This window comes from Duganella sp. Leaf126, from assembly GCF_001423125.1.
Classification (GTDB): Bacteria; Pseudomonadota; Gammaproteobacteria; order Burkholderiales; family Burkholderiaceae_D; genus Rugamonas.
In genome coordinates this window covers 286,884-342,871 of record NZ_LMNW01000012.1, presented here as the reverse complement: position 1 = coordinate 342,871, position 55,988 = coordinate 286,884, and the positions used below count along the sequence as shown (strand labels likewise).

Annotated in this window: 54 protein-coding genes (2 of these 54 cut by a window edge); 25 read left to right on the top strand and 29 right to left on the bottom strand. The window is 66.4% G+C overall.

Features of this window, described 5'->3' with window-relative positions:
* The 3 genes in view from ASF61_RS09245 to ASF61_RS09235 are tightly spaced (each overlapping or abutting the next) and all read left to right on the top strand, a layout consistent with a single transcriptional unit that may run on beyond the window.
* Positions 1–445: the final stretch of a nitronate monooxygenase family protein gene (locus ASF61_RS09245; protein ID WP_056154322.1), read on the top strand. Its footprint begins 620 nt before the window's first position; the window shows 445 of its 1,065 coding nt (coding positions 621–1,065); its start codon lies off the left edge, out of view; it ends in the stop codon at positions 443–445.
* Positions 435–830 (top strand): hypothetical protein, encoded by a 396-nt coding sequence (locus ASF61_RS09240; RefSeq protein ID WP_229205775.1) that lies wholly within the window; start codon positions 435–437, stop codon positions 828–830. The genes ASF61_RS09245 and ASF61_RS09240 overlap by 11 nt, the downstream gene beginning before the upstream one ends.
* Positions 827–1,225, top strand: a complete 399-nt coding sequence (locus ASF61_RS09235; RefSeq protein WP_056154314.1) for a GFA family protein — start codon at positions 827–829, stop codon at positions 1,223–1,225. The genes ASF61_RS09240 and ASF61_RS09235 overlap by 4 nt, the downstream gene beginning before the upstream one ends.
* 16 nt (positions 1,226–1,241) lie before the next feature.
* On the opposite strand, the gene ASF61_RS09230 is transcribed toward ASF61_RS09235, so the two are convergent.
* The 5 genes from ASF61_RS09230 to ASF61_RS09210 form a co-directional block, all read right to left on the bottom strand.
* Positions 1,242–3,278 carry a M13 family metallopeptidase gene (locus ASF61_RS09230; RefSeq protein WP_056154311.1) on the bottom strand — a complete coding sequence of 679 codons (2,037 nt, stop codon included), beginning with the start codon at positions 3,276–3,278 and terminating at the stop codon, positions 1,242–1,244.
* A gap of 158 nt (positions 3,279–3,436) precedes the next feature.
* Positions 3,437–4,093, bottom strand: coding sequence for a YoaK family protein (locus ASF61_RS09225; protein ID WP_056154308.1), 657 nt, complete (start codon positions 4,091–4,093; stop codon positions 3,437–3,439).
* Between the two features lie 28 nt (positions 4,094–4,121).
* Positions 4,122–4,550 carry a DoxX family protein gene (locus tag ASF61_RS09220; RefSeq protein WP_156369508.1) on the bottom strand — a complete coding sequence of 143 codons (429 nt, stop codon included), beginning with the start codon at positions 4,548–4,550 and terminating at the stop codon, positions 4,122–4,124.
* Positions 4,550–6,496, bottom strand: coding sequence for an amidohydrolase (locus tag ASF61_RS09215; protein ID WP_373994536.1), 1,947 nt, complete (start codon positions 6,494–6,496; stop codon positions 4,550–4,552). The genes ASF61_RS09220 and ASF61_RS09215 overlap by 1 nt, the downstream gene beginning before the upstream one ends.
* Positions 6,493–6,759, bottom strand: a complete 267-nt coding sequence (locus ASF61_RS09210; protein ID WP_056154303.1) for a XapX domain-containing protein — start codon at positions 6,757–6,759, stop codon at positions 6,493–6,495. The genes ASF61_RS09215 and ASF61_RS09210 overlap by 4 nt, the downstream gene beginning before the upstream one ends.
* 305 nt (positions 6,760–7,064) lie before the next feature.
* Between ASF61_RS09210 and ASF61_RS09205 the strand changes: the two genes are divergently transcribed.
* From ASF61_RS09205 to ASF61_RS09185, 5 genes are all read left to right on the top strand, one after another.
* Positions 7,065–7,787, top strand: coding sequence for a response regulator transcription factor (locus ASF61_RS09205; protein WP_056154301.1), 723 nt, complete (start codon positions 7,065–7,067; stop codon positions 7,785–7,787).
* A 50-nt stretch (positions 7,788–7,837) separates the two neighbouring features.
* Entirely contained in the window at positions 7,838–8,179 is a 342-nt protein-coding gene (locus tag ASF61_RS09200) for a hypothetical protein (RefSeq protein WP_082491397.1), read from the top strand.
* A 100-nt stretch (positions 8,180–8,279) separates the two neighbouring features.
* Entirely contained in the window at positions 8,280–10,436 is a 2,157-nt protein-coding gene (locus tag ASF61_RS09195) for a TonB-dependent receptor (RefSeq protein ID WP_056154296.1), read from the top strand.
* A gap of 217 nt (positions 10,437–10,653) precedes the next feature.
* On the top strand, positions 10,654–12,141 hold the full coding sequence (locus tag ASF61_RS09190) for a serine hydrolase (protein WP_056154294.1): 1,488 nt from the start codon (positions 10,654–10,656) through the stop codon (positions 12,139–12,141).
* Positions 12,142–12,366: 225 nt separating this feature from the next.
* Complete coding sequence (locus ASF61_RS09185; RefSeq protein WP_056154291.1) at positions 12,367–12,669, top strand: hypothetical protein; 303 nt, start codon at positions 12,367–12,369, stop codon at positions 12,667–12,669.
* Between the two features lie 48 nt (positions 12,670–12,717).
* Here ASF61_RS09185 and ASF61_RS09180 read toward each other — a convergent pair whose 3' ends face one another.
* Positions 12,718–13,755 (bottom strand): GGDEF domain-containing protein, encoded by a 1,038-nt coding sequence (locus ASF61_RS09180; protein ID WP_056154288.1) that lies wholly within the window; start codon positions 13,753–13,755, stop codon positions 12,718–12,720.
* Here ASF61_RS09180 and ASF61_RS23215 point away from each other — a divergent pair.
* Entirely contained in the window at positions 13,727–13,918 is a 192-nt protein-coding gene (locus ASF61_RS23215) for a hypothetical protein (protein ID WP_156369507.1), read from the top strand. The two genes, ASF61_RS09180 and ASF61_RS23215, sit on opposite strands and share 29 nt — an antisense overlap.
* Before the next feature lie 143 nt (positions 13,919–14,061).
* Here ASF61_RS23215 and ASF61_RS09175 read toward each other — a convergent pair whose 3' ends face one another.
* Positions 14,062–14,694, bottom strand: a complete 633-nt coding sequence (locus ASF61_RS09175) for a hypothetical protein (protein WP_056154285.1) — start codon at positions 14,692–14,694, stop codon at positions 14,062–14,064.
* A 227-nt stretch (positions 14,695–14,921) separates the two neighbouring features.
* On the opposite strand from ASF61_RS09175, the gene ASF61_RS09170 reads away from it, so the two are divergent.
* Positions 14,922–16,613: an alkaline phosphatase family protein gene (locus ASF61_RS09170; protein WP_056154282.1), complete on the top strand. Its 1,692-nt coding sequence runs from the start codon at positions 14,922–14,924 to the stop codon at positions 16,611–16,613.
* Between the two features lie 60 nt (positions 16,614–16,673).
* Here the strand turns inward: ASF61_RS09170 and ASF61_RS09165 are convergent, their stop codons facing one another.
* Positions 16,674–17,042, bottom strand: a complete 369-nt coding sequence (locus tag ASF61_RS09165; protein ID WP_056154279.1) for a response regulator — start codon at positions 17,040–17,042, stop codon at positions 16,674–16,676.
* A 155-nt stretch (positions 17,043–17,197) separates the two neighbouring features.
* Here ASF61_RS09165 and ASF61_RS09160 point away from each other — a divergent pair, with 155 nt between their 5' ends.
* The 4 genes from ASF61_RS09160 to ASF61_RS09145 all read left to right on the top strand — a co-directional run bounded on the left by ASF61_RS09160 (position 17,198) and on the right by ASF61_RS09145 (position 22,233).
* Positions 17,198–18,805, top strand: a complete 1,608-nt coding sequence (locus ASF61_RS09160) for a carboxylesterase/lipase family protein (RefSeq protein ID WP_082491395.1) — start codon at positions 17,198–17,200, stop codon at positions 18,803–18,805.
* A gap of 265 nt (positions 18,806–19,070) precedes the next feature.
* A complete protein-coding gene (locus ASF61_RS09155) occupies positions 19,071–21,443 on the top strand; it encodes a M1 family aminopeptidase (protein ID WP_056154273.1) in 2,373 nt (790 codons plus the stop codon).
* Positions 21,443–21,934 (top strand): DUF6702 family protein, encoded by a 492-nt coding sequence (locus tag ASF61_RS09150; RefSeq protein WP_056154272.1) that lies wholly within the window; start codon positions 21,443–21,445, stop codon positions 21,932–21,934. Before ASF61_RS09155 ends, ASF61_RS09150 begins: the two co-directional genes overlap by 1 nt.
* A 98-nt stretch (positions 21,935–22,032) precedes the next feature.
* Entirely contained in the window at positions 22,033–22,233 is a 201-nt protein-coding gene (locus ASF61_RS09145) for a hypothetical protein (RefSeq protein WP_056154269.1), read from the top strand.
* 116 nt (positions 22,234–22,349) lie between these two features.
* Here ASF61_RS09145 and ASF61_RS09140 read toward each other — a convergent pair whose 3' ends face one another.
* Positions 22,350–23,105 (bottom strand): Crp/Fnr family transcriptional regulator, encoded by a 756-nt coding sequence (locus tag ASF61_RS09140; RefSeq protein ID WP_056154268.1) that lies wholly within the window; start codon positions 23,103–23,105, stop codon positions 22,350–22,352.
* 181 nt (positions 23,106–23,286) lie between these two features.
* Complete coding sequence (locus ASF61_RS09135) at positions 23,287–24,456, bottom strand: 4-hydroxybenzoate 3-monooxygenase (protein WP_056154264.1); 1,170 nt, start codon at positions 24,454–24,456, stop codon at positions 23,287–23,289.
* Between the two features lie 136 nt (positions 24,457–24,592).
* On the opposite strand from ASF61_RS09135, the gene ASF61_RS09130 reads away from it, so the two are divergent.
* Positions 24,593–25,492, top strand: a complete 900-nt coding sequence (locus ASF61_RS09130; protein WP_056154261.1) for a helix-turn-helix domain-containing protein — start codon at positions 24,593–24,595, stop codon at positions 25,490–25,492.
* On the opposite strand, the gene ASF61_RS09125 is transcribed toward ASF61_RS09130, so the two are convergent.
* Positions 25,484–26,260 carry an IclR family transcriptional regulator C-terminal domain-containing protein gene (locus ASF61_RS09125; RefSeq protein ID WP_056154257.1) on the bottom strand — a complete coding sequence of 259 codons (777 nt, stop codon included), beginning with the start codon at positions 26,258–26,260 and terminating at the stop codon, positions 25,484–25,486. The two genes, ASF61_RS09130 and ASF61_RS09125, sit on opposite strands and share 9 nt — an antisense overlap.
* 143 nt (positions 26,261–26,403) lie before the next feature.
* On the opposite strand from ASF61_RS09125, the gene pcaH reads away from it, so the two are divergent.
* The 4 genes from pcaH to pcaD are packed head-to-tail and all read left to right on the top strand — an operon-like array spanning position 26,404 to position 30,317.
* Positions 26,404–27,096, top strand: a complete 693-nt coding sequence (gene pcaH / locus ASF61_RS09120) for a protocatechuate 3,4-dioxygenase subunit beta (protein WP_056155391.1) — start codon at positions 26,404–26,406, stop codon at positions 27,094–27,096.
* Positions 27,097–27,108: 12 nt separating this feature from the next.
* Positions 27,109–27,639, top strand: a complete 531-nt coding sequence (locus ASF61_RS09115; protein WP_056154255.1) for a protocatechuate 3,4-dioxygenase — start codon at positions 27,109–27,111, stop codon at positions 27,637–27,639.
* Between the two features lie 12 nt (positions 27,640–27,651).
* Positions 27,652–29,049, top strand: a complete 1,398-nt coding sequence (gene pcaB / locus ASF61_RS09110) for a 3-carboxy-cis,cis-muconate cycloisomerase (protein ID WP_056154252.1) — start codon at positions 27,652–27,654, stop codon at positions 29,047–29,049.
* On the top strand, positions 29,046–30,317 hold the full coding sequence (pcaD, locus tag ASF61_RS09105) for a 3-oxoadipate enol-lactonase (protein ID WP_056154250.1): 1,272 nt from the start codon (positions 29,046–29,048) through the stop codon (positions 30,315–30,317). The genes pcaB and pcaD overlap by 4 nt, the downstream gene beginning before the upstream one ends.
* A gap of 89 nt (positions 30,318–30,406) precedes the next feature.
* On the opposite strand, the gene ASF61_RS09100 is transcribed toward pcaD, so the two are convergent.
* From ASF61_RS09100 to ASF61_RS09090, 3 genes are read right to left on the bottom strand one after another with little or no spacing between them, the layout of a single operon-like run.
* On the bottom strand, positions 30,407–31,603 hold the full coding sequence (locus tag ASF61_RS09100; protein ID WP_056154248.1) for an ABC transporter substrate-binding protein: 1,197 nt from the start codon (positions 31,601–31,603) through the stop codon (positions 30,407–30,409).
* A gap of 46 nt (positions 31,604–31,649) precedes the next feature.
* Positions 31,650–32,621, bottom strand: coding sequence for a PDR/VanB family oxidoreductase (locus ASF61_RS09095; protein ID WP_056155388.1), 972 nt, complete (start codon positions 32,619–32,621; stop codon positions 31,650–31,652).
* Positions 32,618–33,691: an aromatic ring-hydroxylating dioxygenase subunit alpha gene (locus tag ASF61_RS09090; protein ID WP_056154245.1), complete on the bottom strand. Its 1,074-nt coding sequence runs from the start codon at positions 33,689–33,691 to the stop codon at positions 32,618–32,620. The genes ASF61_RS09095 and ASF61_RS09090 overlap by 4 nt, the downstream gene beginning before the upstream one ends.
* A gap of 125 nt (positions 33,692–33,816) precedes the next feature.
* Between ASF61_RS09090 and ASF61_RS09085 the strand changes: the two genes are divergently transcribed.
* A complete protein-coding gene (locus ASF61_RS09085; RefSeq protein ID WP_056154241.1) occupies positions 33,817–34,302 on the top strand; it encodes a MarR family winged helix-turn-helix transcriptional regulator in 486 nt (161 codons plus the stop codon).
* A 43-nt stretch (positions 34,303–34,345) separates the two neighbouring features.
* On the opposite strand, the gene ASF61_RS09080 is transcribed toward ASF61_RS09085, so the two are convergent.
* The 7 genes from ASF61_RS09080 to ASF61_RS09050 all read right to left on the bottom strand — a co-directional run bounded on the left by ASF61_RS09080 (position 34,346) and on the right by ASF61_RS09050 (position 40,397).
* Positions 34,346–35,047 carry an ABC transporter ATP-binding protein gene (locus ASF61_RS09080; protein WP_056154238.1) on the bottom strand — a complete coding sequence of 234 codons (702 nt, stop codon included), beginning with the start codon at positions 35,045–35,047 and terminating at the stop codon, positions 34,346–34,348.
* Entirely contained in the window at positions 35,040–35,807 is a 768-nt protein-coding gene (locus ASF61_RS09075) for an ABC transporter ATP-binding protein (protein ID WP_056154235.1), read from the bottom strand. The genes ASF61_RS09080 and ASF61_RS09075 overlap by 8 nt, the downstream gene beginning before the upstream one ends.
* Positions 35,804–36,802, bottom strand: a complete 999-nt coding sequence (locus ASF61_RS09070; protein WP_229205800.1) for a branched-chain amino acid ABC transporter permease — start codon at positions 36,800–36,802, stop codon at positions 35,804–35,806. The genes ASF61_RS09075 and ASF61_RS09070 overlap by 4 nt, the downstream gene beginning before the upstream one ends.
* 47 nt (positions 36,803–36,849) lie before the next feature.
* Positions 36,850–37,716, bottom strand: coding sequence for a branched-chain amino acid ABC transporter permease (locus tag ASF61_RS09065; RefSeq protein WP_056154229.1), 867 nt, complete (start codon positions 37,714–37,716; stop codon positions 36,850–36,852).
* Positions 37,717–37,828: 112 nt separating this feature from the next.
* A complete protein-coding gene (gene pcaF, locus ASF61_RS09060) occupies positions 37,829–39,031 on the bottom strand; it encodes a 3-oxoadipyl-CoA thiolase (RefSeq protein ID WP_056155386.1) in 1,203 nt (400 codons plus the stop codon).
* A gap of 11 nt (positions 39,032–39,042) precedes the next feature.
* Complete coding sequence (locus ASF61_RS09055; RefSeq protein WP_056154226.1) at positions 39,043–39,735, bottom strand: CoA transferase subunit B; 693 nt, start codon at positions 39,733–39,735, stop codon at positions 39,043–39,045.
* Positions 39,732–40,397, bottom strand: a complete 666-nt coding sequence (locus ASF61_RS09050; protein WP_056154223.1) for a 3-oxoacid CoA-transferase subunit A — start codon at positions 40,395–40,397, stop codon at positions 39,732–39,734. Before ASF61_RS09050 ends, ASF61_RS09055 begins: the two co-directional genes overlap by 4 nt.
* Positions 40,398–40,550: 153 nt before the next feature.
* Here ASF61_RS09050 and ASF61_RS09045 point away from each other — a divergent pair, with 153 nt between their 5' ends.
* Positions 40,551–41,396: an IclR family transcriptional regulator C-terminal domain-containing protein gene (locus tag ASF61_RS09045; protein ID WP_056154220.1), complete on the top strand. Its 846-nt coding sequence runs from the start codon at positions 40,551–40,553 to the stop codon at positions 41,394–41,396.
* Here the strand turns inward: ASF61_RS09045 and ASF61_RS09040 are convergent.
* Positions 41,393–42,484 carry a porin gene (locus ASF61_RS09040; protein WP_056154217.1) on the bottom strand — a complete coding sequence of 364 codons (1,092 nt, stop codon included), beginning with the start codon at positions 42,482–42,484 and terminating at the stop codon, positions 41,393–41,395. The genes ASF61_RS09045 and ASF61_RS09040 overlap by 4 nt on opposite strands.
* 228 nt (positions 42,485–42,712) lie before the next feature.
* Between ASF61_RS09040 and ASF61_RS09035 the strand changes: the two genes are divergently transcribed.
* Positions 42,713–43,891: an ABC transporter substrate-binding protein gene (locus ASF61_RS09035; protein WP_056154214.1), complete on the top strand. Its 1,179-nt coding sequence runs from the start codon at positions 42,713–42,715 to the stop codon at positions 43,889–43,891.
* Positions 43,892–44,032: 141 nt separating this feature from the next.
* Positions 44,033–44,236, top strand: coding sequence for a DUF3606 domain-containing protein (locus ASF61_RS09030; protein WP_056154211.1), 204 nt, complete (start codon positions 44,033–44,035; stop codon positions 44,234–44,236).
* Between the two features lie 21 nt (positions 44,237–44,257).
* On the opposite strand, the gene ASF61_RS09025 is transcribed toward ASF61_RS09030, so the two are convergent.
* From ASF61_RS09025 to ASF61_RS09000, 6 genes are all read right to left on the bottom strand, one after another.
* Positions 44,258–46,414 carry a TonB-dependent receptor gene (locus ASF61_RS09025; protein WP_229205774.1) on the bottom strand — a complete coding sequence of 719 codons (2,157 nt, stop codon included), beginning with the start codon at positions 46,412–46,414 and terminating at the stop codon, positions 44,258–44,260.
* A gap of 200 nt (positions 46,415–46,614) precedes the next feature.
* Positions 46,615–47,523, bottom strand: a complete 909-nt coding sequence (locus ASF61_RS09020) for an alpha/beta hydrolase (protein ID WP_156369506.1) — start codon at positions 47,521–47,523, stop codon at positions 46,615–46,617.
* A gap of 54 nt (positions 47,524–47,577) precedes the next feature.
* Positions 47,578–50,670: a TonB-dependent siderophore receptor gene (locus ASF61_RS09015; RefSeq protein ID WP_229205773.1), complete on the bottom strand. Its 3,093-nt coding sequence runs from the start codon at positions 50,668–50,670 to the stop codon at positions 47,578–47,580.
* A gap of 124 nt (positions 50,671–50,794) precedes the next feature.
* Entirely contained in the window at positions 50,795–51,292 is a 498-nt protein-coding gene (locus ASF61_RS09010; protein ID WP_082491393.1) for a gluconokinase, read from the bottom strand.
* A 323-nt stretch (positions 51,293–51,615) separates the two neighbouring features.
* Entirely contained in the window at positions 51,616–51,861 is a 246-nt protein-coding gene (locus ASF61_RS09005) for a hypothetical protein (protein ID WP_056154204.1), read from the bottom strand.
* 248 nt (positions 51,862–52,109) lie between these two features.
* Positions 52,110–52,496, bottom strand: coding sequence for a hypothetical protein (locus tag ASF61_RS09000; protein WP_056154201.1), 387 nt, complete (start codon positions 52,494–52,496; stop codon positions 52,110–52,112).
* Between the two features lie 203 nt (positions 52,497–52,699).
* On the opposite strand from ASF61_RS09000, the gene ASF61_RS08995 reads away from it, so the two are divergent.
* Positions 52,700–53,740: an SDR family oxidoreductase gene (locus ASF61_RS08995; RefSeq protein ID WP_056154198.1), complete on the top strand. Its 1,041-nt coding sequence runs from the start codon at positions 52,700–52,702 to the stop codon at positions 53,738–53,740.
* The gene (locus ASF61_RS08990; RefSeq protein WP_056154195.1) at positions 53,737–54,450 is read left to right on the top strand and encodes a succinate dehydrogenase iron-sulfur subunit; all 714 of its coding nucleotides are present in this window, start codon (positions 53,737–53,739) and stop codon (positions 54,448–54,450) included. Before ASF61_RS08995 ends, ASF61_RS08990 begins: the two co-directional genes overlap by 4 nt.
* A 19-nt stretch (positions 54,451–54,469) precedes the next feature.
* Here ASF61_RS08990 and ASF61_RS08985 read toward each other — a convergent pair whose 3' ends face one another.
* Positions 54,470–55,988: the 3' portion of an ATP-binding protein gene (locus ASF61_RS08985; protein ID WP_162241981.1), read on the bottom strand. The gene runs 479 nt beyond the window's last position; 1,519 of the gene's 1,998 nt are visible here — the last part of the coding sequence; its start codon lies off the right edge, out of view; its stop codon occupies positions 54,470–54,472.

Sequence of the window (55,988 nt, the reverse complement as noted above, 5' to 3'; positions counted from 1 at the left end):
GGCCAGGCACACGTCGCTGCCGCTGATCGCCGCCGGCGGCATCATGGACGGCGCCGGCATCCGCGCGGCGCTGGACCTGGGCGCGGCCGGCGCGCAGCTCGGTACGGCCTTTCTGCTGTGCCCCGAGTCTGCCGCCAATGCAGCGTATCGCGCCATGCTCACCAGCGACCGCGCCGCCCATACCGGGCTGACTGCCGCCATCTCGGGTCGGCTGGCGCGCGGCATCGTCAACCGGCTCATGCTGCACGGCGATGCGCCCGGCGCACCGCCGGCAGCCGATTACCCGCTCGCGTACGACGCCGGCAAGCAGCTCCACGCAGCCGCCAGCAAGGACGGCAACCACGAGTTCGCGGCCCACTGGGCCGGACAGGGCGCGCCGCTGATCCGCGCGATGCCGGCAGCGCAGCTGGTGCAGGTCCTGATGGCGGAATCCGGTGGCTGCTAGCGAGGCATTGGCCACGTACGGCGCCGGCACCGGACAACGCATCGGCCTGGCGATCGTGTTCGTCTGGTTCTTCGTCGGCGGTATCGCGCACTTTGCCGCCACCAACCTCGAAGCCACCATCGTGCCGCCCTATATTCCGTGGCCGGTCGCGGCAGTGCTGGTGAGCGGCGTGTTCGAGCTGCTGGGCGCAGTCGGCATCCTGATACCGGGGCTGCGGCGGGCCGCAGGGATCGGCCTGTTTCTGCTGACGCTGGTGGTAACACCGGCCCACATCTATATGCTGCAACAACCGGAGCTGTTCAAGGTGCCGCTGTGGGCGCTGCTGGCCCTGATCGCGTGGAGCACCTGGCGCCCGCGTGCGCGCAAGCTGCCGGAGGCGGCATGAAAACCTATCACGGCAGCTGCCATTGCGGCGCCGTGCGTTTCGCTGCCGACATCGACCTGGGCGCCGGCACCATCAAGTGCAACTGCTCGTTCTGCGCCAAGCTGCGCTTCTGGCCGGCGATCGTCGCGCCGAACGCGTTCCGGCTGCTGGCGGGCGAAGCGGCGCTGGGCGACTACCGTTTTCTGAGCGGCACCGAGCAGCACCGGTTCTGCCGGCACTGCGGCATCCACGCGTTCGGCATCGGCCGCTCGCCGCGCTGGGGTCCGTTTTATGCGGTCAACCTGGCGTGCCTGGACGACGCCACGCCCGACGAGCTGGCAGCGGCCCCGGTCACCTACCTCGATGGCAGGAACGAAAACTGGGACACGCCGCCGGCGGCAGTGCGCCACCTGTGAGCGGCCGCAGCCGCCCTTACCACATCAGCACGCGCTGCTCCGGCGGCAGGTACATCGGGTCGCCCGGCTTGATGTCGAACGCCTGGTAAAAGCCCGGCTGGTTCATCACCGTGCCCTTGGCGCGGAATTCGCCGGGCGAATGCGGGTCGCTCTTGATCTGGGCAATCGCCGCTTCCGGGCGCAGCTTGGCGCGCCATTTCTGTGCGAAGCCGATATAGAGCCGCTGCTCACCGGTCAGGCCGTCGATCACGGGCGACGGCTTGCCGCCCAGCGAGCGCTGGTAAGCGCGGTAGGTCAGCGACAGGCCGGAGTTGTCGCCGATGTTTTCGCCCAGCGTCAGCTCGCCGTTGATGTGGTAGCCGGGCACCGGGCTGTAGGCGCCGTATTGTTTGACCAGGCCGGCGGCGCGGGCCTTGAAGGCGGCACGGTCGGCCGGCGTCCACCAGTCGCGCAGGCGGCCGCGGACATCGTACTGGCTGCCGGAATCGTCGAAGGCATGGCTGATCTCGTGACCGAAGGTGATGCCCAGCAGGCCGTAGTTGACGGCGTCTTCGGCCTTGACGTTGAAGAACGGCGGCTGCAGGATGGCGGCCGGAATCGTGATCGCATTCAGCGCCGGGCTGTAGCTGGCGTTCACGGTTTGCGGCGTCATCGACCATTCGTCGCGGTCCACCGGCTTGCCCAGCTTGTCGAGGTTGTATTGCCGGCTCCAGGCCCGCGCGGCGCGCACATTGGCGACCAGGTCGCGTGGCTGGGTTGTCATGCTGCTGTAATCGCGCCAGCGGTCGGGATAGGCGATCTTCGGCTTGAGCGCGGCCAGCTTGAGCTGCGCTTCCTTCTTGGTCTCGGCGCTCATCCAGTCTAGGTGGTCGATGCCATCCCTGAACGATGCCACGAAATTGTCGAACATGGCCATCACGCGCGGCCGGGTTTCCGGCGGCAGGTACATCGCCACGTATTTTTTGCCGACCGCGTCGCCGAGCGCGCCGTCGGTGAATTTCAGCGCCAGCTGCCACAGCGGTTCGCTTTGCGGCACGCCGCGCAAGGTCGTGCCCTCGAAGGCGAAGCGCTCCCTGACGGCAGCGCTGTCCAGGTACGACGCATAGCTCTCGATGATGCGCCAGTGCAGGTAGCTCTTCCAGGCGTCGAGCGGCACGCTGGCGAAGGTGTCGGCAAAGCCGGTCAGAAAGCCCGGCTGGCGCACCACCGCCGAGGTTTCCTTGTCCGCATAGCCGGCGGCAGCGAAATACGCCTGCCAGTCGAAGGCCGGCGCCAGTGTGGCGAACTGGGCGAAATCCACCCGGTTGTACGACTTGACCGGGTCGCGCATCTGCACCCGGGTCCACTGCACGCGGGCCAGCCGGGTTTCGATATCGAGCACCTGGGCCGCGTGCGCGGCGGCTTGGCGGTCGCCGCTCATGGTCAGCATGGTGGCGATATGCTGCAGATACTTGTCGCGCACGCCCTTGAGCCTGGCGTCATCGTCCTTCAGGTAGTAGTCGCGGTCGGGCAGCCCCAGGCCGGACTGGCTGATGTTGATCGTGTAGCGGTCCGGATCGTGCGCATCGGGCGCCACGTAGGCGGCAAACGGGGTCTGCACGCCGCTGCCTTGCAGCTGGGCGAACAGGGCCGGCAGTTCGCGCTTGTCGCGCACGGCGCTGACTCGGCCCAGTTCGGCCTTGAGCGGCTTGAAGCCGGCCGCGTTGCGCGCCTTTTCATCGAGATAGCTGGTGTACAGGTCGGCGATCTTGCGGGTGTCGCTGCCGGCCTTGCCCGGATGCTTGACGGCGTCTTCCATCAATGCGCGCAGCTGGCGCTGGGCAATCTCGCGCAGCTCGGTGTAGGTGCCCCAGGTCGATTTGTCGGCCGGGATCTCGGTATTGCGGGCCCAGATGCCGTTGACATAACTATAGAAATCGACCTTGGGGCTGACGGCCGGATCGAGAGTGTTGAGGTCGATGCCGGACACCGGCGCCGCCGGCTCGGCAAACGACGACGGGGAGGACAAGGCAAGCAAGGCGCAGCAGGCGGCGCTGATCAGCGTTCGGTACACGGTGTTCCCTTCAAATATGATCTCGATGCATGCCAGTGTTGGTTACACCGGCAATGCGACAAACGATTATACCTGCGGGGTAACAGCCGACACAGCAGCGAAATGTATATGCGCGGATACAAACCGGCGCGGCCCGGTCCGACGGCGGCAGCGGCCCTTCAATCCCTGGTGACGACCGCCATCCCCACCAGCACCAGGCACGGCAGCAGCAAGCCGCTGAAGCCGAACGCCAGGTAACCATACGCGCCCAGGATGCAGCCGACCGCGAACGCCAGCACCGGCCGTGCCAGCGCCTTGCAGCGGATCAGGGCAGCCCCGTCGCCGCGCAGCGCGTCGGTCAGTTCGATCACCAGTTGGGTGACATTGCCGGTCATGACCGTGGTGGCAGCCGCTTTACCGAGCAGTAGCTTGCCGTAGGCGTTTTGCGTGGCCATGGCGCCGGCGCACAGCATGCCGGTGAGCAGGCTCATCGGCTGATGGGCATTGGCCATCGGCGACGCCAGCACACCGCACGCCAGCCCGGCGCACAGCAGCACCAGCTGCAGCAGATAGCTGTTGCGCAGCGCCGGGCGGCTGCTGCGCTCCCAGTGCAGGATCAGCATGCGCGCAATCGCCACGAATACGATGAACACCGGGAACACCAGCAATTTCGGGATGATGTCGTAGGCCGGCTCCACCAGCGCCCGGCCGATCAGCACGAAGTTGCCGGTGACGTGGGCCGTAAAGAGCCCGAACAGGGCGATGAAGCCCAGCGTATCGACATAGCCGCCCAAAAATGCCAGCGCGATGCCCTGCTTGATGTTACCGCGTTCCATGCTTACCTCGTTCCATTGTTATCCATTGTTATTGTGTCGCATTGTGTCGTCCTTCCTGCAGGTCGAGCCAGGCCACCAGCAGGAAGGCGCCTGCCAGGCCCAGGTGTTCGAAAAAGCTGTTGGCAGCCGCGAAGCGCGCCGCGCCGGCCATCTCCCAGAAACGGTTGGCCATCAGCGTGGCCAGCACCGTAAATATTGCCAGGTAGCCGGCGCCGAGCCAGCGGTACCAGCCGGCCACGATCATCAGCGAGGCGCCCAGTTCGCCGATGATGACGACCGCCGCCATCGGCGCCGCCGGCGTCACGCCGAAGTGCTGCATTTCGGCGATGGCCGCGTTGAAATCGGCCAGCTTGTCGATGCCGCCCTGCAGGTATGCCGAGCAGAGCAGCAGCAGGCAGACCCGGGGCACCCACGGGGCGCGCAGGCAAGCCGGCAAGACCGGTGGCGACCGGCCCATCACACGGCCCAGCAGGCGCAGCCGAGCGCCCCCCAGAAGCTCTTCAGGTCCGAGGTGGGCAGCTTGCTGGTCCAGGCCGATGCATGCTGGTGGCCATGGACGTTGCAGGCATTGGCGCAGCCGCAGGCCGCGGCCTGGGCGCGCAGCTGCTCCTGCTGCTGCCGGCGTTTTTCCAGCTCCTGCCGGCCGGCGCGGTTGTTGGCAATCTGTTCTCCCCAGCCGGCGTAGCCGCCGAAGCGGCGCACCGGCGACCAGTCCGGCATGGCGGGCGGCGGTGGCGTATCGTGGGCGGCAAAGCGGCCGGCCGCGTACACGATCTTGCCGCCGACGATGGTCAGTTCGGACGTCAGCTCGCTGATCTCGCTCTCAGCGCAGGCATAGAAATCCTTGTCCGGCACGATCAGGTCGGCCAGCTGCCCTGCCTCGATGCGGCCTTTCTTGCCTTCTTCGTTCGAGAACCAGGTGGTGTTCTCGGTCCACATGCGCAGCGCCGTTTCACGGTCCAGGCAGTTGGCGCGCGGGTACAGCTGCATGCCGCTCACGGTCTTGCCGGTGATCAGCCACGCCAGCGACACCCACGGGTTGTACGACGCAACGCGGGTGGCGTCGGTGCCAGCGGAGGTCTTGACGCCGGCTTCGAGGATTTTCTTGACCGGCGGCGTCGCCTCGGCCGCACCGTGACCGTAGCGCTCGACGAAGTACTCGCCCTGGTAGGCCATGCGGTGCTGCACGGCCACGCCGCCGCCCAGCGCGGCGATGCGGTCGATCGAGCGCTCGGAAATGGTTTCAGCGTGGTCGAAGAACCAGTTCAGGCCTGCCAGCGGCATGTCCTGGTTGACGCGCTCAAACACGTCGAGCGCGCGGCTGATGGTCTCGTCGTAGGTCGCGTGCATGCGCCACGGCCAGCGGTTCTGCGCCAGGATGCGCACCACGCCTTCGAGGTCGTCTTCCATGGTCTCCGGCATGTCGGGACGCGGCTCGCGGAAGTCCTCGAAGTCGGCCGCCGAAAAGGTCAGCATTTCGCCGGCGCCGTTGTGGCGGAAGTAGTCGTCGCCCTGCTGGTACGTGACGCTCTGGGTCCAGTTGAGGAAGTCTTCCTTTTCCTGCTTCGGCTTCTGGGTAAACAGGTTGTAGGCCAGGCGGATGGTCAGCTGCTTGGCGTCCGACAGCTGCTGGATCACCTGGTAGTCGTCCGGGTAGTTCTGGAAACCGCCGCCGGCATCGATCACGCCGGTGATGCCGAGGCGATTGAGTTCGCGCATGAAGTGGCGCGTGGAATTGACCTGGTACTCGAGCGGCAGCTTGGGGCCCTTGGCCAGCGTCGCGTACAGGATGGCCGCATTCGGCTTGGCCAGCAGCAGCCCGGTAGGATTGCCGGCGCCGTCGCGCAGGATCTGGCCGCCCGGCGGTTCCGGCGTCTCGCGCGTGTAGCCGACGGCGCGCAGCGCGGCGCCGTTGAGCAGCGCGCGGTCGTACAGGTGCAGGATGAACACCGGCGTATCGGGCGCCACGGCGTTCAGTTCCGCGATCGTGGGCAGGCGCTTTTCGGCAAACTGGTGCTCGGTGAAGCCGCCCACCACGCGCACCCATTGCGGTGCGGGGGTGATGTCCACCTGCGCCTTGAGCATGGCCATGGCGTCGGCCAGGCTGCGCACGCCGTCCCAGCGCAGTTCGAGGTTGAAATTGAGGCCGCCGCGGATGATGTGGCAGTGGTTGTCGATCAGGCCGGGCAGCACGCGCTTGCCGTGCAGGTCGATCACCCGGGTGGCGGGACCGGCCAGCGCCATGATCTCGTCGGCGCGGCCCACGTGGGTAAAGCGGCCGTCCTTGATGGCCACCGCCTCGGCGTGCGGATTGCTGCGGTCGAGCGTGGTGAACAGGCCGCGATGCAGGATCAGGTCAGGCACATCATTGGTAACAGCTTGCGACATAGCGTGCGACATCATGCGCTCCTTTTGGCTTGATCGGATTGTTGGGCAGTGGGCAGCTTGCCAAAGCAGTGCGGCTTGACGTGGTCTGCCACCCACGAGACCTTGGTGGCCTCGGGCTTGATCCAGGTGCGCACCAGCGGCGGGATCTGTTCGCCGATCAGGATGCCGGCCAGGCCGAGCAGGGCGATCACCGGCGGCGCCGGCGAGCGGACATTCAACAGGGCGTAGATGACGCCGACCAGCAGGCCGGTGGCAATCGAGATGATATACATCCTCATGGCGGACAACTCCTCAAAAATTCAGACTGTACTGGTTGACGCTGGCCGCCGCACCTGTCTTTGGACAGGGCGCACCGCAGCAACGCCGGGCCCACAGTGTAGGTGCCGCGCCGCCTGCTGCCATCACCGGTAATGACCGGCCCGCGCTACCTCTTTCGGGGAGTATGCCGGCCTTCCCTGGCCGTTATCACCCGATCTGGTGATGACGGCACCACCGGATCGGGTCGTGGCATTTTCGACCATCGCAGTTACGCTGTCGTGGCGCTGGCGACGTATCGCCGGCACGGCAACCCAGGAGAAACCTTATGCGACTCGATAGCAAAAGCTGGCCGCAGGCAGCCAGCGGCAGCAGCACCAGCCAGGCCGGCACCGCCGGCATGCCGCCCGACCAGAAGCTCACCGTGGTGGTGGCCCATGCCGATCCGATCGTCAGCGCCGGGCTGGCCGCGCTGCTGGCCGGCGGCGCCGACCTGGACGTGCGCATGGACGTGCACATGGCAACCGACCAGGCGGCGCCGGCAGAGGGTCATGACGACGCCGCTGTACTGATCCTCAACCACAAGGACGGCATCGCGCAGATGCGCCGCGCCGCCGACGCCCTGCCCGGCGCGCCCCAGCCGCGCATACTGATCGTCACCCAGCTCGAGCGCGAATGGGACGTGCGCACCGCGATGATGGCCGGTGTCCACGGCTATCTGCTGCAGCACAGTCCGGCCGACCAGTTGCTGACCGCCGTGCGCACGCTGGGGCGCGGCGCGCGCTACCTGAGCGCGGAACTGAGCCGCTGCGTGGCGGACAGCTTTACCCGCATCGGCTTGACCAGCCGCGAAACCGATGTGCTGCAGCTGCTGGCCCAGGGCCAGTGCAACAAGTCGATCGCGCGCGAACTCGGGATCGGCGTGGGCACCGTCAAAACCCATGTCAAGGGCCTGTTCGACAAGCTGGGCGCCACGGCGCGCACGCACGCCGTGGTGCTGGCCACCCGGCGCGGGCTGGTCGGCGACCACGGGGAACTGCGCCGACATTGATACGATAACAAGCGTTGTCGTTATGGGTACATCCCTGTAGAATCGCGCCCATGCACGCCTCCGCCGCCAGTCACGTCACCTCGCACCGACAGTTGCGAACCCAGCGCTACCAGCGCCTGGTGATGGTGTTCGTGCTGCTGTTCCTGGCGTTGCAGCTGCTCGGCGCGAATGCGCACGCCCACGCGTATGCCGAAAACCATACGGATTGCGCGGCCTGCCAGGTGGCCGACATGCCGCTCGGCGACCTGCCGCCGCCGGCCGCGGTGGCGCCGCTTGCCGTCACGTTCGCCTACGCTGCGCCTGCGCCGGCCTACCACGCACCACGGCTGCGCACCAGCTATCTGACGCCCCCCTCGCACGCGCCGCCGGCCGTTGCTGTTTTTCCCCTCTGATCGTTTTCCGAGTTTCGGCGCTTGCCGCCGATCCGACGCTTTTTTGCGTGACGCCGCTGCACGTCCGTGCACCGTCACGCCCGACATCCAAGGATAGAACATGCAACACGCTCCTCAACTGCGCGCCCTGCCACTGCTGCTGGCTGCCGCCTTCTACACCACCCACTCCCACGCTGAAGATGCGCCCGACGCCACCGGCACCGACCAGCCGCTGCAACAGGTGGAAGTGACCGCCGCGCACCTGAAAAGCGCCCGCATCGACCTGTCGCCCAATGTCGGCACCACCGTCTACACGATTGACCGCCACATGATCGACCAGCTGGGACAGGGCGACAACACGCCGTTCAACGAAGTGCTGCTGCGCCTGCCGGGCGTGAGCCAGGACTCCAAGGCATCCGGTTCGATCCACGTGCGCGACGACCACGCCAACGTGCAATACCGCGTCAACGGCGTCCAGCTGCCGGAAAGTATCAGCGGTTTCGGCCAGTCGATCGATACCCGCTTCGTCCAGCAGACCGACTTCATCACGGGCGCCCTGCCGGCGCAGTTCGGCCTGCGCACGGCCGGCATCGTCGACATCCAGACCAAGGAAGGCACGACCCAGCCGGGCGGGCGCATCGGCGTACTGGCCGGTTCCAACAACCATTACGAGCCGAGCGCGGAATTCTTCGGCACCCAGGGCGCCTTCAACTACTACCTGTCGGGCAGCTACCTGCGCAACGATCTTGGCATCGAGAACCCGCTGCCGGGCCGCGATTCGCTGCATAACCACACCCAGCAGACCAAGTCCTTCGGCGCGCTGTCGTACTTCCTCGACGACCAGACCCGCCTGGGCCTGATGTTCGGCACCTATAACGGCCGCTTCCAGATTCCGAACAACCCGGACCAGGCGCCGGCGTTTTCGCTGACCGGCCAGAGCGACGCCGCCGCCGGCACCACCAACGCACCGTCGTCGCAGCTGGACCAGCACCAGCGCGAGGTGAACCGCTTCGTGGTGCTGTCGCTGCAGAAAAGCCTGGGCGACCTCAATTACCAGGTCTCGGCCTTCCACCAGTACTCGGAACTGCACTACACGCCCGATGCGCTGGGCGACCTGATCTACAACGGCGTCGGCTCCGACACGCTGCGCTCGAACTCGGCCAGCGGCGCCCAGTTCGACCTCAGCTACAAGCTCAACCCGCAGCACACGCTGCGCACCGGCCTGTCGTATGCGCGCCAGAACACCCGCAGCGACAACAGCGTGGCCGTGTTCGACACCAACGACGACGGCAGCCAGGCCTCGACCGACCCGCGCACCATCGTCGACAACAGCCGCCAGACCGGCAAGCTCGGCAGCGTGTACCTGCAGGACGAATGGCGCATCGCCGCGCCGCTGACGCTGAACTACGGCGTCCGTTACGACAAGGTGCGCGCCTTCATCAACGAGCAGCAATGGAGCCCGCGCGCCAACCTGGCCTGGCAGGTCGGCAAGGACACCGCCCTGCACGCCGGCTATTCGCGCTACTTCACGCCACCGCCGCAGGAACTGGCCGCCCAGGAGAGCATCGACAAGTACGCCGGCACCACCAATGCGCCGGCCGTGGCCATCTCGGACAACGTGCGCGCCGAGCGCACCAACTACTTCGACGTGGGCGTGAGCCACAAGGTCAACGGCCAGCTGACCCTGACCGCCGACGCCTACTACAAGAAGATCCACAACATGCTCGACGAGGGCCAGTTCGGCCAGGCGCTGATCCTCTCGCCGTTCAACTATGAACACGGCTTTGCCAAGGGCCTGGAACTGTCGGCGATCTACAGCCAGGCGCACTGGGGCGGCTTCCTCAACCTGACCACGCAACGCGCCAAGGCGGAAAACATCGTCTCCGGCCAGTCGCTGTTCGGCGTCGATGAACTGGCGTACATCAGCAACCACTACATCTACGTGGACCACGACCAGACCTACACCGTGTCGGGCGGCGCCCACTACCACTTCGGCGATTCGCAGATCAGCAGCGACTTCCTGTACGGCAGCGGCCTGCGCACCACGCCGGACGGCGCTGCGCCGAACTCCGGTCACCTGCCGTCGTACACCACGGTCAACCTGGCGCTGACCCACAACTGGAAACAGTCGGGCGCCGGCAATGTCGAAGGCCGCATCGCGGTGATCAACCTGTTCGACAAGTCCTACCTGCTGCGCGACGGTTCCGGCGTGGGCGTGGGCGCACCGCAGTACGGCGCGCGCCGTTCGCTGTACGCAGGCCTGTCGACGAGCTTCTAACTTGTCCCTAGCGCCGGCCGCTACCTTGGGTATCGGCCGCGCGCGTGACCTCGCGGGTGGCCGCGCACCTGGCTGCGCGTCCGCCTGCACGTCTACCCTGACTTCCGGCCGCGCATTTGCCCGCGCATTTGCTCGTTGTATTCGCAGGTCGAACTGGGCATAATCGATCAGGTCGATTGTGTAGTGAAACGGACCCGGAAGTTGAATCCTCTCCCCTATGCCCAATAAGCTGGTGCCGCGCCTGGTCATCGCCGCCGGCGCCTTGCTGGTGGTGGCTGCCGGCGCCGCCCTCACCCTGATCGGGCGTCCGCCCCAACTACTGCGGGTGGGCGCTGCCTACGGCGCCAAGATCGTCTGCTCCAACGTCTTCATCGCCCACCGCGATGCGCAGGACGTGCTGGCCGATGACGTGCAGGCGCCCGGGCATCCGTTGCTCAAGTACCTGCGGGTACGGGTGGACCGGCAGAACAAGACCGTCCATGCCGACTTTTTCGGCCTGCTGGGCCAGGGCCTGGCCGTGTACCGGCCCGGCACCGGCTGCGCGGTGGTGCCGGACGGCGACCTGGCCCAGGCCAGCCGCTATCAATACCCTCCCCTGCGCATCTGGAGCGCCTCGCCCAACGTGCCATGGCCCACCGGCGCCATGGCCGAGACGCTGCCGGCCATCCAGGCTGCCGTCAACGACGACAAGCTGGCCGGCCCCGGCATGCGCGGCCTGGTCGTGATCCATCGCGGCCGCCTGGTGGCGCAGCGCTACGGCGACGGTTTCGGTGTCGGCGTCCCGCTGCTCGGCTGGTCGATGACCAAGACCGTCACTGCGGCGCTGGCTGGCATCGGCATCGCCGACGGCAGCCTTGCACCGGGGCGCACGGGCTGCTGGGCGGATCCGGCCGACCCGCGCGCGCAGATCACGCTGGCGCAGCTGATGGCCATGACCAGCGGCCTGCAGTTCAATGAAGCCTACGGCGACGTTTCCGACGTCACCCGCATGTTATACCTGGAACCGGACATGGCGGCCTTCGCGGCCGCGCAGCCGCTGGCGCACACGCCGGGCACGGTATGGCAGTATGCGAGCGGCAGCACGGTGCTGCTGGCGCGCATCTGGCAGCGCGCAGCGGTGCCGACCGGCAGCGTCAGCGCAACCGGCGCACTGGCGCTGCCGCACGACCAGCTGTTTGCCCCGCTGGGCATGAGCAGCGCCATCATCGAAGCCGATGCACGCGGCACGCTGGTCGGCTCCAGCTACATGTACGCGACGACCCAGGACTGGGCGCGCTTCGGCCAGTTCCTGCTGCAGGATGGCGTGTGGCAGGGCAAGCGGATGCTGCCGCCGGGGTTCGTCGCAGCGATGCAGGCCCCGGTGCCGGCCTCCGGCGGCCGGTACGGCCAGGGCCTGGTCTGGCGCCAGGGACCGACCACGGGTCCCAACGCCGACGGTCCGTACGGCCTGCCGGCCGATACCTACTGGATGCAGGGCCACGACGGCCAGTCGATCGCCATCGTGCCGTCGCGCCAGCTGGTGGTGGTGCGCCTGGGTCTGACACCGGACGCGCTGCAGTACCGGCCGCAGGCGCTGCTGGCGCAGGTGGTGCAACAGGTCGATGCCATGCCGCCGCCAATCGCACCGGCGCCGCGGGCGGACCAGGACGACGATGAGGATGAGGACGACGCGCCGGATGCAAGCACCGCAGCTGCGTCGCGCTAATGCCGATGCGCGACCAATGCACGCGCAGTATCTGCAGGTAAGCGCTCTCAATAAAAATTTGATTTTTATACCACCTTAAGAGAATGGCAGCTGTGTGACGCGGCTGCCACGCCAGCACGATTTATTCTCCGAAATTCGGCAACGCGGCGCCATGAATACCGGTCGGTGACATTGTGTGAATCTGTACCGGTATCGGCCCACGTATAAAGCAGGAAGGGGGAAACTATGGCTTATCTGGTCTCGACACTGATCCTGGTTGCGCTGCTGACCGTGCCGGTACCGCTGGTCGCGTGGTATTGCGCGCTCGGCTATCTGCACGATAACCTGGAACGTTTATGGGTGGCGCCGATCCTGCTGCTGCTCTGCCTGACATCGCCCTGCATCGGTTTTGCGATGATGCGGCAGACGCTACGCACCAGCGGCATTTATCTGTATATGTCGAGCCATCTGATTTCTCTGATGGCCGTCATGTTTTCGATTATCGTTTTCAGGAAGAGCCTGCGGATTTCCCTGTCCTGGATGTTTTGACCGCCTGCGCCCCCGGGCCGGGATGGCTGTCCGGTCCGGCCAGCCGCCTTAGCGGCCGTCGGCTGCCGCTTGCGCCACCCGCACCGTGTTGCGCCCGCCCTCCTTGGCCGCATACAGCATCTTGTCCGCCTGTTCCAGCCACTCGGCCGGTGCGGTACCGCGCGGCATCGGGGCGACGCCGATCGAGGCGGTGATCGGGTGGCCGTCGAGCAGCGGTGCGGCGGCAACGGCGCTGCGCAGGGTGTCGGCCAGCTTGCCGGCTGCGCGCACGCTGGCGCCGTGGGCAATGATGGCGAATTCTTCGCCGCCGTAACGGAAAATCTCGTCGGTCACGCGGGTGTGGTGCCGCAGCACGTCGCACAGGCGGCGCAGCACTTCGTCGCCGGCCGGATGACCGTGGTGGTCGTTGACCTGCTTGAAGTGGTCGAGATCGAGCAGCAGCAGGCATGCCTCGGGCTGCGGACGGCGTTCGGCTGCGTAGCCGGCCAGCTTGCTGTCGAGGGCGCGGCGGTTGCCCACGCCGGTCAGGAAGTCGCGCTCCGCCTCGATGTGCAGTTCGCGGTTTTGCAGGCCGGTGCGGTGCGAAAAGATATAGGCGAACAGGTTGACCAGCGAGATCGTCACCACCACCGTCAGCAGGTTCAGCAGGTGCATCTGCGGCTCCAGCATGGCCACCAGCACCAGCAGCGAGACGCTGTTGATCGCCAGCGCCACCTTGGGCCGCAGCATGAAGAACGCCGCGATCATGGTCGGGTACACCCAGTACACGAGCGACAGTCCGCGCAGGTAGATCGTGGCCAGCATGCCCGCCGAATAGAACAGCGTGACACCGAGGCTGGCCACCTTGTGGCGCCCCGTGTGCCACACGTGCACGATCACCGACAGCATGGCCAGCACCAGCGCCAGGTCCACCGCTGCCGACAGCCATGCCCCCTGCCACAGACGGTACAGGCCGAACGGCAGGATGCTGGGAATGCTCAGCGCGCACATGATCATCAGGATGACCTCTTCCTTGCTGCGCTGACGGCGGTCGGACAGCCATGCAAACGGACTGTCCTTGCTGTTTCTCGACTCTGGTATCGGCACTGCTCGTCTCTTCTCTCTGTCTGGTCAAGATCGGCGTTTCAAGGCGCGCGTGCCGCTGCGATCATCGCCGGCGACGGCACTGAAGCAGGGCAAGCAGGGCAGCGCGCCGGACAGCGCCATCGTTACCGGGAACAATATCACGATCGCGGTGCAGCAGCGCTGACCCGTGGCGCCCGGGCCGTGCCACCGCTCGCCCCTGCCCTCGGCAGCGTCCCGTCGTGGCAGCTGCCGGCATGGCCACCCGGTCCGGCAAAAAAAAACGGGCTTTACCTGGCCGGCAAAACCCGTGTTGCGGAATCGGTGCGATCAGGCCGTGGCAGCAGCGGCGGACACCACGCCGTAAGCGCGGTTGGCCTCGACCAGCGAAAACGCCGACGGCCCATCGGCCAGCGCATCGAGGCGGCCGGCGCCGGCAATGGCGCGGTACGTCAACGGCTCCTGGTAACGGCGCAACTCTTCCTCGCTGACCTTGCCGTCGTGATTGGTGTCGGCTGCCAGGCGGTCGCTGCCCGGCATGTTGAGCAAACCGTTTTCCTGGACGCCCGGCAGTGGCGGCGGCGGCGGCAAACGCCCTTCGACCAGCGGCTCGGCGCCGAACTTAGCGCGGAACACCTGCGCTTCGGGACGCTGGGACAGGCTCTTCAGACCGTCGTCGAACTCTTTCAAAGCCTGCTTCAGGCCGTCATCGTCGGAATCGGACACCGCCTGCAGCGCGGCAGCTTGGCCGCCGTCGGCTTGCGTATCGGTTGCGGTATCGTTGCTGGCGCCGACGGCACCGGCGGCGTTAAAGCCGGGCAGCGACATATAGGCAGCGATCGACGCGCCCAGATCGTCGGCACCGAGATCCTGTGCCGGCGCGATCTGCTGGGTACCCTGCGACTTCTCGGCAACGACTGCCGCCGACAGGGTGCCACCACCAATACTGTTTACCGTTATCATTTCCTGCTCCCGAAGACAGATTCCTCACGGCATCATTCTATCAAGTATTTTTCCGACAAGCACGTAATTTAGCGGCTTCCCGGCCCGATTGCTGTGTTTTCCCCAACAAAAATGCGCTCCCCCGCATTGCCATCATGTCATGAAGCGGTCACATGCGCGCTGTAAGCTGCCGCCCGGCCCATGGTACGCTGTGGACCACGTCCCATTCCCATCGACCAGACTTTCCCATGACGACACCACTGTCCCTGCCCGCCCTCGTACTGACCGTTTCCACCCTGGCGCTGAGCGCGCTCACTGTCCATGCCGCCCCCTTCACGCCGGGCGCAACCACGGCAGCGCCGCCGCCGAAGCTGGTGGTGGTGCTGGTAGTGGACGGCTTGCCAAACGAACAGGTGCAGCGCTACCGCGACCAGTTCGGCAAGGGCAAGCAGGGCGGCCTCGGCCGGCTGCTGGCCGAAGGCGCCAGCTTCAGCAACGCCCACCAGGCGCACGGCGTGACCGTCACCGCGGTCGGCCACTCCGCCGTGCTGAGCGGCGCCTACCCGTATGTGCACGGCATCATCGGCAACAACTGGATCGATCCGGTCACCAAAAAGTCGGTCTACTGCACCGAAGATACGCGCTACACCTATATCGGCGAGCACACCGAGCCCAGCGACGGTACGGCGCCCACGCGGCTGCGCGTCGATACGCTGGGCGACCAGCTGCGCTACGCTTCCGGCAACCGCAGCAAGGTCATCACGGTATCGGGCAAGGACCGCGGCGCGATCCTGCTTGCCGGTAAAACCGGCACCGCCTATATGTACATGGACAAGACCGGCAACTTCGCCAGCAGCACCTTCTACATGGCCGCGCATCCGGCCTGGGTGACGCAGTACCAGGCCGGCAAGCCGCAGGACCGCTATTACGGCAAGGCCTGGAGCGCGCTGTTGCCCGAGGCCGCCTATGCCGGCGATGCCCACGACGACCTGACACCGGCAAAGCCCGGCGGCCATAACCGCCTGCCGTACACCTATTACAGCGAGAGCGGCCAGATCGACGCGGCCTACTACAACAGCCTCAAGACGGGGCCCTACCTGGACCAGCTGACGCTGGACTTCGCGCGGGCGGCCGTGGAAGGCGAAAACCTGGGCCGCAACGACAGCGCCGTACCGGACCTGCTGGGCGTAAGCCTGTCGGCGCACGATTACGTCAACCATGCGTACGGCCCGGAGAGCAAGCTGTCGCACGACCACCTGCAGCGCGTGGACCGCATGCTCGGCGAATTTTTCAATTACCTTGACCAGCGCCTGGGCATGGACAACGTGCTGGTGGTGCTGACCGCCGACCATGGCTTTGCCAACACGGCCGAGTTCTCGAACCAGCAGCGCAGCGAAGCGCAGCGCATCAATGGCGACCAGCTGATGCAGGACCTGGGCAAGCACCTGTCGGACAAGTTCGGCGGCGCCAGGCTGCTGGCTGCCTGGTCGCTGCCCAACATCCACCTCGACTACGCAGCGGTCGACAAGGCCGGCTTGCGCCACGCCGACGTGGAAGACGCCGCCGCCCGGTTCCTGCTGCAGCAGCCCGGCATCAGCGACGCGATGACCCGTACCCAGTTCGAGAGTGGCGCCGTGGCCGGCACCCGTATCGCCACCCTGATGCGGCGCGCCTGGAACCGCGAAGCGTCGGGCGACCTGATGGTGATCACGCGTCCGTACTGGTACTTCGCCAGCACCGCCAGCGGCACCACCCACGGCTCGCCGTATGCGTACGACACCAACGTGCCGCTGATGCTCATGGGTAAACGCTGGATCAAACCCGGTTACTACGGGCAGTATGCGGAAGTGGTGGACATTGCGCCGACGCTGGCGAACATCCTGCACGTGCGCCCGCCGGCAGGGTCCGAGGGCCGGGTGCTGGTGGAGACGCTGAAATAGGGGACGTTGAAACTGGAACGGCGACTCGCGCACCGCGCGAGTCGCCTGCAGGCGCCAGCCTCAGTTCAGGGTGGCCAGGTAGTCGTTCAGGTGCTCGAAGTTGAGCGGCTTGGAAAAATGCTGGGTGAAGCCGGCTGCCACGGCCTTCTTGGCGGAGTCGTTGTCGGCCGAGCCGGTGACTGCGATGATCGGCAGCGCTTCGGCGCCCGGCATGCGGCGGATCGCCCGCACCGCGCCGAAACCGTCCATCCACGGCATGCCCAGGTCCATGATGATGGCGCGCGGCATGCCCTCGCGCACCCAGTCGCAGGCTTCGTAGCCATTGTGGGCCGACGCCGTCTCGTAACCGTGGTGCTGCAGCATGGCCGACAGCATCTCCACCATTTCGACATTGTCATCGACGACCAGGACTTGTTTTTGGCTTGCCATGATGGGCCTCGTGTTGGTTGATGGGTTGATTGATTGTTGATGGCTAAATCGTAGCAACGTGCCGGTCCCATGTATGTTCGCCAGCGTACGCTGCCGTCACGCACCAGATGGCGGGCAGGAGTATAGTTGCCGTTTTCCTCACAACCGAAGCTGCCATGACCCTCCCTGCCCGCCTGTTGTTTGCCGCCAGCGCCACCGCGCTCACCTCGCTTACCGTGCTGTTCGCCGCGGTACCGGCCGCCGCCCACGCCGCGCCAGCGGCCAAGTCCCCCGCCCAGGCCCCGCGCGCCACCACGACCGGCGGCGTCGTCCAGGGCGCGCTGGTCGCTGACGGCGTCGTCTCGTACAAGGGCATCCCGTACGCGGCGCCGCCGGTAGGCGCGCTGCGCTGGAAGGCGCCGCAACCGGCGCCCGCCTGGCGCGGCGTACGCCAGGCCACCGCGTTCGGTCCGCGTCCGATGCAGCTGCCGCTGTTTGCCGACATGGTGTTCCGCTCCGATACCGCCAGCGAAGACTGCCTGTATCTGAACGTCTGGACCCCGGTCCAGCCTTCCGGCGTCAAGCACGCACGGCTGCCGGTCCTCGTGTACTTCTACGGCGGCGGCTTCGCGGCCGGCGACGGCTCCGAGCCGCGGTACGACGGCGCCGCCATGGCGGCCAGGGGCATCGTCACCGTCACCGTCAATTACCGCCTCAACGTGTTCGGCTTCCTGGCGCACCCGGAGCTGAGCGCCGAATCGCCGCACAAGGCGTCCGGCAACTACGGCCTGATGGACCAGGCGGCAGCGCTGCAATGGGTCAGCAACAACATCGCCGCGTTCGGCGGCGACCCGGCACGCGTCACCATCGCTGGCGAGTCGGCCGGCTCGTTCTCGGTCAGCGCCCAGATGATCTCGCCGCTCGCCAAGCGCCTGATCGCCGGCGCCATCGGCGAAAGCGGTTCGCTGCTGGGCCTGTACGCGCCGCAAAAGCTGGCCGATGCCGAACGCGCGGGCGCCGACTTCGCCGGCAAGGTGGGCGCGGCCGACCTGGCCGCACTGCGCGCCATGCCCGCCCAGCAGCTGCTCGACGCCCTGCCTGCCACCCGCACCGGCTTCTTCGTGATCGAAGACGGCTATGTGCTGCCGGGCGCGCCGCAAGCACTGTACGCGGCAGGCCGGCAAGCCCGGGTGCCGCTGCTGGCGGGCTGGAACTCGCACGAAGGCTCGGACAAGCAGGTGCTAGGCATGGAGGAACCGACCGTCGCCAGCTTCACCGCAGCGCTGCAGAAGCTGTACGGCGAGCAGGCCGACAGCGCGCGCCAGGCCTACCTCGGCGACGGCGCCAGCGCCGACCAGGTCACGGCCGCTGCCGTCAACCTGGCCAGCGACCGCTTCATCTCGTACGGCACCTGGAAGTGGCTCGACACCCACGCCCGCACCAGCGGCAAGCCCGTGTACCGCTACTTCTATACGCGCGCACGGCCGGGCAATGTGGGCGCTGCCCACTCGGCGGAAATCGAATACGCGCTGGGCAACCTCGATGGCAACAAGACCTATGCCTGGACGCCGGAAGACCGGGCGCTGTCGCAGCAGATGCAACGCTACTTCGCCAACTTCATCAAGACCGGCAATCCCAACGGCGCAGCTCTGCCAGAGTGGCCGCAGGCGCGCGCCGGCGCCGGCGCGCAGGTAATGCTGCTCGATGTGGATCCGCACGCCATCGCAGCGCCCGACGACGCCCGCTTCGAATTCCAGGACGCGATGGCGACGCAAAAACGCTGAGCGGTCCGCGATACGGCCAGCGAAATTTCCGGGCGCGGCAGCCAGGCTGGCCCGGCCACCGTGGTGCACCGCGCGCGTGCGTGCACCACGGCTGCACCGGCTTAGTGCCGGCTGAGGGCCGACTCGGTGCGGGCTGTGGTGCAGTGCCGACAGTGTCGGTATAAACCGTATGTTGATTTGTATATTAATGTATCTGGAGGAAACAATTTGTATGGTTGCGATACACTAGCTTCTTTTATTCGGGACCAGAGCAGGATACCAAACTATGCGCAAAACCTTCGGCTTCATGGCCTTATGCCTGACCGTCTCCGTCTCTGCATGGGCGGCGGAACCCTTCGACGACAAATTCCGCCAGCTCGACGAAATCCTTCCCACTCCCAATACCTACCGCACGGCCTCCGGCGCTCCCGGCGCAGCCTACTGGCAGCAGCGCGCCGATTACACGATCCGCGCCACGCTCGATGAGGCCCGGCGCGCCATCACCGGCACCGAGCAGATCCGCTACCACAACAATTCGCCCGACACCCTCACCTACCTGTGGGTGCAGCTGGACCAGAACATCTACAAGAAGGATTCCGACGCCCGCATGATGCTCACGCAGCCGTCGCGCGAGGCGTGGACCAAGCCGCGCGGCGCCGAGGATGGCTTCAAGTTCGAGGGTTTGCGCAGCGTGCTGGCGGGCCGCGACTTCGACGGCGGCTTCAAGATCGCGGCCGTGACGGCCGGCGGCCAGCCGCTCAAGTACGTCATCAACCGCACCATGATGCGCATCGACCTGCCAGCGCCGTTGAAGCCGGGCCAGAGCTACAGCTTCAATATCGACTGGTCCTACAACATCAACGAACAGGTGGTGCTGGGCGGGCGTTCCGGCTACGAGCATTTCGACGCGGACAAGAACGACCTGTTCGAGATCGCCCAGTGGTTCCCGCGCATGGCGGCCTATTACGACGTGACGGGCTGGCAGCACAAGCAGTTTCTCGGGTCCGGCGAGTTCACGCTCGAATTCGGCGACTACGACGTCAGGCTGACGGTGCCGGCCGACCACGTGGTGGCTTCCACCGGCGAACTGCAGAACCCCGGCGACGTCCTGAGCGCCGCCCAGCGCGACCGCCTGGCACGGGCCAGGACCTCGGACAAGCCGGTGGTGATCGTCACCCAGGCCGAAGCCGAGCAGGCGGAAAAATCGGTCAGCACCGCATCGAAGACCTGGCACTTCAAGGCATCGAACGTGCGCGACTTCGCCTGGGCCTCGAGCCGCAAGTTCATCTGGGATGCGCAGGGTTACAAGAAGGGCGGCAGCAACGTGCTGGCGATGTCCTACTACCCGAAGGAAGGCAATCCGCTGTGGGAGAAGTACAGCACCCAGGCCATCATCCACACCATCGAGCAGTACAACAAGTTCAGCTTCGACTACCCGTACCCGACCGCGATCTCGGTCAACGGCCCGGTGGGCGGCATGGAATACCCGATGATCTCGTTCAACGGGCCGCGTCCGACCAAGGACAAGAAGACCGGTGAGATCACGTATTCGCAGCAGACCAAGTATGGCCTGATCGGCGTGATCATCCACGAGGTGGGCCACAACTACTACCCGATGATCATCAACTCGGACGAGCGCCAGTGGACCTGGATGGACGAAGGCCTCAACACCTTCGTGCAATACCTGGCCGAGCAGGCGTGGGAAGACAATTACCCGTCGCGCCGCGGCGAACCGCGCAACATCGTCGATTACATGCGCAGCCAGAACCAGGTGCCGATCATGACCAACTCGGAGTCGCTGCTGCAGTTCGGTAACAATGCGTACGCCAAGCCGGCCACCGCATTGAACATCCTGCGCGAAACCATCCTGGGCCGCGAGCTGTTCGACTATGCGTTCCGCGAGTATGCGCAGCGCTGGGAGTTCAAGCGTCCCACCCCGGCCGACTTCTTCCGCACCATGGAAGATGCCTCGGGCACGGACCTCGACTGGTTCTGGCGCGGCTGGTTCTACACCACCGACGCCGTGGACATCAGCGTGGACGGCATCACCGAGTACGGCGTCAATACCCAGGATCCGGAAAAGGAAAAAGCCTGGCGCCGCGCCCAGAAGGCGGCGCAGCCGGTGTCGATCTCCGAGCAGCGCAACAAGGCGCTGCCCAAGCGCACCGACGCGCACCCGGAACTGAAGGACTTCTACAACGAGCACGACGAGTTCACGGTCACCAACAAGGACCGCAACACGTATGCCGAAGCCGTGGACAAGCTCGAACCCTGGCAGAAAAAGCTGCTCGACGAAGGCAAGCACCTGTACCTGGTGGACTTTTCCAACCTCGGCGGGCTGGTCATGCCGCTGATCCTGGAAATAGAACTCAAGAGCGGCAAGAAGTATATCGAGCGCGTCCCGGCCGAGGTCTGGCGCTATTCGCCGAAGAAGATCACCAAGCTGATCGTCACCGACGAGCCGATGGTGGGCCTGACCCAGGACCCGTACTGGGAAACCGCCGACATCGACACCAGCAACAATGCCTGGCCGCGCAAGCCGGGCCAGTCGCGCCTGGAACTGTTCAAGACCGAGCGTGACAAGGTCAACCTGATGCGCGACTACAATACGCCGCTGAAAGCCAAGGACGACAAGTCCAAGGCCGAAGCGGGCAATTGATGGTACGGCCCTTGCTGCGCGGCGCCGCTGCCCTGCTGGCATTGACCAGCATGGCGGCGACCGCCCATAACTACCACATGGGCATCGCCGACATCAGCTACAACACGCGCTCGGGCAGCACCGAAATCGTCCATACCTACACGGCGCACGACGTGGCAGCACTGCTGAGCCGCCAGGCGGGACGCCTGGTGGACCTCGGTCAGCCGGGCAGCGAAGCGCTGCTGCGCAAGTACGCGGAGCAGCAGTTCGCCGTGGCGGGCCGCAAGGGCGAACGCCTGCCGCTGACCTGGATCGGCATGAAGGCCGATGCCGACAGCGTGGTGATTTTCCAGGAAATTCCGCGCACCCGCCTGACGCCGGGCGCGCGCATCCACAACGCCATGCTGACCGATCTGATCCCGACGCAGAAAAACACGGTCAATGTGCAGATCGACGGGCCGGTCAAGACGCTGGTATTCGACCAGGGCGCGCCGGACCAGCTGGTCCCCTAGCGCCCCGTCCAACGCAGGCTGGCAAGCCGCCGCCTGCCGCACGCGCCAAGGTGAGGCACCGTACAGCCGCGAGCAGGAGCGCAGGGCAGAATGCATCCATGGACACCTCGCACTACATCGTCAACAAACCGCACCCCGCGGCCTATGCCCTGCACCGCCAGATGGTGGCCGTGCAGCGCACCATGACGGCTGCCACGGTGGAGGAATCGATGCGGGCTGCGCGCTGGGCCAATGCCTGGTATCAGCTGGTGCAGCGCATGCTCGACCAGATCCAGCAGATGCCACGCTACCTGCACTGAACGCCGTACCGCCGGCGAAGTCCGGCTGCGATCAGTCGCTGGCCTGAACGGCAAAATGCGAAAAACCCGGCCGCGCTGGCGGCAGGTTTTTCGCATTCGAATGCAAGTGACTGACGTTACGCAGGGGTGTAGCAGCCACCGGCGCGGCGTTCCATGCCAGCGCGGTCGATCACGGTCACGGTGCCGCGGCGGTAGACGATCAGACCCTCCTCCTGCAGCTTGCCGGCCGAGCAAGTAATGCTTTCACGGCGCACGCCGAGCATGTTGGCGATCATTTCCTGGGTAACTTTCAGTTCGTTCGACAGCGAGCGGTCCAGGCGTTCGAGCAGCCAGCGGCACAGGCGCTGCTCGATGCTGCCGTGGCGCACGCCGGCCACGGTTTGCGCCAGCTGCGCGAACAGGGCGCTGGTGTGACGCATCAGTTGCTGCGCCAGGGCGCCGCCGCTGAAGAAGGCGTTGCGCAGCACGGCGGCGCGCACGCGGTAGCCGTAACCGGAGGTTTGTACGACAGCCGAGCAGTTGGCGCGCTCGGTTTCATACATCGAGACGCCGACCACGCCTTCGCGGCCGACCACGGCGATCTCGGTGGCGCCGCCCTCTTCGGTCACGTACTGCAGCGAGACGATGGCGTTGGTCGGGAAGAATGCGTATTCCATCTTGTCGCCCATGTCGAACAGGTGCTTGCCGGCTTCCAGCGGCACCAGTTCCAGGTGTTCGAACATCGAGATCAGTTCTTCGCGCGACAGCGCGCGCAGCAGTTCGTTCTGCTGGGCGCCGGTCAGGCTCACCATGGGCGCCGCGTCCGCCGCGATGGTACGACCTGCGTTACCGAGCGTGTTGGCGGAGACGGAAGTTTGCGTAGCGTGGAACATGGTGGGCCTCTTATGTGGTGTTGTTGTCTGCTGCCGGCGCCTAGTGACAGGTGCCGGCTTGTTGACCAACACTATATCGCCGCTATGTTCGCTACCTTATAGGAGCACCTACAGGCCTAATGTAGGTTAGGAACATAACATAGCGTAAGACCAATCCTACCCGTTGACCGCCATCGTGCGGCTAGAAGTCGCCGACGTAGTTTTCCGCGATCGCCGTGGCCATCGCGCGCGAAGCGACGATATTGGACAGTTCGGCGCGCTGCATCTCGCGTTCGAACGGCGTGGCATCGTCGAACTTGTGCAGCAGCCGGGTCATGGTCCACGAAAAATACTCGGCGCGCCAGATCCGCTTGAGCGCCTGCTCGGTGTAACCGGCCAGCAGCGTGTCCTTGCCCTGCCTGTAGTACTGCTCAAAACCGCGCGCCAGCAGCTTGACGTCGCCCACGGCCAGGTTCATGCCCTTGGCCCCGGTCGGCGGCACGATGTGCGCCGAATCGCCGGCCAGGAACAGGCGCCCGGCCTGCATCGGCGTCGAGACGAAACTGCGCATGGCGATGATCCCCTTCTGGAAGATGCGGCCTTCGTTGAGCTTCCAGCCATCGTTGTTCTCCAGGCGCGCGTGCAGTTCGGCCCAGATACGGTCGTCCGACCAGTTGTCGACATGGTCTTTCGGGTCGCACTGGAAGTATAGCCGCTGCACGGTTGGCGAACGTGTGCTGATCAACGCAAAACCGCGATCGTGCTGCGCGTAGATCAGTTCTTCCGAGGATGGCGCCGACTCCACCAGGATGCCGAACCAGCCGAACGGATAGATGCGCTGGAAGTCACGCCGGCGGTCCTGCCCCGGCATCGAGGCGCGCGATACGCCGTGGTAGCCGTCCGCACCGATCAGGAAGTCGGCGTGCAGGTGGGCCGATTCGCCGCGATGGGTGAAGGTGACCGACGGTTTGTCGCTCTCGACGCCATGCAGTGCCACGTCGGACACCTCGAACAGCAGCTGGCCCTGCGCCGCCAGGCGCGCCGCCACCAGGTCCTTGATCACCTCGTGCTGCGGATAGACGGTGATGGCCTTGCCGGTCAGCTCCGTCAGGTCGATGCGGTGGCGCTTGCCGTCGAACGCCAGCTCGAAGCCGTGATGCAGCGCACCGACGGTGCGCATGCGCTCGCCGACGCCGGACGCGTTGAGGATGTCCATCGTGCCCTGTTCCAACACGCCGGCACGGATGGTCGCCTCGATATCGGCGCGCGAGCGCGTTTCGAGCACCACCGATTCGATGCCCTGCAGATGCAGCAGATGGGATAACAGAAGGCCGGCCGGGCCGGCGCCGATGATGGCGACCTGGGTTTGCATGGTGATGTCTCCGATGGGTTGATCTCAGGGTGATCCGATGTTATGGCTGCATCGTAGCGCCGGCCCGGCAGAAAAAACATGGAGGAAAGCGCATAAAACTTGTACTATTTCGACAGTCCCTCACACTTCGCCCGCCATGCCCGACACCGCGCCGCCACCGGACCACGCCACCGCCGCCATCCCGCGTTTCGCGCTGTACGGCGAGCAAACACGGGCCGACAACGCGGAATTCGTGCACATCGAACTGATCGAAACGCGCAGCCGCGTCTACGACTGGCACATCGGCCGCCACACCCATCCCGGCATGTTTCAGGTACTTTTTCTATTCGGCGGCGAAGTGCGGGCCGACGTCGAGGACGCGGTGTGGGAATGCCGCGGACCGACCGTCATCACCATCAACCCGGCCGTGACCCACGGCTTCGATTTCGCGCCCGAGGCGCACGGCTACGTGCTGACGGTGGACCAGAACGTGGTGTTTTCCGCCGCCGAAAACCAGGCCGACCTGTATGCGACGCTGTTTCTCGCGCCGCTGGCGATCGACCTGGCGGCGCTGCCCGACATGCGCGCGCGCCTGGAAGCGCTGCTCCAGCAATTGCTGGCCGAGGCCACCTGGCCGCAGCACGGCCATACCTTGATGCTCGACTGGCTGGCGCGCTGCGTGCTGCTGCTGCTGGTGCGCGTGCATGCCGAGCACCGCTTCGCCGACCAGTCGGGTCGCAGCGACTTCGAACTGTTTTCGCGCTTCCGGGCCGAGGTCGAGCAGCATTACAAGGATCAATGGCAGGTAGCCGACTACGCCGCTGCGCTGCGCGTCACGCCGACCCGCCTCAACCGCCTGTGCCTGAAGCTGGCCGGCAAATCGGTGTTCGACATCGCCCAGGACCGGCTGATGCTCGAAGCATGCCGCAAGCTCACCTATGTCCCGGCCAGCATCGCCAGCATCGCCTACGAGCTCGGTTTCCAGGACCCGGCCTACTTCAGCCGCCTGTTCAAGAAGCAGTCGGGCATGACGCCGAAAGCCTTCCGCTCAAAGTAGCGCGTTCAGTTCTACCTGGATCTTGAGCAGCGCCGGCAGGCAGCGCTCGACCATGGCGGCGGGCGGCATGCGCCCCGCGTGCACGCTGATGTTCATGGCAGCCACCACCTCGTTGCGGAAATTCCTCAGCGGCACCGACAGCGTGCGCAGCCCCAGTTCCAGCTCCTGGTCCACCAGCGCATAGCCCTGGGCGCGGGCGCGCGCGATTTCCAGCGCCAGGCGCTCCTTGCCGACGATGGTGTGCACGGTGATCGGTTCCGGCTGCACGCGCGCCAGATAGGCGTCCAGCTGCTGCGGCGGCAGGCTGGCCAGCAGCATGCGGCCGTTGGCGGTGCACCACGCCGGCACCCGGGTGCCCGGCTGCAGCGTGGCCGACACCAGCTGGCCGGCGCTGACCGCCGCTACACATACCAGCTGGTCGTGATCGAGGATGCCGACGGACGCGGCTTCGCCGAGCGAGTACGCGAGCCGGTACAACAGCGGCTGCGCCAGGCGCGGCAAGCGCGCCGAATGCAGGTAGGACTGTCCCAGGCGCAGCACCATCGGCGTCAGCGCAAACAGCTTGTTCTCGTGCCGCATATAGCCGAGGTGGGTGAGCGTGATCAGGTAGCGCCGCGCTGCCGCGCGCGTGAGTCCCGTGTGCGCGGCCACCTCCGCGATACTGAGGCGGCTGCGCTCCTGGTCGAACGCCTGGATCACCTGTAAGCCTTTTTCCAGGCCGGCTACCAGGTCGCGCGCACTGGGGAGCATGTCGTCGTCGGCGGTCATGGATGGGTAACAGGATAGATAGTCGAATATTTGGGCGCTATGCGCACAATTGGTGCGGATAGCGAATATAGCACGCAGCAGGCGGCTTGTGCGACGCCAGCGCTTTCCCTACCATCGTCGGCACCAACCCCAAGGAGACTGCTGTGAAATTCGATCCCGTCGCCGCCGGCGTCTATCCGGACTTCGTCTATCCGCCGTATAAATCCACGCTCAAGCGCGGCCCGCAGCAGCCTGCGCTGCGCATCGCCGCACCGCTGCCCGTGAGCGCCAACATCGCGCCCTCGCCGCGCATCCTGCTGCCGTACGATACCGACCTGACCGCGCAGGGCGATGGTGCGCCGCTGGGCGAAAAAATCGTGGTCACCGGCCGCGTGACCGATGAAGACGGCAAGCCGGTGCGCAACTCGCTGCTCGAAGTGTGGCAGTGCAATGCGGCTGGCCGCTATCGCCACAAGAAGGACCAGCACGACGCGCCGCTAGACCCCAACTTCAATGGCTGGGGCAAGATGATGACCGACGATGAAGGCCGCTACCGCTTCGTCACGATCAAGCCCGGCCCCTACCCCTGGGGCAATCACCACAAGGCCTGGCGCCCGGCCCACATCCATTTTTCCCTGTTCGGCAATGTGTATGCACAGCGCCTGGTCACGCAGATGTACTTCCCCAGCGACCCGCTGTTCGACTACGACCCGATCTTCCAGAGCATTCCCGACCTGGCCGCGCGCCAGCGCTTGATCTCGCGCTTCTCGCTGGAACACACGGTGAGCGACCAGATGCTGGGCTACGAATTCGACATCGTCCTGCGCGGCCGCGACGCCACGCCCATGGGCATCTGAGGAGCACACGACATGACCACTCCCATCACCACCGCGCAAACCATCGGTCCGTTCTCGCACGAAGCCTGGCAATGGGCCGCAGACCTCGGCAAGGCCGCCAACGCCGGCAGTGCCGCAGCGGGCGGCATCACCATCAGCGGCACCATCTACGACGGCGACGGCGTGCCGATCAACGACGCCCAGATCGAAACCTGGCAGCCCGGCGCCGCCGGCGTCGAGCGCGCGCTCGATATGCCGGCATTCCGCCGCATTCCCAGCGACGAGCAAGGCGGCTTCGCCTTCACCCTGGCCGACATCGACATGGCGGCGGAGCCGGGCCAGCCGGTGGCGTACGTCACCGTGTTCGCGCGCGGCCTGGTCAAGCACCAGTTCACCGCCGTGTTCCTGGCCGACGATGCCGGCCTGGAAAAATCGGCGATACTGGCGCAGGTGCCGGCAGCACGCCGTCCCACCCTGCTGGCCGCGAAAACGGCCGACGGCCAGTATCGCTGGGACATCCGCATGCAGGGCCCGCAGGAAACCGCCTTCTTCGATTACATCTAGCCTGGAGCTGCAGTGAGTGTCTCGATCTTCGACAGTTTTTTGACCTCGACCGACATGATCGCCGTGTTCGACGACGCGGCCATCGTGCAGGGCATGTTCCGCTTCGAACAGGCGCTGGCGCAGGCGCAGGCCGACGAAGGCCTGCTGCCGCAATCTGCGGCACGCGCCATCGCCGGCGTGTGCAACGCCCAGCTGTACGATATTGCGGCGCTGATCGCCGCCGGCCGCCGCGCCGGCAGCCTGGCCATCCCGCTGGTAAAAGAACTGACCCGCACGGTGGCGCTGTACGACCAGGAAGCGGCCGGCAAGGTCCACTGGGGCAGCACCAGCCAGGACGTGATCGACACGGCCATGGTGCTGGTCACGCGCGATGCGCTGCAACTGCTCGACGACGGCCTGCACGACCTCACCGGCCGGCTGCTGCTGCTGGCAGGTGAACACCTGGCCACGCCGGTGCTGGCGCGCACGCTGATGCAGCCGGCGCAAGTGACCAGCTTCGGCTTCAAGCTGGCCGGCTGGCTGGCGCCGCTGGTGCGCGCGCGCGGCCGCCTGCGCGAGTGCGCTGCGCGCGCCCTGCAACTGCAACTGGGCGGCGCCGTGGGCACGCTGGCGGCCATGGGCGAACGGGCGCCGGCGGTTGCTGCGCGCATGGCCGACGCGCTCGGCCTGCGGCTGGCCGATGCGGCATGGCACACGCAGCGCGACGACTGGGTGCGACTGGGCCTGGAAGTGGCCGTGCTGACGGGCAGCCTGGGCAAGCTGGCCACGGACCTGAGCCTGATGGCGCAGGGAGAAATCGCCGAACTGGCCGAACCGTCGGGCAACGGCCGTGGCGGTTCGTCGGCCATGCCGCACAAGCGCAACCCGGTATCGGCCATGATCGCACTGGCCGCCGCCACCCGCACGCCGCAGCATGCCGCCGCGCTGCTCGGCGCCATGGGACAGCAGCACGAACGGGGCCTCGGCAACTGGCAGGCCGAACTGGCCGAGTGGCCGGGCCTGTTCCTCTCCGCGCACGGCGCGCTGCAGGCGCTGGACGAAGCGTTTGCCGGCCTGCAGGTCGATGGTGCGCGCATGCGCCGCAATATCGACGCACTGCAAGGGCTGGTCTTCGCGGAAGCGGCATCGGGCTACCTGGCCGCCACCATCGGCAAGCCGGCCGCCCACGCGCTGCTGGAAAAAATGACGGCCGAGACGCTGGCCAGCGGCCGCCACCTGGCCGATGTGCTGGCGGCAGCCCTCGCTGCCGATCCGGCGCTGCAGGCAGCGGTGGACCTGGCGCAGCTGCGCACCCTGTTCGATCCGGTGGCCGCCACCGACCCCGCGCGCAAGCTGGCGCAGCAGCAGCTAGACCGCCTGCGCAACGACATCAACAACTTCAGCAAACGTCAGCCAGGGAGTACGCCATGAGTTTCGATCCGATCGACCACGACTTCGAGCGTGGCCTGGGCAACCGCCGCGCCATCCTCGGCGATGCGTGGGTCGAGCGTTCGCTCGGCAACGCCAACAATTTCAACGCCGACTTCCAGAACCTGATCACGCGCTACGCCTGGAACGAGATCTGGGGCCGGCCCGGCCTCGAGCAAAAAACCCGTCGCGCCATCGTGCTGTCGATCACCATCGCGCTCGGCCGCTGGGAAGAATTCGACCTGCACGTGCGCGCCGCGCTGCTGGGCGAAGACGGCAACCGCCTGACGCCGGACGAGTTGAAGGAAGTGCTGATCCAGTCGGCGATCTATGCCGGCGTACCGGCCGCCAACACCGCCTTTACCCATGCCATGGCGATCCTGCGCGAAGTCGGTCCGCAGATCGGATACGAACTCGCGCCCGCAGCGCCGCTGGACGCCAGCCATCCCGGCGTCGGCCGCGCCGGCCGCAGCAACCGCAGTGGCAACGGTCCCGCATTGCACTACACGGTGCGCGAACCGCGCAGCGGCAAGGCGCCGCGCCACACGGTGGTGCTCAGCCACGCGCTGGGCTGCGACCTCACGATGTGGGACCGGCTGGCCACCGAACTGGCGCTGGAACACCGCGTGATCGCCTACGACCACCGCGGCCATGGCAGCTCGGCGTCGCCTGCCGGCGCGTACACGATGGCCGACCTGGCCGACGACGCAGCGGCGCTGCTGCGCGAGCGCGACACCGGACCGGTCGTATGGATCGGCTTGTCGATGGGCGGCATGGTAGGCCAGGAGCTGGCGCTGCGCCACCCGTCGCTGGTACGCGCGCTGGTGCTGGCCAACACCACGTCCGGCTATCCGGCGCCGGTGCAGGAAGTCTGGCGCCAGCGCATCGCCACCGTGCAGGCGCAAGGCATCGAAGCGATTGCCGACGCGGTGATGGGCCGCTACTTCCATGACGATTTCCGCGCCGCCCACCCGGGCACAGTGGCGCGCTTCCGGCGCCGGCTGGTGGCCACCGACGCAGCGGGGTACGCCGGCTGCTGTCACGCCGTGGGCACGGTGGACACCACGGCGCGGCTGGCGCAGATCAAGGCGCCCACGCTGGTCATCGCGGGAGAACTGGACCAGGGCACGCCCCCCGCCATGGCGCAGGTGCTGGCCACGGCCATCGACGGGGCGCAGCTGGACGTACTGGCGCAGGCCTCGCACCTGAGTGCCATCGAACAGCCGCAGGCGTTCAACAGCGCCGTGCACCGCTTCATCGCCACGCTCTGATCCGGCGCGGACGTGCCGGCTGCCGGCGCGCCGAGCGCCTTGGCAGCCCCCATGGCGTGCGCAGCGACCGCGCGCCGCGCCCGCACCGCTCACACGCCCGGGTCGCGCACCTTGTCCACCTGGTCGAACTCCACGTTGTAATAGCCGCCGGCCACCAGCTGCGCCTTGCGGATGTACACGGTCTGCACGATATCGCGCGTGGCCGCATCGATGCCGACCGGGCCGCGTACGCTGGTCCAGGCCATGCCTTTCATGGCAGCCAGCAGCTTGTCGCCAGTGCTGTCGCCGCCCGTCTTGGTGAGGGCTTGATACAGCAGGTGCATGCCGTCGTAGCCGCCGACCGCGTGGAAGTTCGGGCGCATGCCCTTGTTCGCCTTCTGGAAGGCGTCCACGAACGCCTTGTTGTCGGCCGACGGGTGCGCAGCCGAGTAATGGTGGCTGCTGACCACGCCCGCTGCTGCCGGGCCGATGCTGGCCATCAGGTCGTCGTCGAGCACGTCGCCGGTGCAGATCAGCCGCACGCCCGCTGCCGCCAGCCCGCGCTCGGTGAACTGCTTGAGCGCCGCTGCTCCCTCGCCCGAGGGCACGAACACGAACAGCGCATCCGGTTTCAGGTCGCGCACCTTGGCCAGGAACGGCGCGTAGTCGGGGTTGCGCAGCGGCGCACGCACGGTGTCCACCACCTTGCCGCCGCCTTCGGTAAAGCCCTTGACGAACACCTTTTCGGCATCGATGCCGGGTCCGTAGTCGCTGACCAGCGTCACCACGGTGCGGATCCGGTTCTTTGCCGCCCATTGCGCCATGGGCGCGGTCACCTGCGCCAGCGTGAAACCGGTACGCACGATGTACGGCGACCGTTGCGGAATCACCGATGTTGCCGCCGCCATCACGATCATCGGCACCCTGGCCTGGGTGGCCACGGGGGCTGCCGCAAACGCCAGCGGCGTCAGGCCGAAGCCGGCCAGCACCTGCACCTTGTCGCGCGCGACCAGTTCCTGCGCCAGGCGCTTGGTGACGTCGGGCGAAACGCCGCCATCGTCCTTGATGATCAGCTCCACCGGCCGTCCGGCCACCGTGGCGCCCCGCTGGGCGAGGTACAGCCTGACGGCCGCTTCGATCTGCCTGCCGGTGGAGGCAAAAGGCCCGGACATCGGCAGGATCAGGCCCACCTTGACCGGTTCGGCAGCAAGCGCCGCCAGCGGCAGCAGGGCGGTGGACAAGCCGGTGGACAGGGCGGCGGCGCCCAGCACGATGCGGCGGCGCGGTTGGTCGATCTGGTCGTTCATGGTGTCTCCGTTGCTATTGTTGTAGTGTGTTTCCTGGTTCGCGCTGTTACAGATCGAGCAGCAGCGCCGGCGTTTTGGCGCGCGAGCAGCATGGCGTGAACTGGTCGTTGGCGGCCTGCTCGTCCTCGGTCAGGTACTGGTCGCGGTGATCGGGAATACCGTCGAGCACGCGCGTCAGGCAGGTGCCGCACACGCCCTGCTCGCACGACGCCGGCACGAACACGCCGGCGTCTTGCAGCACCTGCATCACGGTCACGCCGGCCGGTACGGTGTAGGCGGCGCCGCTGGACCTGATCCGCACTTCGAACGGCTGGTCGCCCTCGGCCTGCTCGACGACCGCACCGAAATATTCGAGATGCAGCTGGTCGGCCGGCCACTGCTGCTGCGCGGCGCACACCTTGACGTGCTCGATGAAGCCGGCCGGCCCGCAAAAGTAGATGTGGGTGCTGCGGTCGAGCGTCGCCAGCAGTGCCGGCAGATCCAGGTGGCGGGCGCCGTCGCCGCTGTCGAAGTACAGATGCGCGGCGGCGGCGAAGCTGGAGGCGGCGATGCGCTCGCGAAAGGCCATACGCTCGGGCGAGCGCGCGCAGTAATGAAGTTCGAACTGCGCGCCCGCTTGCGACAAGGCTTCCGCCATGGCCAGGATGGGCGTGACGCCGATGCCGCCGGCGAGCAGCAGGCTGCGCCCCTGGCCCGATGCGTCCACCAGCGGGAACAGGTTGCGCGGCGCGCCGATCTCGATGATGTTGCCGGCCTCGATGGCGTCGTGCATCGCCTGCGAACCGCCGCGCGAGGCCGGGTCGCGCAGCACGCCGATCACGTAGCGGTGGCGCTCACCGGGTGCGTTGCACAGCGAGTACTGGCGCACCAGGCCGGGCGCCACGTGGACATCGATATGTGCGCCGGCAGCAAACGCCGGCAGCGCGCTGCCGTCCACGCTCACCAGTTCGTAGCTGCAGATATCGTCCGCCTCGCGCGTCCGGCGCGCGACCCGGACGCTGAGCAGACCGGCGCTCATGCCGGCTGCTCCGCCGCAGCTGCCGGCGCTGCCGGCGCTGCCGCCGCAGCGTCCTTCGCCAACCACTGGTCCAGCACCCGGCGCGACTGCACGCCGCCGGCATCGATATTGAGCGCGAGCAGCTTGCGCTCGGGATGACGCAGGATATTGGCCTGCTGCAGCTCCAGCATTTCGCGGTCTTCGCTGAAGATCTTGCCCTGCCCTTCGCGGATGGACGCGGTCAGCGCCTGGTCTTCGGGCTTGAAGTTGCGCGCCATGCCCCAGAAATACCAGTGCGAGGTTGCGCTTTCCGGCGTGATGAAGTCGACCACGATGCTCGACGCCTTCAGGTGCGCGGGCGCGTCGTAGCCGCCGTTGCCCGCGTGCGCGACGCCGACCTCGATCATCACGTGGCTGGGCGGCGTGAAGCGGCAGATCTGCCAGCGGTCGACCGGGACGTCGTCGGCCAGGCCATTGCCGCGCAGGGCTGCGCGCCAGAACGGCGGCGCCATGATGTTTTCCATGTAGCGGCTGGTGATCACCTCCTCGCCGTTGACGCGGGTGGTGACCGGCGCCTCGTCGATCTCCTTCTGGCCGATGCTCGACGCGTGCACATAGGTCTCGTGCGTGAGGTCCATCAGGTTGTCGATCATCAGCCGGTATTCGCAGTTGATGTGATACAGGCCGCCGCCGTAGGCCCACTCCGGGCTCTCGGCCCATTCCAGATACGGTATCTGGGCCGGGTCGGCCAATGCGCGGTCGCCGGGCCACACCCAGATGAAGCCGTGACGCTCCTCCACCGCGTAGCTGCCGATGCACGGAAAACCGCGCACGCGCTGGCCGGGCATGCTGACCACCTTGCCGTCGCAGCCCATTTCCAGGCCGTGATAGCCGCAAACGAGCTTGCCGTCGCGGACAAAGCCCAGCGAGAGGGGGGCGCCGCGATGCGGGCAGAAATCCTCGACTGCCGCCACCTTGCCGTCGGCGCCGCGATAGAACACGATCTTCTCGCCACAGATCTGGCGCCCCAGCGGCTTGCCGTCGATTTCGTCCGGTGTGCACGCCACATACCAGGTATTTTTCGGGTACATCTTGGTCTCCTTTTTATATATTCAGTACACTGAATGTCTTAAAGTATAGTCCTGAACGCAGCGAAGTAAACCTGCGCTGCCAACTCTTTTCATATTGCGCCGCACCAGCGCGGCCGGGAATCTTCATGCCAGAAACCGACAACAGCTTGATCAATCTGTACGACCATCCGGGCCACCTGCTGCGCCGCGCGCAGCAGATTTCGGTATCGATCTTTTACGACGAAATGGGCAGCGAACTGACGCCGGTCCAGTACGCGGTGCTGGGCAACCTGGCGGCCCACCCGGGCACCGACCAGGTGTCGCTGGCCGCACTGACCGGCATCGACACGTCCACCGGCGCCACCGTGTGTGCGCGGCTCGAGGAAAAAGGCCTGTTGCAGCGCAAGGTGATCCCCACCAACCGCCGCCAGCGCGCGCTCACCATCACGGCTGCCGGCGAGCGCCAGCTGGCCGCCATGGTCACGGGCGCCCAGCGCCTGCGGCGCCGCCTGCTGGCGCCGTTGACGCAAGCCGAGCAGCTGCAGTTCATGGCGCTGCTGACCAAGCTGGTACAGGCAAACAATGCGCAGAGCCGCGCGCCGCTGACGCCCGCCGCCGGCGGCGAAAAATAGCGCGCAGTGGGCGCACTGGGCGCAGCAGGCGCAGCGGCCGAATTCAGGCCACCGCCACCAGCCGGTCGAGCTTGTCGCCATCGGCCAGCAGGCTGGCGCTGTCCGAGTCGTGCACGATGCGGCCGCGATCGAGCACGATGGCGCGCTTGGTGAGCGACAGCGCCAGGCGCGCATGCTGTTCCACCACGATCACCGACATGCCCTCTTCTTCGACCAGCTTGCGGATCACCCGCACCAGGTCCTGCACGATGATCGGCGCCAGCCCTTCCATCGGCTCGTCGAGCAGCAGGATGCGCGGATTGGTCATCAGGGCGCGTGCGATGGCCACCATCTGCTGCTCGCCGCCAGACAGCTGGTTGCCCATATTGCTGCGGCGCTCGAACAGGCGCGGGAAGATCTGGTAGATCTTCTGCAGGTTCCATGGCCCCGGGCGGGCCACCACGGTCAGGTGCTCCTCCACCGTCAGCGACGGGAACATATGGCGCTCCTGCGGCACCCAGCCCAGTCCTGCGCGGGCGCGCTTGTGGGTGGACAGGCGGCCGATGTCGGCGCCATCCCAGTGGATGCCGCCGCCGTGCAGGCGGGTCAATCCCATCATGGTGACCAGCAGACTGGTTTTGCCCACGCCGTTACGACCGAGCAGGGCCAGGCTGTCGCCCTCGTTCATGGCAAACGACACGCCCTCGAGCACGATCGATTCGCCGTAGCCGGCCGTGACATTGTCGAGCTTTAGTAATTCACGCATGGTCGGCCTCTCCCAGATACACTTCCCTGACGCGCGGATCGGCCGCGATTTCCTCCGGTGTGCCTTCGGTCAGCACCTTGCCGCCCACCATGACCGTGATGCGGTCGGCGAAGCGGAACACCAGTCCCATATCGTGTTCGATGAACAGCACCGTCACGTCGCGCGGCAGGTCGGCCAGCACCTCGAACAGTTCGCGGCTCTCCGCCGACGGTATGCCCGCTGCCGGCTCGTCGAGCAGCAGGATGCGCGGCCTGGTGGCCAGCGCCAGCGCGATTTCCACCAGCCGCTGCTTGCCATACGCCATGCTGCGCGTGATGCTGTTGGCCTGGTCGGTCAGCTTCAGGGACGCCAGCAGCGCCATCGCTTCGGCGATCACGTCGGGATGGTTGGCCACGGTTTTGTACCAGACCGACTGCAGGCCGCGCCGCTCGGAGATGGCCAGCGCCACCGATTCGAGCACCGTCATGCCGGCAAACAGGGTATTGAGCTGGAAAGTGCGCGTCATGCCGCGGTGAACCCGTTCGTGCTGCGGCAGCGCGGTGATGTCGGCGCCGCCCAGGTACACCTTGCCGCTGCTGGGCATGAAGCTGCCCGTCAGCAGGTTGATGAAGGTGGTCTTGCCGGCGCCGTTGGGACCGATCAGCGCATGGCGCGCGCCCGGCTTGAAGGTCAGGCTGACATCGCTGTTGGCCAGGAAAGCGCCCCAGCGCTTGGTCAGCCCTTCGGTGCGCAAGGTGATATCGCTGCTTGGGTTGCTCATGCCGCCTCCTTCTTCGCTTTGAAACCGCCCGCCAGTTTTTCCAGGCCGCCCAGGATGCCGCCGCGCGCGAACAGCACGATCAGCACCAGCAGCAGACCGATATAGAACTGCCAGTAGGCGGGATTGAGGCCGGAGATGTAATCCTGCGCCACCATGAACACGGCCGCGCCGATCAGGGCGCCGTACAGGCGCCCGGTGCCGCCGAGGACCAGCATGATCAGCAGTTCGGCCGAGCGCGGGAAGCCCAGTGCATCGAGGCCGACGAACTGCGTGGTCTGCGCCAGCAGCCCGCCCGCCACGCCGGCAATCACGGCCGACACGGTGTAGATGGCGATCAGGCGCCGGTTGACGTTGACGCCCAGCGACGGCATGCGGCGCACGCCTTCGCGGATGCCGATCAGGCTCAGACCGAACGGCGACTTGACCAGCCGGCGCAGCACCACGAAGATGATGAACAGCACGGCAAAGCTGTACCAGAACGCTACCGTGCCATTGAGGTCGAACTCGAACTTGCCGAACAGGCTGCCGACCATCATGCCCGACAGGCCATCGACGCCGCCGGTCAGCCAGGCCGCCTTGTTGGCCGCCTCGTGCAGCATCAGGCAGATGCCCAGCGTGACCATCAGGCGGGTGAGATCCTGGCCGCGCACGACCAGGAACGACACGATCAGGCCGAACAGACCGGCCACCACGGCCGCCGCCAGCAGGCCGCTGAGCGGCTCACCCCAGCCATGCACGGCCAGCAGACCCGCCGTGTAGGCGCCCAGGCCGAAAAACGCTGCATGGCCGAGCGAGACGATGCCCGCGTAGCCGAGGATCAGGTCCAGCGAGACCGCGAACAGGCCGACGATCATGATCTGGCTGATCAGCACCAGGTAGCCGGGGAAGGCAAAGTAGGCAGCCACCGGCAGCAGCCAGAACACGATCTCCAGCGGTTTCCAGCGGTCGTTCGGCAGGTGCAGACGGGTGGTCGGGGCGATCGGATCTGGCGTCATGGCGGTCTTCGCAGCAGGGAGGGTTTTCACGGTATCGGTCATGGCAGTCATGCTTTCCTCCGCATCAGGCCGGCAGGGAACACGATCAGCAGCACTACCATCAGCGCATAGATCACGAAGGCGCCGATCTGCGGCACATAGTATTTACCGGCGACGTCGAAGATGCCGAGGATGAGCGCCGCCACCAGCGGTCCCTTGATGGTGCCGGCGCCGCCGACGGCCACCACCAGCAGGAAGTACACCATGTACTTGACCGGGAAGCTCGGGTCGAGTCCCAGCACGTCGATGCCGAGCGCGCCGCCGAGGCCGGCCAGGCCGGAGCCGAGCGCAAAGGTCAGGCTGAACACCAGGCTGACGTTGATCCCGAGCCCGGCGGACGCGGTCTGGTTATCGACCGAGGCGCGGATCTGCGCGCCGAAGCGGGTGCGCTCGATCAGCAGGCCGAGCGCGATGGTGACCAGCACCACCAGGCCGATCAGGAACACCCGGTAAGCGCCGACGTCCAGGCCCAGCACGTGCACCTGGCCGCGCAGCCAGTCCGGCAGCGTGACCGGCTGCTGGGTGGGACCGAAGAAATAAGTGGCGGCTGCCACCGACATGAAGGTCAGGCCGATCGAGAACAGCACCTGGTCCAGGTGGCTGGCCTTGTACAGGCGGCGGTACAGCAGGCGCTCGAGCACCAGGCCCACCGCGGCTGCGGCGATGAAGGCCAGCGGCAGCGAGGCCAGGAACGGCACGCCCAGGCTCGACAACACCATCACGCTGACGTACCCGCCCAGCATGGCAAACGCGCCGTGGGCCAGGTTGATAAAGTTCATCATGCCCATCGTGACCGACAGGCCGACGCTGATCAGGAACAGCAAGCTGCCATAGGCGATGCCGTCGAACAGCACGCCGGCGAAATTGGCTAGCATGGCTGCCCCCGTTTCTTGTCCAGGCGCTCTGCGGCGCCGTCTTGGTTTGGTTCGTTCATTGTGTCTCCTGCCATTCTCGAACTTGGTTGGAACTGCCTTCAATCACATCGTGTCAGACTTTCTCGATGATGATCGCGATGCCCTGCCCCACGCCGATGCACATCGTGCACAGCGCGTAGCGTCCGCCGTGCTGCTGCAGCTGCCAGGTGGCGGTGGTGACCAGGCGTGCGCCGCTCATGCCCAGCGGGTGACCGAGCGCGATGGCGCCGCCGTTGGGATTGACGCGCGGGTCGGTGTCGGACAGACCCAGCTCGCGCAGCACGGCCAGCCCCTGCGCAGCGAATGCTTCATTGAGCTCGATCCAGTCCATCTGCTCGAGCGTGAGGCCGGTCTGGCGCAGCAGCTTGCGCACCGCCGGCACCGGGCCGATGCCCATCACGCGCGGCGCCACGCCGGCCGTGGCCATGCCGACGATGCGCGCCAGCGGCTTGAGGCCATGCTGCTGCGCCGCCTCGGCGCTGGCGATCAGCAGCGCGCAAGCGCCGTCGTTGATGCCCGAGGCGTTGCCGGCGGTGACGCTGCCATCGGGCCGCACCACGCCTTTCAGCTTGGCCAGCGCCTCGATGGTGGTGGCGCGCGGGTGTTCGTCCTGCGCGAACACGATGGCGTCCCCCTTCTTTTGTGCGATGGTCACCGGCACGATCTCGCGCGCGAACACCCCTGCAGCGATCGCGGCGGCGGCCTTGTTCTGGCTGGCCAGCGCAAAGGCATCCTGGTCGGCGCGGCTGACCTGGTAGTCGCCGGCGACGTTTTCCGCCGTCTCGGGCATGCTGTCCACGCCGTACACCTGTTTCAGGGCCTGGTTGATGAAGCGCCAGCCCATGGTGGTGTCGTACAGCGCGGCGCTGCGCGAGAAGGCGCTGTCGGCCTTGCCCATGACGAACGGCGCGCGTGTCATCGATTCCACGCCGCCGGCGATGATCAGGCTGGCGTCGCCGGCCTGGATCGCGCGGGCCGCCGTGCCCACGGCATCCATGCCGGAGCCGCACAGGCGGTTGAGCGTGGTGCCGGGCACCTCGATCGGCAGGCCGGCCAGCAGCAGCGACATGCGCGCCACGTTGCGGTTGTCTTCGCCGGCCTGGTTGGCGCAGCCGTAGTACACATCGTCCACCTGATCCCACTTCACGCCCGGGTGGCGTTCCACCAGCGCGCGCAGCGGCACGGCGCCCAGGTCGTCGGCGCGCACGTCCTTCAGGGCGCCGCCGTAGCGCCCGATCGGGGTGCGCACCGCGTCGCAGATATAAGCATCGTTCATGATCAATCCTTTCATTGTCTGAGCCTGGCGCCGGTGGCTGCCTGCAATTCTTCAAAAGTGAGGCCGGGCGCCATTTCCAGCACCGTCAAGCCGTCCTTGCCCACGTCGAGCACCGCCATGTCGGTGTAGATGCGGTTCACGCATGCCACGCCGGTGAGCGGATAGCTGCATGCCTCGACGATCTTGCTCTCGCCCGTCTTGGTCACATGGTCCATCATCACGAACACCTGCTTGGCGCCGATGGCCAGGTCCATGGCACCGCCCACGGCCGGAATCGCGTCCGGTGCGCCGGTATGCCAGTTGGCCAGGTCGCCGTGTTCGGACACCTGGAACGCGCCGAGCACGCACACGTCGAGGTGGCCGCCGCGCATCATCGCGAACGAATCGGCATGGTGGAAATAGGCGCCGCCGGTGAGCAGCGTGACCGGCTGCTTGCCGGCGTTGATCAGGTCTTCGTCCTCGTCTTCCGGCGCCGGGGCCGGCCCCATGCCCAGCAAGCCGTTCTCGCTGTGCAGGAACACCTCGCGCTCGGGCGGCAAGTAGTTGGCCACCTTGGTCGGCAGGCCGATGCCGAGGTTGACGTAGGCGCCTTCGGGAATGTCCTGCGCCACGCGCGCGGCGATCTGGTCGCGCGTATAGCGTTTGGCCGTGCTGGTGGGGTTGGCGCCATTGGCGGGGTTGCCGGGGTTACCGATATCGCTCATGCTGCCTCCTTGACGACACGCTGCACAAAAATGCCGGGCGTGACGATCGTCTCGGGATCGAGCTCGCCCAGCGCCACCACGTCGCGCACCTGGGCGATGGCGACCTTGGCGGCCATCGCCATGATCGGCCCGAAGTTGCGGGCGGTCTTGCGGTACACCAGGTTGCCCCAGCGGTCGCCGCGCAGCGCCTTGATCAGCGCGAAGTCGGCGTGGATCGGCGCTTCGAGCACATAGTGCCGGCCGTCGATCAGGCGCGTCTCTTTGCCCTCGGCCAGCAGCGTGCCGTAGCCGGTGGGCGTGAAAAAGCCGCCGATGCCGGCGCCGGCAGCGCGGATGCGCTCGGCCAGGTTGCCCTGCGGCGTCAGTTCGAGTTCGATGTCGCCGGCGCGGTACAGCGCATCGAAATGCTGCGAGTCCGCCTGGCGCGGGAACGAGCAGATGATCTTGCGCACCCGCTTCGCTTTCAGCAGCGCGGCCAGCCCGGTGTCGCCGTTGCCGGCGTTGTTGTTGACGATGGTGAGTTCGCGCGCGCCCTGGTCGATCAGTGCGTCGATCAGCGCGGACGGCATGCCGGCGTTGCCGAAGCCGCCGATCATGACGGTGGCGCCGTCGTGGATGTCGGCCACCGCGCGCTCCAGTGATTCAAAGGTTTTGTCGATCATAGTGTGCTTTCACGCTACATGCTGCATCCAAAATTCCGTTTTGTGCGATAATCGAACTAATGATTGATTACCGCACATTCAGTGTATGTCCTGCGTCGGCGGTGGTCAAGCGAAAGCGCCTGTCGAATCGATCGCCCGGAAGAACCTCACGCCATGCCCAAAGCCAAAGCCAAACCCACCGCCGCTCCCTCCCCTGCCGCTGCCGCAGGCCATGCACCGACCATCGCCGAGCAGATCGACGCCCTCACCGATCCCAGCTTCATGACCTCGCTCGCGCGCGGCCTGGCCGTGGTGCAGGCTTTCAGCGATTCGCGCAAGCCGCAAACCATCGCCAACATCAGCCAGAAGACCGGCATTCCGCGCGCCGCCGTGCGGCGCTGCCTGCACACGCTGCGCGCGCTCGGTTACGTCGATGCGGAGCTGAACAATTTTTCGCTGCGGCCCAAGGTGCTCACGCTCGGCTATTCCTACCTGTCCTCGACGCCGCTCACGGTGTCGGCCCAGCCCTATCTGAACAGCATCAGCCGCACGCTGAACGAATCGAGCTCGCTGGCGGTCCTCGACGATAACGAGGTGCTGTACGTAGCCCGCGCCGCTACCGCCCGCGTGATGTCGGTGGCGCTCAACACCGGCAGCCGCCTGCCCGCCTACTGCACCTCGCTGGGCCGGGTGATGCTGGCCCACCTGCCGCCGCCAGAGCTGGACCGCTACTTGGCCAGCACCACGCTGCGCGCGATGACCAAGAACACGGTCGTGAGCGAAACCGGCCTGCGCGAGATCCTGGCCGGCGTGCGCGCCGACGGCTACGCCATCAACGACGAGGAGCTGGAACTGGGTTTGCGCTCGATTGCGGTGCCGGTGCGCGGCGCCTCGGGCACGGTGCTGGCCGCGCTCAACGTCGGCGCCCAGGCGGCGCGGGTCAGCGTCCGGGAGCTGGAAAAGGAGTTCCTGCCGGTGCTGCTCAAAGGTGCGCAGGAACTCTCGATTCTGCTGCCTTAAAAACTGTGCCGCAGGCCGGCCATGACGCCATTCTGCGTCTTGCCCACGCCCACCGAGCCGCCCGCATCGAGCGCCACCGCCGACAGGCCGCTGTTTTTCATGCGGCCGATGCCAACGTAGGTGGCGGTGCGCTTGGACAGGAAGTAGGTCAGGCGCGCGACCGCCATGCTGACGTCGTCACCGCTGTTTTTCACGTCGCGGCGCGCCACCTGGGTGTCGAGCGTGGTCAGTGGCGTGAGCGGGTAGCTCAGGCCCAGGTAGTACAGGTCCGATTCGACCAGGCCGGTGGCCGCGCGCGTGGTGCGATCGATCACGCCGGCGCCGATCCTGCCCTCGCCGACCTTGACGTAACCGTTGGCGGTGATGCGCCTGTCGCTGTTGTCGCTGCTGGTCAGGCCGTTGGCGGCGCCTGCGTTCCCGTACAGGATGTCGTAGGACGCATTCAGCCCCCAGGCCGGGCTCTCGTAGCCGAGCAGGCCGGTCACCTGGCGGCAGGCCTTGGCGTTGCCCGCCACCTCGCCGGGGCAGCCCGTCGCAGCCGGACCACCGGCGGACGAGGTGTCGCGCCCGGTGCTGTAGGTGGCGCCGACCACGAAGTTGTTGAAGTTGCCGAGGTAGCCGATGGCGTTGTCGCTGCGGGCGTTCGGCAGGTAGGGATCGATGCTGCCGATGGCGAACAGGTTAGGTCCCATCACGTCGGACTTGAAGCCGGCGATGTAGGTCATGTTGATCTGGCGGCCCAGGGTCAGCGTGCCGAAGCTGCCTTTCAGGCCCACCGACGCCTGGCGGCCGAACAGGCGGTTACCCTGCCCCATGGCGCCGCTGTCGACTGCCAGGCCCGATTCGAGCGTGAAGACCAGCTGCAGGCCGTCACCGAGGTCCTCGACGCCGCGGAAACCGATCCGCGACGGCAGCGTGCCGGTCAGCGACGGCACCTTGGTGACCGAATTGCCGGCAGCGTTGGCGTTGGTGGTGTACACCATGCCGGTGTCGAGCAGGCCATACACGGTCACACTGCTCTGCGCCATGGCAGCGGACGCGCCCAGGCATGCCATCAGCGCCACGGCGCCACGGATACTGTTTTTCATTACCGTCTCCTGTTGATTTTATGGTCTTGGTATCGTTATCTGTCTCGCGATCAGCATGTGCGATCAACGAACAACTGGTTGTTGATCGCACATAAATTCGATACTATGTTCGTCGCGGGGCAATGTCAAGCTACCTGATATCTTCACCAAGTATCGCTGCCGCGCTGCCCGCGCCACGATCCGCGTCGACCAAATCGTGGACCAAAAACAGAACAACTGGAGACCGGCATGAACAGGAAAAATTTTGTCAAAACGGGAGTGGTCGCGGCGGCGCTGACGCTTGCTTTCGCTACCCACGCCCATGCGCAGGACACCATCAGAATCGGTGTGATTGCCGCCTTTTCCGGCCCGTTTGCCGACTACGGCAAGCAGATCGAAGGCGGCATCAAGGCTTACATGGCGCAGCACGGCGCTACCGTCGCCGGCAAGAAAATCGAGATCATCGTCAAGGACACCACCGGCCCGGCGCCGGAAGTGGCCAAGCGCCTGGCGCAGGAACTGGTGGTGCGCGACAAGGTGGACTTCCTGGCCGGTTTCGGCCTGACGCCTGAAGCGCTGGCCGTGGCGCCGATTGCGCAGCAAGCCAAGAAGCCGATGATCATCATGAACGCGGCCACCTCGTCGATCACCACCAAAAGCAGTTACATCGCCCGCTTCTCGATGACGCTGCCGCAAATCTCGGCGCCGATGGCCACCTGGGCCGCGAAGAACAATATCAAGAAGGTGGTGACGCTGGTGGCCGACTACGGCCCCGGCATCGATGCCGAAGCCGCGTTCAAGGCGGAACTGGTGAAAGGCGGCGGCACGGTGACCGAGGCGATCCGCGTCCCGCTGCGCAATCCGGAATTTGCGCCGTACATCCAGCGCATCAAGGACGCCAAGCCCGACGCCGTGTTCATCTTCGTGCCGGCCGGCGAACAGAGCATCGCGTTCATGAAGGGCTACCGCGAACGCGGCCTGGCCGCCGCCGGGATCAAGGTGATCGCCACCGGCGACCTGACCGACGACCACGTGCTGCCGGCCATGGGCGACGCCACGCTGGGCGTGATCACCACGTTCCACTACTCGGCCGCCCACAAGTCGCCGGAAAACGCCGCTTTCCTGAAAAGTTTTGCCGCTGCCAACCCGGGCGGCGGACGGCCCAATTTCATGGCAGTGGCAGCCTACGACGGCATGGCAGCCATCTACGACGTGGCCCGCAAACTGGACGGCAAGATCGACGGCGACAAGGCGATGGCGGTGCTCAAGACGATCAGGCTGACCAGTCCGCGCGGGCCGATCGCGATCGATCCGGCCACGCGCGACATCGTGCAGACGGTGTACGTGCGCAAGGTGGAAAAAGTCGGCAACGAGGTCTATAACGTCGAGTTCGACCAGTTCCCCGCCATGAAGGACCCGGGCAAATAAGCTACGGGCCTGGGGCGGATCGCGCTGCTGTCAACCGGCAGCGCGTCAGTTGCGTTAAGGGAAGGTCTCGACACCGGATGCCGGCAATGGCAAGCCAGCACGGCGGCAAGACACTCTCGCGCACAATGGAGCTGGACGATCATGCAAGCATACGCAAACAACAACCCGGTAGCCGCCTCCACCACGGCAGCCACGGCAAGCCGCCAGGGCTTCATCAATCCTCACCACGTGCAGGAAGTCCGTTACTGGGCCGAAGAATTCCACATCTCGCCAGCGCGCCTGATCGCTGTGGTGCGCGAAGTCGGCCGCAACCTCTACGAAGTGCGCAAGCGCCTGGCGCTGTAAGCGCCGCGCGCCGCGCCGGCATCAGAAGCGCAGCGCGTAGCCCAGGCTCAGCGTGCGGCCGCGTCCGGCAAAATACCGGCGCGGCTCGACCAGCGCACTTTGCGAGTAATAGGTGATGTAGTTGCGGTCGAACAGGTTGGCCACCGACAGGCGCAGTTCGCCGTTGCCGCGACCGAGCTGGTAGCGGGCGGTGGCGTCGGCCAATGTGTAGCCGCCGAATCGCTTGTCCGCCTCGTCGAAGTTCTGGCTGAACGCATGCTGGGCCTGCACGAAGGTGGACCAGCGGTCGTTCCAGTCGGCGTTCCAGCTGGCGATCACGCGGTTGGGGGCCACGTTCAGTCCATCGAGCTTGCCGTCGAGCGACCCGTCCTGGTTGCTGTCGTAGCGGCCCCTGGTGGCGGCGTACGACAGCTTGAGGCGGTGGGCCCGGTCGAGGCGGTAGGCCGCCCCCAGGTCCAGGCCTTCGGTCCGGGTCTTTTCGCGCGCCATCATGAAGGCGCCATCGACCGCGATCACGCGGGTGCCGAAGTCGGAATCGGCGCGGAAGTACGCAGCGTCGAGATCCCAGCGGCCCTGGTGATAACGTCCGCCCAGCTCCACGCTGCGGGTCAGGATCGGCGCCAGGTCGCGCATGCTGGCGATGCTCAGGCCCGGCGTGTTAATCGCGCGCAGCACGCGGCCGATATCGGGCATGCCATACCCTTCCGAGTAACTGGAAAACAGCGTGAGGCCTGCCGCCGGGTTCCACACCAGGCCGGCGTTATACAGCGTCTCGTCGAAGCTGAGTTTGCCGCCCTGGACCAGCACGCGGCGGTACTGGGCCAGGGTGCGGTAGGTATCGACGGTGAGATCGGCCTGTTCCTTGCGCACGCCCGCGTGCAGCGTCAGCGCGTCCACCAGCTTGTACTCGCCCTGTGCGAACAGCGCATAGCTGCGGTAGGCCGACTGCGGCACATAGGTGCGCCCGGTCAGGTACAGGTCCTGCTTGCCCTTGTCGAACAGGGTGTCGAAGCCGACCGTCAGCTTGAGCCGGCCATCGAGCAGGCCGTCGCGCATCAGACCGACCTTGCTGCCGGTCTTGGCCGCGACCGAGCGCGACTGGTCGTACAGGGTGCCGGGCGGCGCGATCAGCGGGTCCTGGAAAGTGGTGTTCAGGTCGGCGCCGAACAAGCCTTCGAATTCCTGCCTGAACACCATGGCGGTCAGTTCCATGCCGGCCAGGTCGGCGTGGCGGTAGCTCAGGCTCGAGGTCCAGACATCGTTCCAGGGCGGCGTGCCCTGCGGACTGATCCTGACCGAGGTGCTGGGAATGCCGAGCGCACGGTCGCCGGCCACCACCTGGTAGTGGGCCTTGGACTTGATCCGGTAACGGTTGACCGACAGTTGCAGGCGCTGGGCGTCGTCGAGCTGGTAGCCGAGCTTGACCAGCGCGTCATAGGTGCGCGAATCCATCAGGTCGCCCTGGGTGGTATCGGCGCCGATCGAGCGGCCCTTGCCATCGAGGTACAGGCCCTGGTCTTCATAACTGAGGCCGAAAAGGAAGTCGAACTTGTCGCGGCGGCCGCTGACGTTGTAGGCGGCCTTGTAGCTGGCCGTCTCGCTGCTGATGCCGGTCGTGGGCAGCGTGGTCTGCACGTCGAACGACTGGTTCAGCGCGCCATTTGCCGGACGCCGGGTGATGATGTTGATGGTGCCGCCGGTCGCGCCGAGGCCGTTGATCGCGTTGGCGCCCTGGACGATTTCGATGCGCTCGACCAGCGAGAAGTCGATCGTATGCGCCTCGCGCCCGGTCGGACGCAGCGGGTTCGACTGCGGCACGCCATCGACCAGGATCAGCGGCGTGCGGCCACGCAGCGTTTCACCGGAACCGCTCATCTTGCCGCGGCTCGGGGTGTACGATGGCAGCAGGTTCGACAGCACGTCCGACGAATTGCCGGAAATGGCCAGCTGCCTGGCGATGTCTTCCTGCTTGATGATGACCACCGTCTGCGGCGCCTGGTTGGCAGCGATGTTGGAGCGCGAGGCGGACACCACAACGGTAGCGTCCGTATCGTCGCACGGAGGCGGCAGCGGCGTCTGGGACCTGGCATGGCCCACCGGCGCGGCCCAGCCGAGCAGCGTGGCGCAGGCCAGCATCACGAGCGCGCGTGAGCTAGGTGCGGAGAATGTCGATGTCACGGCAAAAACCTCGTTTTTTAATTGAGAATGATTGCTATTATCATCGAAGCTTTAACTTTACGTCAAGAAAGCCATAGCATGCGGAGAAAGACAGGGTGGCGCCGAGGTTAAAAGCGCGCTGATACGCTGGGTTGTGTCGGTGGGCATACTGCAGACGGCGCTCATCGCGGGTCTGCTGCTCAAACTTTCCCATTAGGCGCTTACTGCGCCGGCGCCGGCACGCCCGCCTTGCCGCCGCCCGGCACCAGCCATCCTCCGTCAGCGAGCCAGTCGGCCAGCCGGTCCGGCCAGTGCACATCGGACAGGCGCTCCGACCGCTGCCCCATGTTGAACGCGTGGTCGGTATCCGCATACAGGTGCAGCTCGGCCGAGACGCCGGCAGCAAGCAGTTGCTGGTACAGCGCGAGTGCGGGCGGCGCGCAGCACTTGTCGTTCGATCCGGCCACGATGAAAGCCGGGGGCGCTGCGCCGGCAGCGGTGGCCGGCACGCCCAGCGGTCCCGGATAGACCAGCACCTGGAAGTCCGGGCGGGCGCTGTAGCCGTCGATCGCATCGGCTTTTCCGGCCGGCGCCGGCGCGGCATGATCGGCCACCAGCGTGACCAGTTCCCCGCCTGCCGAAAAGCCCATCACGCCGAGCCGCTGCGGATCGACCTTGAACTGCGCCGCATGCGCCCGCACCCAGCGCACGGCGCGCCGCAGGTCGGCCGCCGCGTCGCCTTCGATCGTGTAGGTGGACCCTTCTTCGCGCGCCAGCCGGTACTTGAGCACGAACGCGGTCACGCCCATGCGGTTCAGGGCGCGTGCGGCGACCAGCCCCTCGTTCTGCCACACCAGCATGCGGTGGCCGCCGCCGGGCGCGATGATCACGGCAGCGCCGTTGGCATGGCGCGCATCGGCCTGCAGCACCGTCAGCGACGGGTCGTGGATGTTGGCCACGTAGGTGTCGCGCACCGTTTCCGGCGCGCGGTGGCGCGCGCTCGGCGCCGGGCCGGCAGCGGCGCTGACCGGCGCGCCATCGGGCCACAACGGCCACGATGGCGGCGGCGACGGTTGCGCCGCTGCGGTAGCGACAAATCCCACCGCCACCATGGCGATCGACATAGCCATTGCTCGTGCCATCGCAGGCGTTGCGCGGCGTAACACGTTCAGCATCGCGCCTCCTCAGAAGTTGTAGCGCAAGCCGGCGCGGTACACGCGGCCCAGCACATCGTACAGCACCGGGTTGATGCCGAAGCTGAGGTTGGCCTGGGGCGCAGCCGCCGGGCTGACGTTGCCGATGTTGTCGACCTTGAAGAAGCCGGTCAGCTTGTCGGAAAACTTGTAGCTGCCGCCCAGGTCGACGTAGAACGCGCCCTTCATCTTGTTGTCGGCGATGGTCGGATGGATCAGGGTCGAGACCGGGCAGTTGGTCTGGCACTCGATGTACTCGTTGCTGTACACACCCTTGCTGATCCAGCGCTGGGCCAGGGTCAGGCTGAACTGGTCGGTGTCCCACGACTGCGACGCCAGGCCTTTCCAGCGCGGCGTCGAGCCGAGGTTGGCGCCCGCGCCTTCGGACGGGATGGTGCCCACCACGCCAGGATCGGTCAGGAAGCTGATGTTGCGGGTGACCAGCGCGCGCAAGGTCAGGCGGCCCGGCGCGCCCCAGTCTTTCAGGTTCATCCGGTACGAGCCTTCCAGGTCATAGCCCTTGCTGCGCAGCGCAGCGAGGTTGAATGCCTGGACCGTCACGAAGTTATTGGTGGAGACGGGATTGTTGAGCGACACCGCGCCGCAGATCTCCTGGTTACCGGCAGCGCACAGGTCCACCTCCTGCTGCGCCGTCAGCGCCGAAATCACGCCCTTGACCTTGATGTCGAAGTAGTCGATCGAGGCCGAGAAACCGGGCGCCCACGATGGCTGGGTCAGCACCACGCCAAAGATGGTGTTGCGCGCGATCTCGGGACGCAGGCGGGTGTTGCCGACCGTGCGCTGCTGGATCGCGACCGTGTTGCCCTGGGACTGGACCACGTTGTTGACCACCACCTGGGCCGCATACAGTTCGCTCAGGTTGGGCGCGCGCACGTCCTTGGACGTGACCGCGCGCAGGCGCCAGCCGTCCAGGCCGGTCTTCCAGTTGGCGCCGAGCTTCCAGCTTTCCACGTTGCCCGAGGTGCTGTACCTGGTATGACGGTCGGCCAGGTTGACGTTGGCCTCGCCCCAGGTGGCCGACTTGAGCACCGGCACGTTCAGTTCGACATACGCTTCCTTGACGTTGTACGTGCCCTGGGCGTTGTGATAGTTGCCCGCGTACCAGTTATTGCCCACCGCCGTGTTCAGCAGCGGGTCGGCCGGATAGTCGGCAGTGTTGGGGCTGTCGGCAAAGATGCCGTTGCCGTAAGGGTCGCCGGTCACCTTGTAATGTTCGCGGCGGTATTCGGCACCGGTGGCCATCGCGATCGGTCCGGCCCACGACGAGAAGATCTCGCCGTTGAAGTTGATGCTGGCCACATCCTGGGTCTGGCGCGTGTGCTGCTGCGGACCGTTTTCGGGCGCGATGTAACGCCAGGCCGCCTGGTCCACCGGCACGTCGCCGATGATGTTGAACGGCCGGCAGCCGGACGCCGCCGCCACCGCGTTACGGCAGACGATGCTGCCGTCCGGCGCGCGCACGGCGTCGATGGCGGCGTTGTAGCGCGCATTGAGCGTCATGTCGTGGACGATGATGTCGGTGCGGTTGACGCCATGCTCGGCATAGGTGTCGTACGACCATTCCTTGCCCGCCAGCTGGAACTTGCCGTTGGCGCCGACGACGACGCGTTTCATTTCCCGCGTCGGGTGCACATTGATGTTTTCCGGGAACACCGCGTTGGCCGTACCGTACTGGAAGCTGGTGATGTTGTTGGCCGCGCAAGCGGCAACGATCGACGCCGGCAGGTAGGGGTTGTCGCAGGAAATATTCAGGTTGGCATTCTTGGCCGCGCCCGGGTTGGGCGAGAACTGCGATTTGACCTTGCCGTAATTGGCGGTGAAATAGATTTCGTGCTCGGGCGTGAGATCGAAGCCCACCCGGGTGTAGGCCACCTGCCGCGTCAAATCCATGGCCAGGTTGGTGCCGGCGCCGACACTACCGCTCAGGTCGCCGCCTATGCAGAACGGATTGACGCAGTTGGTCACCGCGCCGGTGCCGGTCGGCACGCCGTTGGAGCCGTAATTGAATTTGTACGGCTGGCCGTTGACGCCGAATGCCGTGCCCTGCAGCGGTCCGTTGGTGATCAGGCCGTATTTCGCATACTGGTATTGCTGCGCATGCTCGATGGCCGTGTACTGGGGCTTGCCATCGTTGGTCTGGGACAGCGGGCGGATCTGGAATGCCGGGTTTTTGTACCAGGTGCGGCCGTTCGGTCCCACCTCGCCGAAGCCCGGCGACTCGATGCCCTTCTCGCGCCCGTACTCGGCGCTGGCCGTCACGTGCAGGCGGTCGTCCAGGAAGGCCTTGCCCCAGGCTGCCTGCAGCGTGCCGTTCTTGTCGTCGTGGTACTTGGTCATGCCGCCTTCGACATTGGCCTTGAACCCCTCGAATTTTTTATCGGTGATGAAGTTGACCACGCCGCCGATGGCGTCCGAACCGTATGACGCCGACGCGCCGCCGGTCACCACGTCCACCCGTTTGACCAGCAGCTGCGGGAACTGGCTGACGTCGGTGACGCCGGTGACATTGGCGCCCACCACGCGCTGGCCGTCGAGCAGGGTCAACGTGCGGATCGGGCCGAGACCGCGCAGGCTCAGCGAACTCAGCCCCTGGACCCCGCTGCTGGTGCTGTTGGTGCTGGTGGTGCGGCCGGTACTGCCCTGCAGCGCCGGCAGTTCGGCGATCGCGTTGAACAGGTTGGGCTTGGCGGTCTTGGCCAGGTCTTCGGCGCCCAGCGACGTGGTGGGCGTCGGTTGCGTAAAGCCGCGCGCTGCAATGCGCGAACCGGAGACGGTAACCACGTTTTGCGTCGGCAGCGCAGCCGCCGGTCCGGCGGCGTCCGCTGCAGCGGCGCCTGCTGCGCCATCGCTGGCAACCGCTGTCGAGGCTGCGTCCGCAGCCTGCGCCTGAACTTGGGCTTGGTCAGCCGGGCTCGGCGCCGCCACCGGAGCCGCTGCGGCAGGCGCCGCCGGCAACTCGGCAGCAGCCTGTTGCGCCTGCGCCGGCAGCGCCGACAGGCCCAGGTAGCCGCAAGCGCTGGCAACGGCCAGGCGCATGATGGTATTGCGGGTAGGATGGTGCATGGTGTCTCCGATCTTGTTTGTTTTTGTGATGGCTGCGCGGTACATCTGACGGTCCGCTGCGGTGGTTCGGGTACGGCCGCCGGTCCGTCAGAACCGGCTTGAAACAGGGAGGTGGCGACTGGAATCAGCGGCTGGCAACGATACGTGCGATCTGCTCGTCGAGCGCCAGCGTGATCGGCACCGTCACACCGGCCTCGTCCGCCTGCAGCGGTTCCAGGTCGCGCAACTGGCTGTCGAGCAGCGACGGCGGCATGTAGTGGCCGGGCCGGGCGTGCATGCGGTCGGCGATCAGTTCGCGCGGACCGTCGAGGTGGGCAAAACGCAGCGCCGGATCGCCGGCGCGCAACAGGTCGCGGTAGCGGCGCTTGAGCGACGAGCACGATACCACCAGCCCCACGCCGCGCTCGACCGCCTGGCGCAGCTGCGCTTGCAGGGCCAGCAGCCAGCCGGCGCGGTCGTCGTCGTCGAGCGGCAGGCCGGCCGACATCTTGTCGACATTGGCCTGCGGATGAAACGCATCGCCCTCGACGAAGCCCACGCCATTGCGCGCGGCCAGCGCCGCACCGACCGTGCTCTTGCCGCAACCGCTCACGCCCATCACCACCCAGCGCACCGGCGTCATGGCGCGCCCCAGGCAGCGCGAAAGATCGCACCCGAAGTTAGCGCTAACATTTTAAATTTTACACATTGTGCTGACATAAACTGAATCCGGCTTCATATTGCGAAAGGAAAACCTGCGGCGCCGGGGCGCGGCGAAGTTAGCGTTATCATTACCGACTGAACTTTATCGCAATGCCGGATTTTGTAAAGCGCAATCTGTTTTGCAGCGCAACATGGCTGGCGCGTCAGGTGGTGCCGGCAGCAGCGGCCCGCCCGTGGCGGGAGAAGCAACCACGGCGCCATCGGGCCGCAAGGCCAGATGGCTACCGTGGCATGACAACAACATTACAACATGAATTTATAGCGCGACGCTTCTTCGGCCAGCGCGTGGTCGTCCTTGCCGCGCAAACGCCCCATGTTACGGCGCTGCGTGGGTTCGGACACCACCCGTGCAATGACGGGTTCCAGCACGCCGCGCCCGCTCAGATAGGCGGCCGCGCTTTCCGGGCCCTGCTGATCGGCAAGTTCGATGCCGGTCTGGACGATTTCCGACGAGACCAGGTCGGGACGGTAGGTATGGCTGCTCGACATCGTGATTCTCCTTGAAGAAGACCCCGATTGTCGCACCATGATTGGCGTACACAAGCGTGGCATCTAACGTTTCGGCAATAATGCAACGACTTTATTTTGGTCCTTGAACTTGCCGGTTTTTGGACGTGTTCGCTTGCAACGTGACAGCCTGCCGGTCCGGTGCTGGGCAACCCGACAACAAGTTTTTACCAGGCGCAATCGACCAGCTTACGACAGGCGCGGTGCACGCGCCTGTCCGTGTTCGGCCATCAACCCTTGGCCGGCTTGGCTGCCTTGTCCGACTTGCCGCCTTTGCTGCCCGTGCAAGACGTGTTGTGCTTGCCGGTGGCAGTCAGGTTTTCGCCGCCGCTGGCGTCCACGCCGCCCTGCGGACGGTGGCAATCGGCCTTGGCGCCCTTGGGCGGCTTGTTGTCGAAGCCGGGCTTGGCCTTCTGCTGCATGCCGGCGTTACCGGCCTGGTCGGTTGCCGAGGTCGTGTTGGCGTCGGCCTCGGCCTTGTTCTGCCCCTCGGGCTGGAACGCCGTGGCGCCGGTGCTGCCGGTCGGGTGCACGGGAGTGGTGGTCTGGGCCTGGGACAGCGGCGCCAGGCACAGGACAGCGGCGCCGAGTGCAGCCGCAAAAATATGTTTGGACATGATGACTCCTTGACGGCGAAAACCCTATTGTTCCACCGGGCACAGCGCTTACCTGTAGGAGTGCATCCACTGTGAAGGTCGGATTCTCGCTGGAAACGATGCAAACCGGCCGGCCATCATCCGACCCGGCGGCGCGCCATCGTCCTACTCGCGCCGGCCCGTCCGCTGCCACAATCGACGTTCACCTACCACGGGAGCAGTCGATGAAAGCGTCTCTGAAACCATTGGCCTCGCAGGTGGTGGTCATTACCGGCGCCACCAGCGGCATCGGCCTGACCACCGCCCGCATGGCTGCCGCCGAAGGCGCGGCGCTGGTGCTGGCTGCACGCGACGGCGCAGCCTTGCGGCAGCTTGCAGCCGAGCTCGAAGCGGGCGGCGCGGACGTACTGACCGTGGCCACCGACGTCGGCGTGCGCACCGAGGTCGAGCAGCTGGGCCAGGCCGCAATCGCCCGTTTCGGCCGCATCGACACCTGGGTCAACAATGCCGGCATCTCGATGTTCGGCCGTCACGAAGAGGTCAGCGAGGAGGACGGGCAGCGCCTGTTCCAGACCAATTTCTGGGGCGTGGTGCATGGCTCGCTGGAGGCGCTCAGGCAGATGCGCGATCGCGGCGGCGCGCTGATCAACCTGGGCAGCGAACTGTCGGACTGCGCCGTGCCCTTGCAGGGCATGTACGCCGCGTCCAAGCACGCCGTCAAGGGGTTCACCGATTCGCTGCGCATGGAAATCGAACGGGACCGGATACCGATCTCGGTCACGCTGATCAAGCCTGCGGCAATCGACACGATGTTCACGGCGCACGCGCGCAACTACCTGCCGCACGAGCCGCAAGTGCCCCCGCCCGTGTACGCACCAGAACTGGTGGCGCGGGCGATCCTGCATGCGGCCAGCCACCGCCGGCGCGACATCTATGTCGGCGGCGCGTCGCGGCTGATGTCGCTCGGCAATTTCCACCTGCCGCGCCTGTTCGACCGGCTGGCCGAGGCGACCATGTTCCGCCTGCAGCAGTCCGACCGCCCGGCCTTGCCCGACCGCCGCGACGCGCTGCACGCATCCGGCGGCAACGCCTTGCAGCAGCGCAGCGGCCTGCAGCAGCAACCGGTCTGCGAACGCTCGCCCTACACCAGCCTGTCGCTGCGGGCCGGACCGCTGATGACCGCGCTGCTGTGGGGCGGCGCCGCATATGCCGCGTATGCGGCCTGCACTGCGGTGGCCGGCACGCGTGCACGGAGCGCATCATGACCCGGCCCGCTGCGGTCAGACTGTCGATCTACCGCTACGACCCCGACACCGACAGCCGCCCCGCCATGCGCGACTACGTGGTGGAAGGCTACCGCGGCACCATGGTGCTCGACCTGATCAACCATATCAAGGACCACATCGACGACAGCCTGTCGTTCCGCCGCTCGTGCCGCGAAGGCGTGTGCGGCTCGGATTCGATGAACATCAACGGCAAGAACCGGCTGGCCTGCATCACCACCATCGGCGAGCTGGCGCAGCCGATCGTGCTGCGCCCTCTTCCCGGTGTGCCGGTGGTGCGCGACCTGATCGTAGACCTCAGCGAATTCTGGCTGCAGTACCACTCGATCAAGCCCTACCTGATCAACAACGATCCGCCGCCCGAACGCGAGCGGCTGCAGAGCCAGGAGCAGCGCGAACAGTTGAACGGCCTGTACGAATGCATCCTGTGCGCCTGCTGTACCACCGCCTGCCCCACGTTCTGGTGGAACCCGGACCGCTTCGTCGGTCCGGCCGGACTGCTGCAGGCCTACCGCTTCATCACCGACTCGCGCGACGAAGCGACCCAGCAGCGGCTCGACGACCTCGACGACGCCTACCGGCTGTTCCGCTGCCGCACCATCATGAACTGCACCGACGTCTGCCCCAAGGGACTCAATCCGGCCCACGCCATCAGCGAAATCCGCAACCTGCTGGTCAAACGCAGCATCTAGCCACGCGCAGGCGGTCAGCTCAGCTCGCCTGGCCGAGGATGCGCACCAGCGCCGCCAGATCGACCGGCTTGACCAGGTAGTGGTCGAACGGCGTATCGGCGTCGCCGGGGTTGGCGTAGCCGGTCACCGCGATCAGGCGCGTGGCTGCCGTGTGCGGCTGGGCGCGCAGGCGGCGCGCCAGTTCGCGGCCATCCATTTCGGGCATGCCGACGTCGAGCAGGAACACGTCCGGCGTCTGCGCCGGCGGCAGGGCCAGCGCTTCGCCGGGCCGGTTGATCTCGACCACGTCATGGCCGATCGCGCGCAGGCAGGTAGCCAGCGTCCAGGCGGCATCGACATTGTCGTCCACCACGACGATGCGCAGCGGCCGCTCGGCGTCCAGGCGGTGGCTGACAAGGGCCGGCGCCTCGGTGGGCGACACCCGGTGGCGCGGCAGCCACACGGTGAAGGTGGCGCCCCGGCCCGCGCCGGCACTGCTGGCGGCCACCCGGCCGGCGTGCAGTTCGACCATGCTGCGCACCAGCGCCAGCCCCAGTCCCAGGCCGCCCTGGGCGCGGTCCGGGGTGCGCGTACCCTGCACGAACAGCTCGAAGATGCGCGGCAGCAGTTCCGGCTCCAGTCCGACGCCGTTGTCGGTGACATCGATCGCGACCTGCTCCGCCTCCACCCGCAAGGCCAGGTCGATGCTGCCGCTGAGCGGCGTGTAGCGGGCGGCGTTGTTGAGCAGGTTGGCCAGCACCTGGACCAGCCGTTTTTCGTCGCCGTGCACCAGCGTGTTCTCAGGGGTGATGTCGGTATGCACGCGGTGGCCGCGCTGCTCGATCAGCGGCGCCACCTGTTCCAGCGCGGCTGCGACCACGTGCTTGGCGTCCACCACCGTGCGGTCGAGCTCGACCATGCCGCGCGTCACGCGCGACACGTCGAGCAGGTCGTCGAGCATCCCGGACATATGGCGTGCCTGGCGCGACAGCACCTCGCTCATGCGAGCAACGCGCGCCGGGTCGGACGGCGCCATGGCCAGCAGGTCGGCGGCGGCGCTGATCGGCGCGAGCGGGTTGCGCAGCTCGTGCGCCAGCATGGCCAGGAATTCGTCCTTCTGCCGGTTGCTGCGGGCCAGTTCGGTTTCCACCTGCTTCTGGCGGCTGATGTCGAGCGTGATGCCGTCGAAGCGCGTGGGCTTGCCGAGCGCGTCGAAATAGGTCCGGCCCTTGGCGCGCAACCAGCGCTCGCGCCCGTCGGGCGCCACCACGCGGTATTCGACATCGTAGCCGCGCTTGTCGCGCACGCTCGCCTCCACCGCCGCCCGCGTGTGGGCGCGGTCGTCCGGATGGATGCGGTCGTAGAACAGGTCGAAATCGATCTCGGCGTCGGGCGCGACAAAAAAGTGCTCCTTGCAGGTATCGTTCCAGTAGATCTTGTCCATCGGCATAGGGCAATAAAAAGTGCCCAGCTCGGCAGCTTGCGCCGCCAGGTCGAGCCGCTCGCCCGCTTCCACCGCGCGCGCCTCGGCTGCCGTGCGGCGCCGTTCGCCTTCCTTG

Excerpts from the sequence above, each read along its gene's own strand:
- ASF61_RS09235 (WP_056154314.1), top strand. The coding sequence starts at position 827 with ATGAAAACCTATCACGGCAGCTGCCATTGCGGCGCCGTGCGTTTCGCT.
- ASF61_RS09225 (WP_056154308.1), bottom strand. The coding sequence starts at position 4,093 with ATGGAACGCGGTAACATCAAGCAGGGCATCGCGCTGGCATTTTTGGGC.
- ASF61_RS09220 (WP_156369508.1), bottom strand. The coding sequence starts at position 4,550 with ATGGGCCGGTCGCCACCGGTCTTGCCGGCTTGCCTGCGCGCCCCGTGG.
- ASF61_RS09215 (WP_373994536.1), bottom strand. The coding sequence starts at position 6,496 with ATGATGTCGCACGCTATGTCGCAAGCTGTTACCAATGATGTGCCTGAC.
- ASF61_RS09210 (WP_056154303.1), bottom strand. The coding sequence starts at position 6,759 with ATGAGGATGTATATCATCTCGATTGCCACCGGCCTGCTGGTCGGCGTC.
- ASF61_RS09205 (WP_056154301.1), top strand. The coding sequence starts at position 7,065 with ATGCGACTCGATAGCAAAAGCTGGCCGCAGGCAGCCAGCGGCAGCAGC.
- ASF61_RS09200 (WP_082491397.1), top strand. The coding sequence starts at position 7,838 with ATGCACGCCTCCGCCGCCAGTCACGTCACCTCGCACCGACAGTTGCGA.
- ASF61_RS09195 (WP_056154296.1), top strand. The coding sequence starts at position 8,280 with ATGCAACACGCTCCTCAACTGCGCGCCCTGCCACTGCTGCTGGCTGCC.
- ASF61_RS09190 (WP_056154294.1), top strand. The coding sequence starts at position 10,654 with ATGCCCAATAAGCTGGTGCCGCGCCTGGTCATCGCCGCCGGCGCCTTG.
- ASF61_RS09185 (WP_056154291.1), top strand. The coding sequence starts at position 12,367 with ATGGCTTATCTGGTCTCGACACTGATCCTGGTTGCGCTGCTGACCGTG.
- ASF61_RS09175 (WP_056154285.1), bottom strand. The coding sequence starts at position 14,694 with ATGATAACGGTAAACAGTATTGGTGGTGGCACCCTGTCGGCGGCAGTC.
- ASF61_RS09170 (WP_056154282.1), top strand. The coding sequence starts at position 14,922 with ATGACGACACCACTGTCCCTGCCCGCCCTCGTACTGACCGTTTCCACC.
- ASF61_RS09165 (WP_056154279.1), bottom strand. The coding sequence starts at position 17,042 with ATGGCAAGCCAAAAACAAGTCCTGGTCGTCGATGACAATGTCGAAATG.
- ASF61_RS09160 (WP_082491395.1), top strand. The coding sequence starts at position 17,198 with ATGACCCTCCCTGCCCGCCTGTTGTTTGCCGCCAGCGCCACCGCGCTC.
- ASF61_RS09155 (WP_056154273.1), top strand. The coding sequence starts at position 19,071 with ATGCGCAAAACCTTCGGCTTCATGGCCTTATGCCTGACCGTCTCCGTC.
- ASF61_RS09150 (WP_056154272.1), top strand. The coding sequence starts at position 21,443 with ATGGTACGGCCCTTGCTGCGCGGCGCCGCTGCCCTGCTGGCATTGACC.
- ASF61_RS09145 (WP_056154269.1), top strand. The coding sequence starts at position 22,033 with ATGGACACCTCGCACTACATCGTCAACAAACCGCACCCCGCGGCCTAT.
- ASF61_RS09140 (WP_056154268.1), bottom strand. The coding sequence starts at position 23,105 with ATGTTCCACGCTACGCAAACTTCCGTCTCCGCCAACACGCTCGGTAAC.
- ASF61_RS09135 (WP_056154264.1), bottom strand. The coding sequence starts at position 24,456 with ATGCAAACCCAGGTCGCCATCATCGGCGCCGGCCCGGCCGGCCTTCTG.
- ASF61_RS09130 (WP_056154261.1), top strand. The coding sequence starts at position 24,593 with ATGCCCGACACCGCGCCGCCACCGGACCACGCCACCGCCGCCATCCCG.
- ASF61_RS09125 (WP_056154257.1), bottom strand. The coding sequence starts at position 26,260 with ATGACCGCCGACGACGACATGCTCCCCAGTGCGCGCGACCTGGTAGCC.
- ASF61_RS09115 (WP_056154255.1), top strand. The coding sequence starts at position 27,109 with ATGACCACTCCCATCACCACCGCGCAAACCATCGGTCCGTTCTCGCAC.
- pcaD (WP_056154250.1), top strand. The coding sequence starts at position 29,046 with ATGAGTTTCGATCCGATCGACCACGACTTCGAGCGTGGCCTGGGCAAC.
- ASF61_RS09100 (WP_056154248.1), bottom strand. The coding sequence starts at position 31,603 with ATGAACGACCAGATCGACCAACCGCGCCGCCGCATCGTGCTGGGCGCC.
- ASF61_RS09095 (WP_056155388.1), bottom strand. The coding sequence starts at position 32,621 with ATGAGCGCCGGTCTGCTCAGCGTCCGGGTCGCGCGCCGGACGCGCGAG.
- ASF61_RS09090 (WP_056154245.1), bottom strand. The coding sequence starts at position 33,691 with ATGTACCCGAAAAATACCTGGTATGTGGCGTGCACACCGGACGAAATC.
- ASF61_RS09085 (WP_056154241.1), top strand. The coding sequence starts at position 33,817 with ATGCCAGAAACCGACAACAGCTTGATCAATCTGTACGACCATCCGGGC.
- ASF61_RS09080 (WP_056154238.1), bottom strand. The coding sequence starts at position 35,047 with ATGCGTGAATTACTAAAGCTCGACAATGTCACGGCCGGCTACGGCGAA.
- ASF61_RS09075 (WP_056154235.1), bottom strand. The coding sequence starts at position 35,807 with ATGAGCAACCCAAGCAGCGATATCACCTTGCGCACCGAAGGGCTGACC.
- ASF61_RS09070 (WP_229205800.1), bottom strand. The coding sequence starts at position 36,802 with ATGACGCCAGATCCGATCGCCCCGACCACCCGTCTGCACCTGCCGAAC.
- ASF61_RS09065 (WP_056154229.1), bottom strand. The coding sequence starts at position 37,716 with ATGCTAGCCAATTTCGCCGGCGTGCTGTTCGACGGCATCGCCTATGGC.
- pcaF (WP_056155386.1), bottom strand. The coding sequence starts at position 39,031 with ATGAACGATGCTTATATCTGCGACGCGGTGCGCACCCCGATCGGGCGC.
- ASF61_RS09055 (WP_056154226.1), bottom strand. The coding sequence starts at position 39,735 with ATGAGCGATATCGGTAACCCCGGCAACCCCGCCAATGGCGCCAACCCC.
- ASF61_RS09050 (WP_056154223.1), bottom strand. The coding sequence starts at position 40,397 with ATGATCGACAAAACCTTTGAATCACTGGAGCGCGCGGTGGCCGACATC.
- ASF61_RS09045 (WP_056154220.1), top strand. The coding sequence starts at position 40,551 with ATGCCCAAAGCCAAAGCCAAACCCACCGCCGCTCCCTCCCCTGCCGCT.
- ASF61_RS09040 (WP_056154217.1), bottom strand. The coding sequence starts at position 42,484 with ATGAAAAACAGTATCCGTGGCGCCGTGGCGCTGATGGCATGCCTGGGC.
- ASF61_RS09035 (WP_056154214.1), top strand. The coding sequence starts at position 42,713 with ATGAACAGGAAAAATTTTGTCAAAACGGGAGTGGTCGCGGCGGCGCTG.
- ASF61_RS09030 (WP_056154211.1), top strand. The coding sequence starts at position 44,033 with ATGCAAGCATACGCAAACAACAACCCGGTAGCCGCCTCCACCACGGCA.
- ASF61_RS09020 (WP_156369506.1), bottom strand. The coding sequence starts at position 47,523 with ATGGCTATGTCGATCGCCATGGTGGCGGTGGGATTTGTCGCTACCGCA.
- ASF61_RS09015 (WP_229205773.1), bottom strand. The coding sequence starts at position 50,670 with ATGCACCATCCTACCCGCAATACCATCATGCGCCTGGCCGTTGCCAGC.
- ASF61_RS09010 (WP_082491393.1), bottom strand. The coding sequence starts at position 51,292 with ATGACGCCGGTGCGCTGGGTGGTGATGGGCGTGAGCGGTTGCGGCAAG.
- ASF61_RS09005 (WP_056154204.1), bottom strand. The coding sequence starts at position 51,861 with ATGTCGAGCAGCCATACCTACCGTCCCGACCTGGTCTCGTCGGAAATC.
- ASF61_RS09000 (WP_056154201.1), bottom strand. The coding sequence starts at position 52,496 with ATGTCCAAACATATTTTTGCGGCTGCACTCGGCGCCGCTGTCCTGTGC.
- ASF61_RS08995 (WP_056154198.1), top strand. The coding sequence starts at position 52,700 with ATGAAAGCGTCTCTGAAACCATTGGCCTCGCAGGTGGTGGTCATTACC.
- ASF61_RS08990 (WP_056154195.1), top strand. The coding sequence starts at position 53,737 with ATGACCCGGCCCGCTGCGGTCAGACTGTCGATCTACCGCTACGACCCC.